We start from the raw sequence: 55,360 nt of genomic DNA on the forward strand, positions 1-55,360 counted from the left end.
TGACCAGGCCCGAAATACCGTCGCCTTCGGAATGCACCACCCGCCAGGCATCGGTAGTGGCCTCAAGCTGCAGCAGGTCGCGGCGCAGGGCCACGGCGGCGCGGATCTTGCGCGCGAACCAGGCCTCGTCGATGGCTTCGTCACGGTCTTCAGTCAGCACCCGCAGGGCTATGCGCGAGTGGCCGTTGTAGAAGCCCCGACCCACCCACTTGCCGGTGTTGTCGACGATGTCCACGAGGCTGCCCGGCTTGGGCTTGGCCACGGGCTTTTCGACCATCTTCTGGAAGATCCAGGGATGGTTCGAGCGGCGCTCGATCTTGAGCTGGATGACGGGCAGGGCGGCGGTATTCATACGCGAATGATACCGGGGCCGGCGGGCCGCCGCTGGCGTCTAGCCGCCCGCGTCCAATTCGACCCGGTCGCCGCCGGCGCGTTTGGCCCGGTACATGGCCTGGTCGGCGCGCTTGAGCAGATGGTCGAGGTCTTCCTCGCCCAGGGAAGACTGGGCAACACCGATCGACAGCGGCACCGGCACCTCCATGCCCTGGACCCGGAGATGCTTCTGGGCCAGGGCATCGCGCAAACGCTCGGCCACCACGCGGGCGCCGGCGGCGTCCGTGCTGGGCAGCAAGGCCACGAATTCGTCGCCGCCCAGGCGGCCCAGCAAGTCCTCGCCGCGCAGCACCAGGCGCGCGCGCTCGGACAGGTGCTGCAGCAGGCGGTCGCCTGCCTCGTGGCCCAGGCTGTCGTTGACGTCCTTGAAGCGATCCAGGTCGATCAACAGCGCAGACAGCGGCCGCTCGTAGCGGCGCGCCTCGGACAGCAGACGCTCACCCTGCTCGACCAGGCCGCTGCGGGCCAGCACGCCGGTCAGGGCATCCACCGACGCCAGCTTGCGCAAGTCGTCATAGGCGCGCTCGGTATGCATCAGCACGAAGCCCAGGCTCAGGAACATCACGCCCACGCAGGCATAGACGAACACCACCGTATCGCTGGCGCCGGCGTCGAGCAGGCTGCCTACCTGGCGCGGATTGGACAGGTGCTCGAGGAAGCGCCAGGACGCGGTGATCACGCCGAGGGCGGCGAAGGCGCCGGTCAGCCGCGCCGCGGTGAAGCCGTCCCGACGAAAGGCCGGCGCGAGCGCCAGCGACATGCCGGTGAACAACATGATTCCCGTGGCCGAGTTCACCAGCACGCGCGCGCTGTAGTGCGGCCAGGCCTTGGCGAACAGGATCAGCAGTACCGTGGCCGCCAGCACCGCACCCCACCATAGCCAGCGACGCTCGGGCCGCCCGCAAAAGCCGCGCAGGGCCCGGCACATCTCTGCGAAGCCGAACAGGAGCAGACCGTTGCCCAGGGAGATCGAAATCAGGTCCGGCACCGCGCCCCGCGAGGCCAGCAACAGCCAGGCCAAGGGCTGCATGACCAGGCCCACGGTCCAGATTCTCAGGTGACGCCGCCGTTCGACCGGAAACGAGCGCCCGGCCTGGGTCAGCAAGATCACGGTCAGAGCGCTCAGAAGCACTCCCACCAGCATCACTGACCTGACATCGAGCCCCATAAACCGCTCCCACCCCAACTGCTGCGCAACCTTAGCGTACCCCGAGCCAGACTGGCCGAACCGTGATTGACATCAGATTCACCCCTCGTGCCAAACTCTTGGCCGTAGAAGGGGAGTAGCTCCCGCTGCCGATATCGTCATCACGGGCCTGGACCGCTGTCCAAAGCCCCGGTACGGCAGGCAGGCCCGTCGGGCCTGCGAGCGAGACCTTCGCCCGCCAGCGGCGCAGCCTGTCCCGTCCTGGGATGGCTGGTTCGCCTGCGGTCGAGGCAACTCAGCACCGGAGATATAGATTGGAAACCATCGCTACCCCGCTCATGTGGGTCATCTTTACGGCCTTCGTGCTGGCCGCGCTCGCGGTTGATCTGCTGGTCCTGCGCCAAAACGGTCCGCACAAGGTCTCGACCCGCGAAGCCCTGCTGTGGTCGGCGGCCTGGATCGCGCTCGCGCTGATCTTCAACGCGGGCCTGTGGTGGTACCTGCAGGACCGGATGCCCGGCCCCGAGGCTGACCGGATCGCGCTCGAATTCCTGACCGGCTACCTGGTCGAGAAGGCGCTGGCGGTGGACAACATCTTCGTATTCCTGATGCTGTTCACCTACTTCGGCGTTCCCGCGCAGTCGCAGCAGCGGGTGCTGATCTTCGGCGTGCTGGGTGCGATCGTGCTGCGCGGCATCCTGATCTTCGTCGGCGCGGCCCTGATCGCCCAGTTTCACTGGGTGCTCTACCTGTTTGGTGCGTTCCTGCTCTTCACCGGCCTGAAGATGTTCTGGGCCGTCGGCCAGGAGCCGGACATGGACAAGAACCCCATCCTGCGCTGGATCACCGCCCACCTGCCGCTGATCCGCCGCTACCACGGCGAAGCCCTGTGGATCGGCGAGGGTAAGCGTCGCAAGTACACGCCGCTGTTCGTGGTGCTGGTGATGATCGCGATCACCGATGTGATCTTCGCGGTCGATTCGATTCCGGCGATCTTCGCCATCACGCTCGATCCCTTCATCGTGCTGACCTCGAACGTGTTCGCGGTGCTGGGCCTGCGCGCGCTCTATTTCCTGTTGGCCGACATGGCCGACCGGTTCCACCTGCTGGCCTATGGCCTGGCGATGGTGCTGGTCTTCATCGGCAGCAAGATGCTGCTGATCGACATCTTCAAGATCCCGGTGGCGGTGTCGCTGGGCGTGGTCGGCGCCGTCCTGGTGACGTCGATGGTGCTTAGCCTGATGATCAAGCCCAAAGCCGGGCCCGGCCAGGCCTGAGCCTGGCCTTGCCCCGGCCAGCGCCGGTCCCCATCTAGGTTCGATGGACGAACAAGCCCAACGTCATGCCTCCGCCGTGCGTGATCGCTTCCGACGCGCACTGCTGGTGAGCATGATCTTCGTGGCCGTGTTGGGCGCCATCTTCTTCGGCGGGCCCTGGTTGGGCGACCTGCGGCCCTTCACCCTGTCGCCGCAGTCACCCGCTGGCCTGCTGGGCGTGCTGACGGCGCCGCTGCTGCACGGCTCGGCCGGACACTGGCTGGCCAACGCCTCCGGCCTGCTGATCCTGGGCACCCTGGTGGGCACGGTGTATCCGCGCGCCGGCCTGCGCGCGCTGCCGGTGATCTGGCTGCTGTCGGGACTGGGCACCTGGCTGATCGGCCAATCGCCCTCCTTCCACCTGGGCGCCAGCGGGCTGACCCACGGCCTGGGCTTCCTGCTGTTTACCCTGGGCGTGCTGCGCCGGGACAAGGCCGCCATCGCGGCCGGCCTGATCGCGTTCTTCTTCTTCGGCGGCATGTTGCTGACGGTGCTTCCCCGCGAGGCCGGTGTGTCCTGGGAGTACCACTTGTGCGGCGCCGTGGCGGGCGTGCTCGCCGCCTTCCTATGGCGCCACGCCGATCCCATGCCGCCGCAGCCGCGCTACAGCTGGGATGACGAGCCGGAAGTCCCCGAGCCCGATCCTGAGTTCGAACTGCCTTCGCCCGGCGAGGTCCCGGTGCTTTGGCAGCGCCCCAAGCCACCCACGGGCGTGGTGCTGGAGTTCCGGCCGCGCCCGCCTCCGCAGGAGCCGGAGCAACGCTAGACCCCAGCCAGCACACGGCGCAGACTGCCGATCATGACGCCCTCCGAGATGGTCTGGCAGTTCGACATCCGTTCGGCGCTGCTGGTGGGCGCGCTGCTGACGCTGATGATCGGCCTGGTGCTGTTGCTGGTCGGTCGGTCGCTCACGGCCGAGTACCGGCCCAGCCTGTACTACTGGGTCGCGGCGACCCTGCTGCTGCCGGCGGGTTTCGTGCTGCTGAGCCTGCGCGACCAGCTCGATCCCTGGCTGGCCACGGTCTTGGCCAACACCTTCATTGCGCTCGCGTTCGCCGCTTACGCGAACTCGCTGCGGCTGTTCTACCGGGCGATGTACGCGCCCTGGCTGCTGGCCAGTCTGGTGGGGCTATCGGTGCTGATATCGATCTATTGGGGCATCGTCACGCCGGACCTGACGCTGCGCTTGATCGCCATTTCCACTGCGCTGGCCCTGCTGCTCGGCCATAGCGCCTTCACCGTCTTTCGCCATGCGCAGCGCCAAGGTCCAATTCGTCTGGTCACCGGTGGCGTATTCGCGGCCGCCGCGGTGATCATGCTTTACCGGTCCTCGGTGCTGGTCTTCAACCCCAGCCTGGTGACGGCCGTGTTCCAGCTCACCCATGTGCAACTGCTCACCTATGCGGTGGGAAGCGTACTGCCGGTGATCGCCACCATCGGCTACCTGCTGATGTGCACGGAACGCAGCCAGCTCGAGCTCGAGCGCGCGGCGCGGGTGGACTTCCTCACCGACTGCTACAACCGGCGCGCCATCGAAGAGCAAGGGACGCGGACGCTGGCCGCCGCGCGCCGCCACGGCATGCCGCTGGCCGTGCTGGTGCTCGATATCGACCACTTCAAGCGCATCAACGACGAACTCGGGCACGCCGCAGGCGACCAGGCCTTGATGCAGTCGGTTGCCCGTATCCGCGAGGAGATGCGTGCCGAGGACGTACTGGGCCGGCTTGGTGGCGAAGAGTTCATCGTGCTGATGCCCAATACCGACAGCGCGAGCGCGGTCAGCGCCGGCGAGAGAATCCGGCTGGGCTTCTCGGCCCGGCCGCTGCTGCTGGCCGAAGGCCGGCGTTCGGCCACGCTTTCGATCGGCGTGGCGATGCTGGCGCCGATGGACCGGCATTTTTCCCAGCTGCTGCAGCGCGCCGACCGGGCGATGTACGCGGCCAAGAACGCCGGCCGCAATCTGGTGATGGCCGACGCGATGAGCGGCTGGGAGCCGGCGCCTGCGCGCTAGGCCATGCCCAGCTGGCGGTCGTGCCGCCGACTGAGCAGCAGCAGCGCGATGATCGCGCCGCAAAGCGCCAGGAACATATCCCACTGCGTGTCCCACACGTCGCCTTGGGTGGCCAGGAAGGCATCGGCGTCGCCGCCCCAGACCAGGGCCGCCCACCACTCGATCAGCTCGAAGAAAGCGCTGAAAGAAAGCGCCGCGGCCACCACCAGGTAGTTCAGCCAGGCGCCGCGCAGCAGCGGCGTACGCCTGAGCAAAAGCTCGCGCGCCAGGATGGCGGGAACGAAGCCCTGTGCGAAGTGACCCAGCCGGTCGTAGTGATTGCGCGCCAGATCGAAGGCCTCCTTCACCCACAGGCCCAGGGGCGTCTCGGTATAGGTGTGGGCGCCGCCGTAAATCAGCACCAGCGCGTGCGCCGCCAACAGCCAGGCCAGCAGGCGGGTGAGCGGGAAACGGCCCCAGGCCCAGGCCACCAGCGGCAGGCCGACCATCACCCAGATCACCTCCAGCACCCAGGTCAGCCGGTCATGGGGCGCGATGCCGGACCAGGCCAGCGCCGCCAGCACGATACCGGTGATCAGCCAGCCTTCGCCGCGTCCTGGTGCTGCGATCCGTCCGGTCCCCGCCATGCGCCTGCTCCTGGATTTCAATACCGCCATCATTCCACGACGGCAGCGCCGGTGTTAGCGTCTGCGCTCGCCCCAGGAAGCCCTGCCATGACCATGAAGCTAGCCCCGATCGCTCTTTGCCTGCTGGTTGCCTGCAGCGGCGCCCCCGATGCGCCGCCCAGCGCCGCCGCCGCGCCCGGCCCGGACGACGGCGCCCGCCGCATCGAAGCCGACGTCGCCTTCCTGGCCGACGACCTGCTCGAGGGCCGCGCCGCCGGCACCCGCGGCTACGACCTGGCGGCGCACTACGTCGCCAACCGCTACCGCGCCATCGGCCTGGCGCCCGCGGGCGACGACGGCAGTTATTTCCAGGCGGTGCCTTTGCTTGAGGCGCGCCGGGTGCGCGAAGGCGCGACGTTCACCGTTCAGCGCGAGGACGGTGCGCTGGTCTTCGTCTTCCAGGACGAATTCCTGCCGGGCCTGAACTTCAACGCCACCAGCCACGTGGTCAGTGCGCCGCTGGTGTTCGTTGGCCAGGCCGTGCACGCGCCGGAACTCGATCACGACGATTTCGCGGACGTGGACGTGGCCGGCAAGGTCGCGGTGTATTTCTCGGGCGCGCCATCCACCTTCGGCAACACCCAGCGCGCCTTCCATTCCTCGGGCCAGCAGAAGATGAGCGAGCTGGCGGCGCGCGGCGCCATCGGCGCGATCGGCATCGGCAACCCGGTAGACGATGCGAAATACCCCTGGGCCCGCGGCGCGCGCAACTGGCAGATGCCGGGCATGCGCCTGGTGGACACCGACGGCCGGCCGGTGGATGCCTGGCCGCAGATCCGGGCCACCGCCAGCCTGGGCGTGGCCGGCGCCCGCAAGCTGCTGGCCGGCGCGCCGATGCCGGTGGACGAGATCTTCGAGCGGCGCGAGAGCGGCAAGCTCGAGTCCTTCGACCTGCCCGGCCAGGTCACTCTGAGTGGCGCCACCACGCTCGAGCGCGTGGACAGCGTCAACGTCGTCGGAAAGATCGAAGGCTCCGATACCGCGCTGGCCGCTGAACACATCGCCTACAGCGCCCACCTCGACCACATCGGCATCGGCGCCGAAGTGGACGGCGACGGCATTTACAACGGCGCCTTCGACAATGCGCTGGGCATCGCCGTGATGCTGCAGGCGGCCACCGAGCTGCAGGCCGATGCGGCCAAGCCGCGACGTTCGCTGCTGTTCGTGGCGGTCACCGCCGAGGAGCGCGGCCTGCTGGGTGCCGACTACTTCGCGAAGTTCCCGACCGTGCCGCGCGATTCGCTGGTGGCCAATATCAACATGGACATGCCGGTATTCCTGACCGACGTTACCGACGTGGTGCCGATCGGGGTCGAACACTCCAGCCTCGAGGCCGACGTGGTGGCCGCGGCGGCGCAGCTGGGCGTGGGCCTGACCCCGGACCCGAAGCCGGAGGAAGTGGTGTTCGTGCGCTCCGACCAGTACGCATTCGTGCGCCAGGGCATTCCGGCCGTGTATCTGGACGCGGGTATCAAGGCGCGCAATCCCGACGTGGATGCGCTGGCGCTGTACGAGGACTTCCTCACCGGCCATTACCACCAGCCCAGCGACGAAACCGACCTGCCTATCCACTACCCGAGCGCGGCCATGCTGGCGCGCCTGAACGCGGAGATCGGTCGTCGCGTCGGCAACGCCGACGACCGCCCGGCCTGGAAGGAAGGTGATTTCTTCGGCAAGACCTTCGGAGGCCAGTCCTCGCCGTGAGTTTCCGCATCCCGCCCCGCCACGCCAACCTGGCGTTTTCGTTCCTGATGTCACTGCTGATGGCACTGATCATGTCCGGCATCATCACCGCGGTGAACCGCGGGCTGGCCGACGGCTACCTGCTGGCCTGGGCCCGCAGTTTCGCGGTGGCCTGGCCGATCGCGTTCCCGCTGGTCCTGGTGCTAGCACCGCGGGTGCGGGCGGTGGTGGTACGGATGACGACGCCGGCCTGAGGCCGGGTCAGTCGGCGAGATGGCCCAGGGGAAGGGCGCGTGCCTGCTTCACGGTGCGCAGTACAAAGCTCGAGTTCACGTCGGCGACGCCGCTGGCGTTGAGCAGACGGTCGAGCAGGAAGCGCGAGAAGTGCGCCAGATCCTGCACCGCGACGTGCAGCAGGTAGTCCATGTCGCCAGTCAGCGCGTGGCAGGCCACCACTTCGTCCCAGCCGTTGACCCGGGCGGTGAAGGCCGCGATGGCGTCGGCGTCGTGGCTGGCCAGCTGCACCCGCACGAAGGCCTGCAGACCCAGCCCGACGCGGGCCGGGTCGAGCAGGGCGCCGTAACCGGCGAGCACGCCGGACTGTTCCAGCCGCTGCACCCGGCGCAGGCAGGCCGAGGCCGACAGCCGGACCCGCTCGGCCAGTTCCGCATTGCTGATGCGCCCCTCGCGCTGGAGGATGGCCAGCAGGGCCAGGTCGGTGCGATCCAGGCTTGAACTATCCATATGCGGCGCGCTCAGTCTCTAAGACGCAATTATATTGCTTCAAATAGGCGGTTCCTCGCAATAACGCAAACCTCTTGCGCAGCTAGGTCGCTAAACTGGTCGCCTATTCCGGAGCCGACCATGTCCCAGCCAAGCCGCGTCGAACACCAGCTCACCGACAAGGGCTATGTCCCGGTCTACACCACGGCCGTGGTCGAGCAGCCCTGGTCGAGCTACACCAGCACCGACCACGAGGTTTGGGCGACGCTGTTCGAGCGCCAGCAGCAGGTGCTGGTCGGCCGCGCCAGCGACGAATTCCTTCGCCAGCAGCGCCTGATGGGCATGTCGCGCGACCACATTCCCAAGTTCGACGAGCTCAACCCGGTGCTGCGCAAGGCCACCGGCTGGGAGCTGATCGGCGTCGAGGGCCTGCTGCCGGAGCTGACCTTCTTCGAGCACCTGGCCAATCGCCGCTTCCCGGTGACGTGGTGGATCCGCAAGCCCGACCAGCTCGATTACCTGAGCGAACCCGACCTGTTCCACGATCTGTTCGGCCACGTGCCGCTGCTGATGAATCCGGTGTTCGCGGACTACATGGCGGCCTACGGCCGCGGCGGCGTCAAGGCGCACGCGATCGGCCCCGAGGCGCTGGTAAACCTGACGCGGCTGTACTGGTACACGGTGGAATTCGGCCTGATCAAGCAGACCGACGGCCTGCGCATCTACGGCAGCGGCATCGTGTCCTCGAAGGGTGAGTCCATCCACAGCCTGGACAGCGCCGCGCCCAACCGCATCGGTTTCGATCTCGAGCGGATCATGCGCACCCGCTACCGCATCGACACCTTCCAGAAGACCTACTTCGTGATCGACAGCTACGAGCAGCTGATGGAAGCCACGGGGCCGGACTTCAGCCCCATCTACGCCAAGCTGGCGCAGTGCGAAGACTTCCCGGCCGGCGCCGTGCAGCCCGGCGATGAGGTGTTCCAGCGCGGGACCGGTGAAGGCTGGCTCGACGGCGGCGACGTCTAACCGGCAAGCCGCGCGCCCGCCGGCGGCACCGCCCGCTTGGGCAGGTACTTGCGGGTAAGGTAAGCCCCGGCAAGGAAAGCCACCACCAGCGGGCCGAGCCATGCGAGGTTTCGCTGGTTCGGGCCGGCTAGCATTGGCAGCAGTTTCGGCAGACCCAGGCTGAGGAAGGCGATATGGGTCGCCACGCCGTTGGCCAGCATCGCCGTCAGATGCTCGCGCAGCCACCAGCGCGGGTCGTCCGGCGCCTGGCGCGAGAACCGCCACATCTGCACGAAGTTCAGGCCGCCGATGCCTGCGAACGCGACGATGATCAGCTGCATCTGCTGGGCAAGGAACACGCCGACGCAGACGATGGCGACCGCGCTCACCAGGTTCACCCACATCAGGCTGCGATACACGGGCCCGGTGTAGCGGGCCCAATCCTTCTTGTCCTGAACGGCGCGCCAGCTGGTCCACACCGAGGTGCTGGTGATGACCAGCAGATAGGCCAGGAAGGCACCGATGACCGGGACGTGCTGCAGCGCGACCACCACCATGGGCAGCGCCGCCAGCAACAGGCCGGCCATCGCAGGCAAGTAGAGTTTCCCGGCCGCCCGATGCAGGGGGCTGCCCTTGCGACTCAGGCCGGCGAGCCAGAAGGTGACCAGGGCCAGGCTGCCGAGGCCGGCGTGGATCAAGAAGGTGAGCGAGTAGAGCGTCATGGCGTGTCCTCCGGTTGACCCCAGTGTCCATTCCCCGGTCGCCGCGATCAGGTGCCGGCGGTCATCGAACCGTGGTGCCGGAAGTCACTTTCTTGCCGCTTCGTCTTGAGCCGGAGCGCCCGACGGCCCAAGCTGGCGCCATGAACTCTCGCCTGAAGCTACTGCTCTCGCCGCTCAATTTCGCCGGCTACGTTGCGTGGGCCGCCATCGGATGGGAGCTGCTGTTCTTCAGCTGGACGCCGCCGGCCTGGCTGCCGGCACCGGCGCCGTCGGCGATGCTGTTGGCATTGCACCTGGGCTTCCTTGCCTTGTTCATGGCGACCACCTGCGGGCCGTGGCCGCGCGCGAGCGGGCGACTGATGCTGGCCGGCCAGCTGGTGATCGCGTTTGCCCTGGTGCTGCTGGCGCGCAGCAGCACGCTGCCGATCCTGCTGATCCTGTGTGTGGTGCAGATGGTGCAGCTGTATCCACCCCGCTCGTCGCTGGTGCTGATCGTGCTGATCAACCTCGCGATGTTCCTTGTCTATCGTGAGGTGTGGGGACTGTCCTCGCCGTTAGTCTCGGCCGTGATGAACATGAGCTTCCAGGCCTTTGCCGCGCTGACATCCTGGTTCGCCTTCCGTGCCGGCCAAACCAGCGACGAGCTTGCAGCCGCCAACGCCGACCTGCTGGCGACCCGCTCGCTGCTGGCGGAATCAGCGCGTGACTCCGAACGACTAAGGCTCTCGCGCGAGCTGCACGACGTGGCCGGGCACAAACTGACCGCGCTCAAGCTCAACCTGGCGGCGCTCGCCCGCGACCCGCGCTTTAGCGACGAGCCCGCCCTACCGCTTTGCCGCAGCTTGGCCGACGAATTGCTGGCCGACATTCGTGGGGTGGTTCAGCAGATGCGGCAAAGCGACGGACTGGACCTGGCGGACGCGCTGAACGCGCTGGCCAAACCCTTCCCGCGTCCGCGCCTGCAGTTGGAAATCGCCCCGGACGCGCGCGTCACGTCGGTGGCGCAGGCAGAAGCCGTACTGCGCGCGGTGCAGGAAGGCCTGACCAATGTGGTGAAGCATTCGCTGGCACGAAACCTATGGGTGGTGCTGCGCCGCGACGAGGGCAGCTTGCGCCTGGACATCCGCGACGATGGTCGCGGCAGCGGCGACGTTTGCGCCGGCAACGGCCTGTGCGGCATGCGTGAACGATTCGAGGCGCTGGGTGGCGGACTCGGCGTCTCGCGCACCGGCACCGGGGGCGTGCACCTGCAGGCCTGGCTTCCGGTGGCCGCATGAGCTCGACGATCAAGATTGCGCTGGCCGACGATCAGGCCTTGGTGCGAAGTGGGCTGAAGGCGCTCCTGGCCGGATTCGCAGCACTGGACGTGGTGCTGGAAAGCGACGACGGCGAGGTCCTGCTGCGAGCCCTGGCCGACACCCCGGTGGATGTGGTGCTGTCAGACATCCGCATGCCGGGCCTGGACGGCTTCGGCCTGGTGCAGGCACTGCGAGCGCGTGGCGATGCGACGCCGGTAGTGCTGCTGACGACCTTCGACGACGAGGCGCTGCCGCTGCGGGCGGCGGCGGCGGGTGCCCAGGGCTTCCTGCTCAAGGATGCCTCGCCGGAAGACCTGGTTGAAGCCATAACCCGCGTTGCTGCCGGTGAAACCCTGCTTTCGCCCGTGTCCACCGGGCCGGTGCGCGCGCGCTATGCCTACCGCGACCAGACCGCGCCCAGCGACACCTTCAACGAGCGTGAGGTATCCATTCTGAGGCTGCTTGCCGGCGGCTATTCAAACAAGGAAATCGCGCGCGCCATCTTCCTGTCCGAAGGCACGGTGAAGAACTACGTGTCCGACATCCTGGACAAGCTTGGCACCCGCGACCGCACCCGCGCCGTGCTCAAGGCGATCACGCTGCGGGTGATTTGAGCCGGTCTCAGCGCAGCGCCTGCACCAGCGCGGCCGCCGCGACGGCCGCGCCCAGACCCAGCAGCACGCGCAGCCCGTATTCGCGGCCACCGCTGGTCCAGGCGATCACCGACTTCGCCAGCCAGCTGGCTGCAAGCAGCCCGACCAGACCCCAACGCGCCTGTTCGGCATCGAACACGCCGCTGCGGAACAGATTGCCGACCGTGGCGACCGCGGCATGGACTTCCGCCAGCGCCGCCAAGGTAGCCGCAAGCATCGCCCCGCGCGGACCCAGCCAGGCATTGAGCGCCGCGGAGGTGAACAGCACGACGGTGATGATCGCGGCGAACGTGAGCGCATGCGAGAAGCGAAACATTCGCGTCTGTGCCGTCGGTGACGGCACCGCAGCGTTGTCGCTGCGATGCAGGCCGCTCAAGCCACCGATCAGCATCACCGCCGCCGCTGCCGCGAGCGGCGCCCAGGCCTCGGCCAGCAGTCCCGGCGCCACCGCCAGCAAAATGGGCACGAACAGACTCAGCGATGCGAAGTTGGCCAGCATGGCCGCACCCACCGCCGAGGACAGCAGCGGCGGCGTCTCGCGCACCCGCTGGCCGAAGCCGGCGATCGCCGCGGTCGAGGACACGTAACCGGCGAAAAAGCCGGCAATCGCCAGGCCCCAGCGATTGCCGGCGGCGCGCAGGGCGACGTGGCCCAAGGCGCTGATCGCCATCATCAACACCACCAGCTTCCACAGCGTGGCCGGGTTGAACACGTCGAAAGGCCCCAGCGTGCGGTTCGGCACCAGCGGCAGGATCACCAGGGCCGAGGCCAGCAGTACCAGGCCGTCCTGCATCTCGCGCTCACTGAGCAGGTCACGGGTGAGTCGGTGCAGGGGCGCCTTGGCGTACAGAAGCACGGCAACCACGACACCCAGCGCGCCCGCCAGCGCGGGGACGGGCACCGCGAGCCCACCGAGCAGCGTCGTCAGGACCAGGGCCACTTCGCTGGTGAGCCCCGGATCGTGGGCCTGGCTCGCGCGATAGCTCATGGCTGCAAACAGGCCCGTGAGTGCCACCACGACCGCGAAGACGAGAGGCCCCAGCCACAGCGACACTGCGCCAGACAGCGCCGCCAGGGCATGGGTACGCAGCCCGGCGACCACCGTGGGCTCGGGCCGGCGGCGTTCACGCACCGCGCCCACCAGCAAACCCAGGCCCAGCGCGGTGCCCAGGGACAGTAGAAAAGCAGCGTCGAATACTGGCAAAGCCGCGGGGTCGGTCATGCCTGATTCTCGCACCCACGGCATGCCGGCTTGCAAGCCCCGCCCCAGCCCGGACAATGCACGGGTCCCCCTGCCTGCCGGAGCGTCATGAAGCCGATCTCGCTGACCCGCTACCTGATCCAGGAGCAACATGCCGGCCGCATCAACGCCGACCTGCGCCTGCTGATTGAAGTCGTTGCCCGCGCCTGCAAGACCATCTCGATCGCGGTCGGCAAGGGCGCGCTGGGCGGCGTACTCGGCGATGCCGGCACCCCCGGCGCCCAGAGCATGAACATCCAGGGCGAAGCGCAGAAGAAGCTGGACGTGCTCAGCAACGACATCCTGCTTGAGGCCAATGCCTGGGGCGGTCACCTCGCCGGCCTGGCGTCGGAGGAGATGGACCACAGCCAGCCGATTCCCGACGCCTTCCAGCGCGGCAACTATCTGCTGCTGTTCGACCCGCTGGACGGCAGCTCGAATATTGATGTCAATATTTCGGTCGGCACCATCTTCTCGGTGCTGCGCTGCCCGGACGACGTCGTGCAGCCGGGCGACGAGGATTTCCTGCAGCCCGGCACCGACCAGGTCGCCGCGGGCTACACCACCTATGGCCCGAGCACGATGCTGGTGCTTACCGTGGGCCACGGCACCCATGCGTTCACGCTGGACCGCGAGATCGGCAGCTTCGTGATGACCGCGCGCGACATCAAGATTCCCGAGGAAACCCAGGAATTCGCCATCAACATGTCCAACCAGCGGCACTGGGAGCCACCGATGCAGCGCTATGTCGGCGAGCTGCTGGCCGGCAAGGAAGGCCCGCGCGGCAAGGACTTCAACATGCGCTGGGTCGCGAGCATGGTGGCCGATGTGCACCGCATCCTGACCCGCGGCGGCGTGTTTTTCTATCCGATCGATGCCAAGTGCCGGGCCCAGGGCGGCAAGCTGCGCCTGATGTATGAGGCCAACCCGATGAGCTTCATCGTCGAACAGGCCGGCGGCGCCGCCAGTACCGGGCGCCAGCGCCTGCTCGAAGTCGCGCCCACGGGCTTGCACCAGCGCGTGCCGGTGATGCTGGGCTCACGCAAGGAAGTCGAACAAGCGGTGCGCTGTCACGTCGAGCACGACCGGACGACCTGATCACGATATGGCCGACCGCGACTTCATCGAGGTCTACGACCAGGCGCTGAGCCCTGAGATCTGCGCAAGGATCGTCGCCGCCTTCGAGGCCAGCGGCGTGGCCGTGCCGGGTCGGGTCGGGGGCGGCGTGCTGCCGGAGCTCAAGGACAGCCGCGACATCCAGGTCAGCGGCAAGCCCGAATGGCAGGAGGTCGAGGCGGCTTTGAACAGCGCCGTATTCAAGGGGCTGCGTTCGTATTTGCGCACCTATCGCTACGCGCTGATTGCGCCGCTGATGCTGCAGGTGCCCGGCGCCGACGGCCAGCTGCGCCGGATCGCCGCCGACGATTTCGACACCATGGGCGACGAGGCGCTCGCCAACCTCATCCGCACCGTACTGCGGCCGGGCGCAATCAACCTGCAGCGCTACACCGCAGGCCAGGGCGGCTACCCGTACTGGCACTGCGAGCTGTATCCGCGCGACGCCAGCGCCGAGACCCTGCACCGGCACGTGCTGTGGACGCTCTACCTCAACGATGGCTTTGGCGAGGGCGAGACCGAGTTCCTGTACCAGGGCCGCAAGATCGTGCCCCGCACCGGCAGCCTGCTGATCGCACCGGCGGCCTTCACCCACACCCACCGCGGCAACCGGCCGCTGGGCGGCGACAAGTACATCGCCACCAGCTGGATCCTGTTCCAGCGCGCTGAAAAGCTGTTCGGCGGGGAGTAACCGACGTGTGTACGGGCCATGCCATGATGGCCGTCGACCCTGTACACCCGGACGCGCGCCATGACCTTGAGCGAACTCTGGCCTGAGCTCCAGCCTTGGCTGGTTGGCGTCTGGGCTGCCTATCTGGTGGTGCTGGCAGGCTGGATCGTGCTGCAGAAGCGCGAGCCGATCGCAACCTTGAGCTGGATCATGTCGCTGGCACTGCTGCCGGTGCTGGGGCTGCTGATCTACCACTTCCTCGGGCCGCAGCGGATCCGGCGCCAACGGCTGCGTCGCTCACGTGCTCGCGCCAGCCTCGACGACATCATGCCGCCGGGACCTTCGGCCAGCGAAGACTGCACCACGGTGGCGCGGCTGGGGCAGTCCAGCACCGGGTTCGCGCCGTCGAGCGCGACCCGGGCCGACCTGCTGTCTGGCGGCGGGGCCACGCTCGATGCCTTGCTGGATGCGATTTCCCGCGCCAACCACCATGTGCACGTCGAGTACTACATCTTCGAACCCGACCACACCGGCACCACGGTGCGCGACGCCTTGGTTGAACGGGCGAAGGCGGGGACACGGGTGCGCTTGCTGCTCGACGCCATCGGCTCGAATCATGTGCGCGAAACCTTCCTGGCGCCCCTGCGGGCGGCGGGCGTCGAGATCGCCTGGTTCCATCCGGCGCGGCTGCGCTGGCTGTGGCGGCCGCGGGTGAACATGCGGAATCATCGCAAGATCGTCGTGGTTGACGGCCGGATTGGATTCACCGGCGGCATCAACGTCACCGATGAAGAAAACGAAAGGGTCCGGGACGACGCCTTCCATGACCTGCATGTTCGACTCGAAGGCGAGGTGGTGAACTGGCTGCAGCTAGCCTTCCTGGAGGACTGGAACTACGCCGCCGGAACCGCATTGCGGGACAAGAAGTTCTGGCCCGAGGTCGAGACCGGCAAGATCCTGGCGCAGGTGCTGCCGGCAGGACCGGACTCGCCTTGGGAAGCGATCCATCGGGTACAGGTCGAAGCGATCCACCAGGCCAACCGGCGAGTCTGGCTGGTTACGCCCTATTTCGTACCCGGCGAGGCCGCAAAAATGGCGCTGACGTCGGCGGCGCTGCGCGGCCTGGACGTGCGGGTGATCGTGCCGGCGCACAGCGACTCGATCGTGGTCAGCGCCGCCGCGCGCTCGTACTACGACGAGCTGATTTCGGCAGGCGTGCGGGTATTCGAGTACGGCCCGCGCATGCTGCATACCAAAGCCCTGCTCGTTGATGAAGACACCTGCCTGCTCGGCAGCGCCAACTTCGACCACCGCAGCTTCCGGCTCAACTTCGAGCTCAGCGTCCTGCTGCACGACCAGGCCCTGACGAGCCAGCTCGAGCAGCTTCTGATCGACGACCTGAAGCAATGCCGGGAGGTCCGGCAGGACGCCCAGCCGGCGCCGTTCCACCGGCGTCTGGGCCAGGCCTGCGCCCGGTTGTTCTCGCCGCTGCTTTAGCCGCTCGAACCCGCCGGGCAAGCCCGCCCCGGCTTGGGCTACACTCGCTCGAAATTCCGGAGGCTGCCCGCATGCATTGGCTCTACCTTCTCGCGTCGATTGCCTGCCTCGCGCTGGCGATGGTCCGCACCATGCCCACTCTAGGCGTGCTGGTTTTCCTGGCAGGAGCACTCGGCTTCATGGTGGCCTGGGTGGTCGGCTGGCTTTCCTCGCGGATTTCCAGCCAGTCGCGCGACATCAGCCACATCCTTGGTCCGGAGGAACTGCGCGTGATGCGCGAGCAGGCCGAGGCGCGAAAACGCGCCCAGGAAAATAGCGAAAGCCAGGGCTGAGGCGCGTGCTAGCCTCGGTCTTGCAACACCCCCGCGCGCCGCGCGGGGCTCGGTCCAAACTTTCCCGGGGAGGGAAACCATGAACCTGCTTATTTTCCTGTTGATTGGCGCATTGGCCGGCTGGCTTGCCGGCGTGGTGATGAAAGGTCGCGGCTTCGGCGTCCTGGTGAACATGATCGTTGGTGTGCTGGGCGCGTTCTTTGGCGGCTGGCTGCTGCCCAAGTTTGGCGTCGCCTTCGGCGGCGACATGGGCTTGTTCATCACGGCTTTCATCGGTGCCGTGCTGCTGTTGGCCATCATCAGCCTGATCAAGAGAGCCTGATCAGGCCTTGCCGGCCCGCGGCGTACCGCGGCGGCAGGCATCAGAGCAATAGACCACCCGGTCCCAGTCCCGCTCCCATTTCTTGCGCCACTGGAACGGTCGCTGGCAGACCGGGCAGGTTTTTTCCAGGCGGGGTTTGCCCGACGGCCGAATCTTAGCCGGCATCGGCCGAGACGCGGTTTCGGCCCGAGCGCTTGGCCACGTAGAGCGCGGCGTCAGCTTGCCGCAGCAAGGTGTCAGGGTCGACCTGCACTTCCGGCACGAACCCGGCGACGCCGATGCTGACCGTCATTCCGGCGTCGCTGGACGCGATTGCGACGCGGATGGTTTCGGCGCGACGCAAGGCGTCATCCACGTGCATTCCCGGCAACAGCAGGGCGAATTCCTCGCCGCCGTAACGCGCGAGCAGCTCGCGCTGCGGGTCATGCTGCTGATGCAGGCGCTGGGCGATGCCTCGAAGCTGTACGTCACCCTCAAGGTGCCCGTGGCTGTCGTTGTAGGCCTTGAAGTTGTCGACGTCGATCATCAGCACCGACAAGGGGCGGCGCTGGTCCAGGCAGCGGTACCACTCACGCGTCAAGCCGGTTTCCAGCGCACGTCGGTTGGAGATGCCGGTCAGGGCGTCCTCGGTCACCAGTTCGGCGAGCTTTTGGTTGAGTTCCTCGAGTTCGCGCGTGCGCTCGGCGATGCGCGACTCCAGGCGCCGGTTTGCGGCCAGGTAGCGCTCGGTGCGCTGGCGCACCGCCCATAGCGTGACGGCGACGGCCAGGGTCGCCATGGCGACCAGGCCCAAGGCGATCACCCACCACTGCTCGTACCAGCGCGGCTGGACCTGAAAACGGTAGTTGATTGCCGCCGCCTCGCGGCCATTGCGCGTTCGGGCCTGGACCTCGAGCGAGTAGTTGCCGGGGTCCAGGGCCCGGATACTCAGGTAGCGGTCGGTCCACTCACTCCATCCGGCCGTTACGCCATGCAGCTGGTAGCGGAACTGGGCGCCACTTTCGATGCTTACCATGCCAAATCGCAGGCTCAGGCCATATCCGGGCGGTACCTGCGCCGCGTCGCCCACGGTGCGGTTCGGCAGCACCAGCACTTCGCCGCCGGGGCCGCGGGCGATAACGCGTTCCATCACCAGGCGCAGCGGCTGCGGCTGCGGCTCGGCCTTCTCGGGGTCGTATTGAAGCAGCCCGCTCCAGGTCGCCAGGCGCAGCACGCCGTCCCGATTGATGCGCATGTTGGAGTACCCGGCGGCGAAGGAGGCACCGGGATGGATTTGCTGCCAACTGTTGGTGCCCGGCGATCGACGCCAGAGCTGGCGACTGGTGAAGGCGAAATCTCCCAGCGGCGTTTGCTGTACCTCCAGTTCGTTCGGGCGATCGACCAAGGTGGCCGGGGGCGCTTGGTCGGGTTTGAATTGCTTGCCGTCCAGACGGTAGGCCTTGCCGCCGGTGGCCGCATGGATGCGGCCGTCGAGGCGGTAGACATTGGTGCCGGTATGCGGATCCACCGGCAGCCCTTGCGCGTCGCCAAAGAATTCGCGTTCGAGCACCGTACCGGCGGTGATGTCGAGCTTCCAGCGCTGCACCGGGCCACGGCTGTCGCCCAGCCACAGTTCGCCCGGGGCGGCTTCCGCGATGCCGTAGGTGCTCACGCCTTTGAATGACAGCGTGGCCACTATTTCCCAGCGCCCCTTCGGGCGTCGCAGCAACAGCAGGTCCGAGGCCGTCGCGGCGAACACCAACCCGGGATCGTGGCGCGAGACCATCAGGGAGTAGACGCCGTGGTGGGCATGCTCGAACAAGGTGCGAGGTTCCGTGGCGCCCGCGTCGAGCACCACCAGGCCCTCGCGGATGCCGACCAGAAGGCCCGACTCGCTGGCATGCAGCGCCTGCGCTTCGTACGCCGTCCAGGGCAGTCGCTCGGTGCGGATGCTGCCGTCGGCCTGCGTGGTCAGGCGCTGCAGGCCGCGCGTGGAGGCCAGCCATAGCGCGTCGTCGTACCACTCGAAATCACTGGGGCGTCCTACCAGTCCCTGGTCCTGGCCCAGGAAAGACCAGGGCGAGGGTAGGGAAAAACGCACCAAGTCGTTCTCGGTCGCGACCCATAGCCCGGCCTCGCGGTCCAGGCCCATGGCCCTAACCGAGAACCCGCCCAGATCGAGGATCTTGTTGGCCTGCAGGTCGGCGTCAACATGGATCAGTTCACCTTCGCGGGTGCCGATCATGATGCTTTCGTCGCCAAGGACCTGGACAACGTAGGGTTTTTTACCGGCGATCCGGGCGTCGGCATTCCCGCTCATGCGACGGATACCGTCCGGGTCGGAGATAAACAGTCCGTCGCTGGCGACCAGCAGGTTCCCGCTCTTGCGGGGCACCACGCCAGCCAGGCTGCGATCGGCAAACTCCGCGCCGCCGGGGATCAGCTCGAAGCGTCCGTCGGTGAAGCGGCACAAGCCTTTGCCGGCGACGCGGACGAGCAGGTCCTGACCCGCGGCAAAGAAGCTGCGCACATCGGGCGGCAAGGGCCAGGCTTTGGTTTCGAGGTCCTGATAGGGCAGGAAATAGAGTGTGTTTTCGGCGTGGATCCAAACGCCGGCTTCCGTGGCCAGGACGTCCCAGACAATACCTATGTTGCGGTCCTCGCCGCGCAGGCCCGCGCGCGTCATCAACTCTTCGTAGACGAAGTCGCCCTCGGCGTTTCGCACGAGGCGGCCGAAACTGTCATAGCTGCCGACGTAGACCAGTCCGTCGCTGCCGGTGGCCAGGGCTCGCCCGGGAACATCGCCCGGCAGGGGCACCAGCCGCCAGTCCACGCCGTCGTAGTGCAGCACGCCATCGTAGTTGCCGACGAAAATTTCGCCGTCCACGCCCGTGGCGATGTCGTAGTGACTCGGCGCGGCGCGCGTTTCCTCGGGGCTGAAATGGCGCGCCAAGGGCTCGCCGGGCAAGGCGCTGGCGGCCACGCTCGTGGCGGCCAGGCTGGCGGCAAGCACCAGGGTGCTTAGCAAGGCGATGGGCGACATGCCCGGATTATGCTTCAAGCGCGGCTTTGATTCCGATAGTCGTCTCAGGGATTTGCTAGCCGCGGGCGGCAGGGTAGTCTGCCGGCATGACCGTACTCAGCGTAAACGTAAACAAGGTGGCCGTGCTCCGGAACTCCCGGGGTGGACTCGAGCCCAGTGTGGTTGCTGCGGCCGAGGCCGCCATCGAAGCGGGGGCCGGGGGCATCACCGTCCATCCACGGCCGGACCAGCGCCATATCCGGCCGGCCGACGTCTACGAACTGGCGGCGGTGGTGGCCGGTCGGGTTGAGTACAACCTTGAGGGCAACCCCTTCGCTCCGCCCCGGCCCGGCTACCCCGGCTTCATGGCGCTGGTGGATGCGGTTCGCCCCACCCAGGCCACGCTGGTACCGGACGGGGATGGGCAGCTGACCTCGGACCATGGTTTCGATCTGGCGCGCGATGCCGAGAAGCTGCGGCCCTTGGTCGAGCAGCTCAAGGCATGGGGCGTGCGGGTATCGCTGTTCATGGACGCGGGGGCGGAAGCTCTGTCGCTGGCTGCCGCGATGGGCGTGGACCGGATCGAGCTCTACACCGGGCCATTCGCCCAGTCCCATGCGGCCGGTTCCGATGCCGTCGAGATCCTGCGCTGCAAGCAAACCGCGCTCGAAGCCCAAGCGCTGGGCCTGGGCCTCAACGCCGGGCATGACCTGAGCCAGGCCAATCTGGGCGACTTTCTGCGCGGGGTGCCGAACGTACTTGAAGTATCGATCGGTCACGCCTTGTTCTCCGAAGCCTTGCACCAGGGGTTGGCGCCGACGGTTCGCGCCTACCGGGACATTATTCGCTCAGTTCGCCCCGGTGCACGCTGAGGCTTCGTTCCAGGCTATGGGCTAAACGCCGTTGCCTCACTTGCACGGCGAACCAAAAAAAACGCCGCCCGAAGGCGGCGCTGCTGCAGGTGCGGGAAGCGCGGCCTTACTGGCCGGGTTCCACGAAAGAAATCTTTTCCATGCCGGAGTTCTTGGCGCGAGCCAGGACCTTGGCCAGCATTTCGTACTGTGCATCCGGGTCGGTCTCGATCTCCAGGGTCGGCTGGACCGAGCGTTCGGCCTCGACTTCCAGCGACGACTGAAGCACCGAGATCGGCATCGGCGAGTTGTTCCAGGTGAGGGTGCCACCCGCTTCGATCCGCAGGCGGATCGGATCGGGCGGATCCAGCGGCTGCGGCGGCGGATTAGTAGTCCGCTGCGGCAGGTCGACCTGGATTTGATAGGACAGGGCCGGGGCGGTGACCATGAAGATGATCAGCAGGACCAGCATCACGTCCACGAGGGGCGTGACGTTGATGTCGGCCATTGGGCCACTACCGGCGTTTGAGGCGAATGCCATGACGTTTTCTCCTCAGCGCTCGGGGGAAGACACGAAGCCCACTTTACGAATACCAGCCATCCGCACCTTCTTCACGACGTCCGCGATGATTGCGTAACGGGTGATGTTGTCGGCGCGCACGTCCACCTGAGGCTGCGGGGTGCGCTGGGCCAGAACGGCCAAGCGCGCCTCGAGCATCTCGGGAGAAACCTTCTCATCGTTCCAATGCACTTCACCGTTGGCGGTGATCGCCAAAGTGATCGGCGGCTGGTCGATATCCGGTTTCGCCTCAAGGGTGGCCTGCGGCAAGTCCACTTTCACCTTATGCGACATCAGGGGTGCCGTGATCATGAAGATGATCAGCAGCACCAGCATCACGTCCACGAGGGGCGTGACGTTGATGTCGGCCATCGGTCCGCCACCGGCGGAGTTGCTTGAGAAGGCCATGCCTGCTGCTCCTGATTAGACCTGGTGACTCAGCGCTTGGCCGGCGCGTCGCCGACGCGCGAACCGGTGGCGAAGAAGTCGTGCAGGTCGTGCGCGAAGGTGTCGAACTTGGCGTAGGTGTTGCGGTTGGCGCGGTTGAACGCGTTGTACGCAAGCACGGCCGGGATCGCGACGAACAGACCGAAGGCGGTCATGATCAGCGCCTCGCCCACCGGGCCGGCGACGGCGTCGATGGATGCCGAACCGGTCGCGCCGATGCGGATCAGGGCGCCGTAGATGCCCCAGACGGTGCCGAGCAGACCGACGAACGGCGCGGTCGCACCGACGGTGGCCAGCCAGGTCATGCCGTTCTCAAGACGCGCGCTTTCGCGGGTGACGGCCTGACGCAGGGCGCGGTCGATGAACTCCGAGCGGTTCAGGGCGTCAACCAGGCGGCTGCCTTCGTGGCGCTGGTGGTGAGCGGCGGCCTGGGCGCAGTCAAGCGCAATCTTGGAGAACGGCTCGTTGGCGGGCTGCTCTTCCATGAAGCGGATCGCGTCCTGAGCGTTCGAGGTTTCCCAGAACGTGCGGACGACGGTGTCGGCCCGGTTGGAAACGACGGTGCTCTTGATGAAGTTGACGATCGTGTACCACCACGAACCGAACGACATCACGACCAGCATCAGGAAGACCACCCAGGAGACGAGGAACTCGCTCGGGGCGGAGGTCATTTCCTTGAAGAGGTGGGCAAAGCCCATCTGGTTCAGGGCTTCGGCGTTGTTGGCAGCGCCGCCAACGGCGGCCGGCGCGGCGGCGGCGACGGTGAGGAGGATGTCCTGCAGCATAAGGGTGCCTTTCTTGTGTGATTGACCGTTACGGGATGAACGTTTTTATTGCTTAGCCGGGATTGAAGTTAACTGGCACCAGGACGTCGCCACCGACCTTCTGGCCGCCGCGCATACCCGGGTTGAACTTCCACTTGCGAGCGGCATCCATCGCCGCACGATCGAGGTTGCGGTTACGGCTCGACCTTTGAATCTGCACGTCCAGCACGTTGCCCAAGGCATCGATGGTCACGCGCAGCATCACCACACCACCCACGCCGTCACGCAGTTCCCGGGCGGGATAACGCGGCGGGTTCATGGCACGGCCGCTGATGTCCTCGGTCGGCGCGAAGTCGGCCGGCGGAGCGGGCGGCGCAGGCGGAGCCGGCGGCGGCGCTTCGATATCAATCGGGCTGGGATCGTCGAAAACGACCGGCGGCTCTTCCGGCGGCGGCGGAGCCGGCGTCGGCTTCGGCTGCTCGATGATCCGCTGCACTACCTTCGGCGGCTCCGGGGGCGGCGGCGGCGGCGGCGGGGGCGGCGGCGGCGGCTCGATGAAGCTGACCTGGGTCACTTCGTCGGGCTTGTCCGGCTTGTCCGGGGTAGCGACAGGGATCAACATCAGCATGAATGCCACCGCGTGAAGCGCGATCGCGAATGCATTGCCGCCGATGCGAGCCCAGCTGATTCCCTGGGGCGAGTCTTCGTGATTGTAATTCTTGTCCGTCATGCTTGTGGCGGCTCGGGCTCTCTTGTCTAACGGCGGTAGGCCGTGACCCGCCGGGGAGCGGCGGGGACTTGTTAGCTTATAGCAAGGTTAGCGGTTTACCAACCAGTCAGCGGGAAATCTGCGCCAGCGCCTTTTGGGCCTGATCGCGGGTGCTGGGATCCTTCGCGGCCTCCCGGTACGCGGCCTTGGCACCGGCCATGTTGTCCGAATAGTACTCGGCCCGGGCAATGACCATCCAGGCATCGCCCGGCTTCTTCACGCCTTTGGCGATGGCCGCGCGAGCAGCGGTCAGGGCCTCGGCGTTGCGATCTTCCTGGCTCAGGATCTGGGCCAGGAACAGGCCGGCCTCGCCGTCGGCGGACAGATCGGCCGCCTTCTGGGCCGCCGTGATGGCGCCCGAGATGTTGTCGCCGAAGTAAAGAGCCTGTCCCAGCATGGTGTAGTACTTGGCGCTCTGCGGCAGTACGCCTTTGGCCAGACCTTCCTCGATGACGCTGGCGGCTTCCGCTTCCCGCTCCATGTTGTAGTAGGTGGCGAAAATGCGCTCGTAGTCCACCGGCTCATTGAGCAGCCCACGCTTGCGGGCGCCGTCGAGCAGGGCCACGGCCTTATCCTGCTGATCGTTGTTGGTGTAAAGCAGGGCCAGGTTGGAGATGGCGCTCTTGTCGTCCGGGTTCCTGGCCAGCAGCTCTTCGCCCAGGGCAATGGCCTGGTCGTCCTGGCCAAGTTCGGCGTAGGCACCCAGCATCATCTGGGTCCACTGGGACTGCGGTGCACCCTTGAGTTCGGACGCTTTCTTCAGCGCGACGATGGCCTCGGCGTACTTCTCGTTGTTGTAGAAGCTCGTGCCCTGCATCGCGTAGATGTCGGGATTGGTGGTCGAGGTCTCGGCGATCACGGTGGCCAGCAGCGGGTCCGCCTGGGCGTAATCGCCGGCGTTGATGTGCAGGGCCGCCATGTTGATCATCGCGGTGTAGTGGTTGTCGTTCGACAACGCGTTCTCGGCGACCGCGCGGGTGTAGTAGGAAAGGGCCCGGGCGTCGTCGTCCAGCGCAGCCGCGGCGGCGGCGGCGGTCATCATGGCGATGGCCCGGTCATAGGGCTTGGCGCGGTCGTTGCCGATGATCTCTTCGGCGATCGCGATGGCCTCTTCTTCCTTGCCGTCCTCGGTGTAGAGCGCCTGGAGCTTCTGGTGCTGCTTGGTCAGGCGCTGCGAGTAGGTGCCCTTGGGCGCTTCGCGCGTCGCATCGGGATACAGCGCGACCGGCTCGCTGCCGCCGCGCCTGCGCTGCGCATCGGCATCGGACGCGGCGAACGACGCCGCGATGAAGACGGCCAGTGCAGCGAGTTTGAGCGAATGTGCAGCCTTCATTTCAGGACTCCTTGGCGCCGCGCCCTGCGCGGTGTGGTCAGGAAGGGTAACGGGGAATGCATATCCGGCTCAAGCACGTTGTCCGGTTTTACCGTTCGCCGCCGTATCTTTTTCTCTTGGCCCCCAGCCTGACCTTTCCCGGACCCGCTGGGTTTAAGACTATGTGAAAAGCGCCGGTTTCGTTCAGCCGGTAGTGTGAAAATGTTCCACCGCGAACTTCACGCGCTCGGCAGGGTCCTTCGACAGGCCCTCCTGGTCGCGCAGGGCTTCCACCCGCCGGAGGCGATGTTCCAAGCCGTTGCCGTTGGCCATCTGGATGGCCAGGCCCGGGCGGGCATTGAGCTCCAGGATCAACGGGCCCTTGTCACGGTCGAGCACGAAGTCCACGCCTACGTAACCCAGACCCGACAACTCGTAGCAGCGCGAGGCCATCTGCAGCAGGTCGTGCCAGTGCGGGATGGTGAGGCCGACGATGCTGTGTTCGGTATCGGGGTGTTCGCGGATGATCTCCGTGCCCCAGACGCCGCGCTTGGTCTTGCCGCTGGGCAGGTCGATGCCGACGCCGATGGCCCCCTGGTGCAGGTTGGCCTTGCCGTCGGACATCCGCGTGGGCAAGCGAATCATCGCCATCACCGGGTAACCGAGGAAAACGATGATGCGGACATCTGGTACGCCCTTGTAGCTGACGTTGTCGAAGATCGGGTCGAACTGCACGCAATACTCGACGATCAGATGGTCGGGCTGGCCGCCCAGGGAAAACAGGCCGGAAAGACCGTTGGAAAGATGGTGTTCGAATTCTTCACGGGTCATCAGCGAGCCGCTGGCGCGGCGATACTTGTCGCCCCGGCGGCCCGAGATGACCAGGATGCCGTCGCCACCGGAGCCATGGGCGGGCTTCACCACGAAGCTTTCGCGGGACTTGAGCTTTTCGTGCAGTTCCGCGATCTCGTGCTCCTCGCGGACCACCGCGTACAGGTCCGGCACCGGCAAGCCGACCTGCAGCGCCAGCTTCTTGGTCAGCAGCTTGTCGTCCACACGGGGGTAGAACTTGCGCGGATTGTGCATCAGCACGTACTGCGCATTGCGCTGGCCAATGCCCATCAGCCCGATCTGCCGCAGGCGCTTGGCAACGCGGAATGGATTGAACCAGGCCATGGCTCAGGCCTTGCCGCTGGCAGTTTCGGTGGCGGCGTCCGCCGACGGGGGCGGCACGATCGGGTCCGGGTCTCGCGCCAGGGCGCGGAAACGCAGGAGCTCGTTCAGGCGATAGCCCGAGTAGCGACCGAGCAGCAGGGCGAAAGCGAACAGTACCAGCAGCACTTCCGGGTAGACGAATACCAGATGTTCCAGCGGCTGCCAGCTCATGACCAGGTAGGCCAGCGCGGCGACGATCAGGGTGCCCACGCCTTCGCGGATGGCGGTGCCGGCGCCGCGCTCGTCCCAGGCCACCGACATGCGCTCGATGGTCATGGCCATGATCACCATCGGGAACAGCGCGACCGAGAGGCCCACTTCCAGTCCCAAGCGGTTCGAGAGCACGCTTACCGCGGCCATCAACAGCACCACCAGGATGAGGATGGCGGTCAGTCGCGGCACCAGCAGCAGCCGCAGGCGCTCGAGATAGAAACGAACCAACAAGCCGAAGCCAACCACCACCACGAACAGCGAGATACCCGCCACCAACGCGGTCTCGCGGAAGGCGAGCGCGATCAGGACCGGCATGAACGTGCCGTAGGTTTTCACGCCCACCAGGTTGCGCAGCAGCAGCATGATGAACGCGCCGATCGGCACCATCAGCAGGATGCGATAGGTTTCCTGGGCCTGCAGCGGCAGGCTCAGCAGCGAGTACCTGACCAGGTTGGCGTCCTGCACTTCGAGTCGGCGCTCGGCGATCGCCATGGCGTCGGCCAGGTTGCGGCTGACCGAGAACATCAGCGCCGCCGGCGCTTCGCTTTCCATTTGCAGCACGCGTCGGTCGCTGCTGTTCCAGAGGAAGACATCGGCGGGCAGGCCTTCGGCGAAGGTGCGCGGATCGATGACCGTCCAGCTGAGGCCGTCATGGACCATCAGCCAGGGCTGCAGGCGGTCCTCGCCCTCGCGCGGCTCGTTGCTCAGTCGGATGCCCTGGATCACCCGCGCCGGAACGTTGCGTCGGGCCAGCAGCTGTACGGCGAAATAGGCGCGGTCGCTTTCGTCGGCGCCATAGCGCTCGGACAACAGCGCGACCTCTTCGCTGGGCGTGGCCTCGCCGAGGCGGCGCAGCAATTCGCGGGCATACGTGACGTTGTTGATCGAGCCTTCGCGCACCTGCAGCAACAAGCTGTCGGCGGCCGTGACGTAGGGTTCCTCCAGCTCGGGCGGCGACGGGATAACCGGCTCGAAGTCGAGCTCGACCTTTTCCTGCTCCTGGCTGCGGACGATGGTGGCGCGGTAGTAGAGGTCCTGCTCGCCAACGACGCGCCGGTTCGCCCACTGCACCTCACGGCCTTCCGCGTGCGTGGACTCAAGTTTGGAGTAGCCGCGCGCAATGAATCGCTCGTCCAACACGGCGAAGCCAGGGGTGCGCGAGGGGATCTGCAGCACGACGGCGTTGGCGGCGTCGCGCGGCTGGTATTCGACATGCGCCTGCACGGTCCACACCTGCACCTGGGCATCGGGCTGCAGCGGGAACTTGAGTACGCTCCACTTGTAGTAGATGGCCGTACACGCGATCGCGATGATCGAGAAGGCCAGCAGATAGAGGTGGCGTTTGCTCATGGGTTTCCAGGTCGTTTTCCGGGGGACCGCCGGAAGTCCCCGGCCGACGGTTGGCAGGCAGTGTAACCCCGGACTCAGGAAGCCGAATACGCCAGTGCGAACAGTGCGATCGCGTTGGTAACGACATGGGCCAGGGCCACCGCCAGGAACCGGCGGGTGCGCAGGTACACCGCGCCGAAAACCAGCCCCATGGCGACGTAGATGCCCGTCATGGCCAGTTGAGCGAGACCGCTGCCGCCGCCGGGGCTTATCTCGTGCAAGATGCCGAACACGGCGGCGCTAAGCGCCAGGCCGGCAATCGGCCGACCCAGCACTGCGAAACGACGCAGCAGCAGGTGCCGGAAGAACAGCTCTTCGCCCAGTGGCGCGACCAGCGCCACCATCAGGAATGCCAGCGCGGGCTGCTCGCGAAGCAAGGACACTACCGGCGCGAGATTGCTGGGTTCAAGGTTCAGGCCTGCGCCACGCAGGGCCCACAGCAGGCCCATGGCGGACAGCTGCAGCAGCAGCCCCGCCACCACCGCCATCGCCATGGCGCGGCCCAGGGGCATCGGCGCCGGCAGGCTGGGCAGTTGCCGTGCACGCAGCCACCACGCCAGCAGCGCCGCCAGCCCGGCGGCGCCCAGGGCAATCACGATCATGGGGCGGGCCAGTCGTTCTGGCAGGCTCTGCATGCCGTCGGCCAGACTGGCCAGCGGTGACACACGAATCTCGGTGATCGGGCAGCCTGCGGCATTTACCAGGGCCGGTCCGTCGATATGCGGGCGCTGGCCGGTGTGCGGGTGCAGTTCGAAATAACCGAGTACGCCGGGCTCGTGTGCCCCTTCCGCCTCGTGGGGCAGCATCCACACGTTCATGAACTTCGGAATGGTGCGGCCGTCCGGCGCGTGGCTGGGGAGCAGTTCACCCTGACGGAACAGCACGTCCTTGACCGCGGTCTCGTTCCAGCGCTCGGCCTGGCAGGGCTGGAACGTCAGCTGCACGCGCTGTGGGCCGTACTCTTGCGCGCGCTGGTACTGAACCACCAACGGCGCGGCAAGCACCAGGGTCAAGGCGATGGTAGCGCCAAAATAAACCAGCAGGTCCAGTGCCGCGGCACGAAGTGGAAGCATCCGCCACCATTTCGAGAAACGGTGGCGGACGGATGACGCCCCGTCGTCAGACGTCGAGGTTGGCGACACGCAGCGCGTTGTCCTCGATGAACTCGCGGCGCGGCTCGACCACGTCGCCCATCAGCGTCGAGAAAATCTGATCGGCTGCGACGGCGTCCTCGATGCGCACCTTCAGCAGGCGACGCGTCTCGGGATTGACCGTGGTTTCCCACAGCTGTTCCGGATTCATTTCACCCAGGCCCTTGAAGCGCTGGATCATGCGGCCCTTCTTGGCTTCCTCGAGCAGCCATTCCTGGGCCTGTACGAAGCGGGCGACCGGCTGGGTCTTGCCGCCGCGCACCACGGCGGCGCCCGGCTGCAGCAGGCCGTGCAGGGTGGCGGCCATTTCGTTGATCTGGCGCAATTCACCGCCCAGCAGCTGCGCGGCAGCCAGCACCTGGGTCGCGGCCAGGCCGTGGTGCTGCTTCTGCACGACCAGGGCACCGGCGTGTCCGTCTTCAGCGCTGGGCTGGATCGAGAACACGTAGCGCGCGCGGCCCAAGCCCGTGGCATTGAGGCGCTTCTCGAGCTCGCGGCACCAGGGCGCCATGCGTGCTTCGTCCTTGAAATCAGCGGCCGTGAGCGGCGGCATCTCGAGCATCGTTTCGAGCACCGGCGAATCCACGCGGTGCGCGAATCGGGTAATGGTTTCGCGCGCGGCGACGAAGTCGAGCAGGAGTTTTTCCAGCGCCGCACCGGAGATCGCCGGCAGGCCTTCGCCCGGACGAAGCTCGGCATTCTCGACGGCGTTGTTGACGAGGTAGGCGTTGAGCGCACCGTCGTCCTTGAGGTACATCTCGTTCTTGCCCTGCTTGATCTTGTAGAGCGGCGGCAGGCCGATGTAGATGTGGCCACGCTCGATCAGCTCGGGCATCTGCCGATAGAAGAAGGTGAGCAGCAAGGTTCGGATATGCGAACCGTCGACGTCGGCGTCGGTCATGATGATGATGCGGTGGTAGCGCAGCTTGTCCGGGTTGTACTCGTCCTTGCCGATGCCCGTGCCGAGCGCGGTGATCAGCGTGCCTACTTCGGCGGACGCGAGCATGCGGTCAAAGCGCGCTCGCTCGACGTTCAGGATCTTGCCCTTCAGCGGCAGGATGGCCTGGGTCTTGCGGTTGCGGCCCTGCTTGGCGGAGCCACCGGCGGAGTCACCCTCGACGATGAACAGTTCGCTGAGCGCGGGGTCTTTTTCCTGGCAGTCGGCCAGCTTGCCCGGCAGGCCGGCGATATCGAGCGCACCCTTGCGGCGGGTAAGGTCGCGGGCCTTGCGCGCAGCTTCGCGCGCACGCGCGGCATCGACGATTTTTCCGGCAATTGCGCGCGCTTCGTTCGGACGTTCCTGCAGGAATTCCTCGAGCTTCTGCCCGATCACCGACTCCACCGCCGGACGCACTTCGGACGAAACCAGCTTTTCCTTGGTCTGCGAACTGAAGCTCGGGTCCGGCACCTTCACCGACAGCACGGCGATCATGCCTTCGCGCATGTCGTCGCCGGACAGCGCGATCTTGGCCTGCTTGGCGATGCCGTTCTGCTCGATGTAATTGCTGAGCGTACGGGTCAGGGCCGCGCGGAAGCCGATTAGATGGGTGCCGCCGTCCTTCTGCGGGATGTTGTTGGTGAAGCAGAACATCGTTTCCTGGTAGGAATCGGTCCACTGCACCGCGATGTCGACGACAATGCCGTCCTTCTCGCCCGAAGCAGAGATAACTGTTTGATGCAGCGGGGTTTTTAGCGCCGAAAGATGCTGCACGAAGCTGCGGATACCGCCCTCGTACTCGAATAGATCGCGCTTGCCTTCGCCCCGTTCGTCGACCAGTTCAATCTTGACGCCCGAGTTCAGGAAGCTCAGCTCGCGCAGGCGCTTGGCCAGGATGTCGTAGTGGAACTCGGTGTCAGTGAAGATCTCGGCGTTGGGCAGGAAGCGAAGTTCAGTGCCGCGCTTGCTCGACGGACCAATGGCCTTCAGCGGATAAACCGGCTCACCGACCGCGTATTCCTGCTGGTAGTGCTTGCCGTCGCGCCAGATGTCGAGCCACAGGCTGGACGACAGCGCGTTGACCACGGAAACGCCGACGCCGTGCAGGCCGCCCGAGACCTTGTAGCTGTTGTCGTCGAACTTACCGCCGGCGTGCAGCACGGTCATGATGACCTCGGCCGCGGAAACACCCTCTTCCTTGTGGATGTCGGTCGGAATGCCGCGACCATTGTCGGACACCGAACACGAGCCATCGGCATGCAGGGTCACGACCAGGTGGTCGCAGTGGCCTGCCAGGGCTTCATCGATACCGTTGTCGACGACTTCGAACACCATGTGGTGCAGGCCGGTGCCGTCATGCACGTCGCCGATATACATACCGGGGCGCTTGCGGACGGCCTCCAGACCACGGAGCACGGTGATCTTGCTGGAGTCGTAGGTGTTGTTCGGGGTCTGCGGCTGAATCGATTCGTCGGTCATCGCCAATCTTGTCTCGCGTTGGGCCACACCGGCGCGTAAGCGACTCCTGGGGAGGCCGCAGCGCGCCTATAGATAATGAGTGCCTAGTATAGCGCGTGAGGGCACGACGCGCCGCCCAATGGCTGGGGCTCAGGCGTCAAGCAGGCGCCCGTGTTCCACGTGGAACCGCTTCGCCGGACCCAGGGCGCCGGAAAGACCCTCCGGCGCCTCCGTGGCGGTCAGGATAACCTGAGCGCCGGAGCTGAGGACGGAAGTCAGCGCCTGATGCTGATGGGAGCGGTCGAGTTCGGACGCCAGGTCGTCCAGGCAGACCAGGGGCCATTCGCCCTTGTCCGCCGCAAAGGCGCGCGCCTGGGCCAGGATGCAGGCCAGTGCCGTGAGCTTTTCCTGGCCCCGGGACAGGGCCTCGCGGCCCGGCAGGCCCACATAGTCCACCCGCCAATCGGCGCGGTGGGGTCCAAGGCTGGTGTAGCCCAGGGCCAGGTCGCGTTCCCGCGTCAGCAGCAGAGCGTCGGCCAGCGGGCCGTCATCCCGGCGCCAACCCGGCAGGAAGCGCAGCCCGGCCTGTCCCAACTCCGGCAGGAACTCATGGGCCGTACCTGCCAGCACCGGCTCCAGACGGTCCAGATAGGTGCCTCGCAGGCGACTAAGGGATTCCCCGGCCTCCGCCAACTCCTGATCCCAGGGGGCAAGGGCCGCTGGGGAGGGGTTTCGCTTGAGCAGGGCGTTGCGCTGCTTGAGGGCGCGCGCGTACCGCCGCCAGACCGGTAGAAAGGCCGGTTCCACGTGGAACAGTGCCCAATCCAGGAATCGGCGACGGTGTTCGGCGCCTCCCGCGATCAGCTCATGGCTCCCTGGCTCGAAGGTCACCACCGCCAGTTCGGCACATAGCTCGGTCAGGCTGGGGGCGGGGGCTCCGTCCAGCCGGGCTTCCCAGTCACCGCCGGCGTGGCGCAGACCGGCCCGGCGGCTGCGGCCCTGGCCGTCCAGCCATTCGGCGTAAAGCTCAAGGTTCGGGCTGCCGGTGCGGATCAGGCCGTCGCGGACCCGGCCGCGGAAAGAACGGCCGTAGCCCAGCAGGTGGATGGCTTCGATCAGGCTGGTCTTGCCGGCGCCGTTGCTGCCGGTCACCAGGTTCAGGCCGGGCGCGGGCCGAAACTCTACCCGTTCGAGACAGCGCAGCCGCTGGATATCCAGGCGGGTCAGCTGCATGTCGAGACGGCCAAGGTGTGGGCTGGCAGACGCCCGAAACGACACCGCCCGGCAAGAGCCGGGCGGCGGGATGTTGCGGGAAAGCAGCCAGTCACAGACGCAGCGGCATCACCACGTGGCGGCTGCGTTCGTGGCTGGCCTCGCGGACCAGGGCCGACGAGTTGGCGTCACGCAGGTTGATGATGACGAACTCTTCGCGCAGGGCAGTGAGTGCGTCCAGCAGGTAAGTGACGTTGAAGCCAATGCCCAGACCATCCACCTTGGTTTCGGCCTCCAATTCTTCCTGCGCCTCTTCCTGCTCCGGGTTGTGAGCAACGATGCGCAGCTGGCCCGGGCTGATTTCGAGCTTTACGCCGCGGTACTTCTCGTTCGACAGGATGGCGGCGCGCTGCAGCGCCGCGCGAAGAGCCTCGCGGTCGACCTTCACTTCCTTGTCGGCGCCGATCGGGATCACCGCGTCGTAGTCCGGGAACCGCCCGTCAATGAGTTTGGAGGTGAACGTAACGTCCTCGCGGCGCATGCGCAGATGGTTGCGACCGACTTCCAGCTCGACTTCGCGGTCGCCGCCTTCAAGCAGGCGCTGGAGCTCCAGGACGCCCTTGCGCGGCAGGATGATCTGCTTGCGGGTCTGGGCGCCTGCCGGCAGCGGTGCTTCGCACAGCGCCAGGCGATGCCCGTCGGTAGCGACGCAGCGCAGGGAGTCTTCGCGCAGGTCCAGCAGGAGGCCGTTGAGGTAATAGCGCACGTCCTGCTGGGCCATGGCGAACGCGGTGCGCTCGATCAATTCCTTGAGCGCAGCTTCCGGTACCCGGATGCGTTCAACCAGGTCCAGATCCTCGACAGCCGGGAAATCGTTGCCCGGCAGGGTGGCCAGGGTGAAACGACTGCGTCCGGCCTGCACCGTCACCTTGTCGCCGTTCTGGCTGATGGTGACGCGACTGCCGTCAGGCAGGGCCCTCACGATCTCGAACAGCTTGCGTGCCGGGATCGTGGTCTCGCCCGGCTGGGCATCGTCCACGTCCGTGCGAGCCACCATCTCGACTTCGAGATCGGTGCCCGTCATCGACAGCTTGCTGCCTTCGACGCTGACCAGCAGGTTGGCGAGCACCGGCAACGTCTGCCGGCGTTCAACCACATTCACGACCTGCTGAAGGGGTTTGAGTAGGACTTCTCGCGTCAGGCTGAAACGCATGCAGATCCCCAAGCTCCAAGAGTGGATATATCAAAAAGTGGTGGTGGTGGAGGGCTGAAAATCTCCGGATAACTCACCTAAACCACTGATTTATAACACTTTAACCGTACCGCTAAGCCTGTGTGCCAGACGCCTGACGGGGTGGCACAAGTTGTGGATAACTTCGGGCCCTTCAAGGCATCCCCAGCTTGTCCACAGGCCATCCCCAGTCCTTACGGACGGGCCCCACACGCATCATTCGCTCAATTTACGCAGCAGCTTGTCCCAGTCTTCCCGCAGCTTGCCGTCGATCTCGCGCAGTTCGCGCATGACCTTGCAGGCGTGCATCACGGTCGTATGGTCCCGCCCCGCGAAGGCATCGCCGATCTCCGGCAGGCTGTGCTCGGTGAGTTCCTTGGACAGGGCCATCGCCATCTGCCGCGGACGCGCCAACGAGCGGGTCCGCCGCTTTGACAAAAGGTCCGCCATGCGCAGCTGGTAGTAGTCTGCCACGGTCTTCTGGATATTGCTGATCGACACCACCTGTTGCTGCGCCCGAAGCAGGTCGCGCAGGGTTTCCTGGGCGAACTCGGCCGTGATCGGCTTGGCCATGAAGTTGGAGCGGGCCGCCAGCGTATTGAGCGCACCCTCGAGGTCGCGGACGTTCGAGCGCATGCGCTTGGCAATCAGGTAGGCGACATCGTCGGGCAGCTTGACGCCGCGCTCGACCGCCTTCGCCGCGATGATGGCGGCGCGGGTTTCGAAGTCAGGCGGTTCGATCGCCACGCTCAGGCCCCAGGTAAGCCGGGTCTTGAGCCGGGTCTCGAGGTTTTCGACTTCGCGCGGGTAGCGATCGCAGGTCAGGATGATCTGCTGCTTGGTGTCGAACAGGGCATTGAAGGTGTGGAAGAACTCTTCCTGCGTGGTGTTCTTGCCGGCGAAGAACTGGATGTCGTCGATCAGCAGCGCGTCCACCTGTTGGAACTGGCGCTTGAACTGGTCCATGGACTTCTCCTGCAGCGACTTCATCATCGCGCTGAAGAATTGCTCGGACCGCAGGTAAAGCACCCGCATGCCCGGGTTGTTCTGCCGCATCAGGTTGCCGGCGGCGTGCATCAGGTGGGTTTTGCCCAGGCCCGAGCCGCCGTACAGCAGCAAGGGGTTGTAGGCCTTGCCCGGATTCTGGGCGACCTGCAGCGCCGCGGCGCGACCGAGCTGATTGCTGCGGCCTTCGACGAAGTTGTCGAAGGTGTAGTGACTGTCGAGATTGCCGCTGAAGGCGACCGCGGCCGCCGTCGGGCGCGCTGGCGTGGCGACGGTGCCCGCCATGGGCGCCTCGCTGCGCTTGATCGAGCCTACGGCCAGCGCCACCGGCGACGGGCCGCCGGCGAAGTGAACCATCAGTTCGCGGATCCGGTCCAGGTAGTGTTCGCGTACCTGGTCGACCACGAAGGCGTTCGGCGCGTACAGGGTCAGGCCGTCCGGGCGCGCTTCAGCTTGAAGCGGCCGTAGCCAGGCGTGTATTTCTTCGGCCGGCAGTTCGGCTTCCAGTCGTTCCAGGCAGCGGGGCCAGGCAGCATCCATGTTCAAGCGTAAGTCCGGGCGACAGCCGCGCCGGGGCGCGGCTGTGGATAAGTGAGGGGGGGACGCAGTCTAGCGCCGCTGGGCAGCGCCCGCCACGCGAAATCGGCTTGACGACTAGTCCGGCCCCCCGCTATAGTCCGCAGTCTTTTCCGCCCAAAACACTAACCGGGGTGCCAACATGGCCACCAAGCGCACATATCAGCCCAGCAACCTCAAGCGTAAGCGTGACCACGGCTTCCGCGCCCGTATGAAGACCGCCGACGGCCGCAAGATCCTCGCGCGTCGCCGCGCCAAGGGTCGGGCTCGTCTGGCCGTCTGACGCGTTGCCGCCGGTTCGCCGGCGGCTACCTGCGGGCCATTGTCTGGGACCGTGAACACGCTCCCGCCCGCCAAGCCGAAGTCTTTTCCCCCGAGCGCGCGACTGCGCGTTTCCGCTGAATTCCAGGCGGTATTCAAGGGGGCAAGGCGGCTATCCAGCCCTCAGCTGCGACTGCATGCCCACGTCCGGGCCGATGCCTCCGTGCCTCGGCTCGGCGTTGCCGTGTCCAAGAAAGTGGACAAGCGCGCCGTAGGCCGAAACCGCATCAAGCGCATGGCCCGGGAAATGTTCCGGCACGAACGCGAACAGCTTCCGGCCGGCGACTACGTGCTGATCGCCCAGCCGGGCGCCAGCAAACTCACCGGCGACGAACTCCGCGCGCAGTTCCGGCAACTGCTTGAACGCGCCCGGTCGTTGAAGCCCGCGCCCCCGCCCGGCACAATGCCGGCCACCCCGGGCGCGTCCGAACGCCCCGCCTCCGATTCCTGACCGAGACCCCGTGCCCGGCCCCGGCCCCACGCCGGCGCCTGCAGCCTGCCCATGAACCAGACCCGTACTTTCCTTTTGATCGCCTGGCTCCTCGTCGCCATGTTCCTTTTCATGGAATGGAACCGGGGGTCGGCGCAGCCCGCGCCGCCGCCGTCCGAGGCACCGGCCGAACTGGCCAACGATGCCATTCCCACCAGCGCCGACGTGCCGTCTGCCGCCGCCGTGCCGTCCGCCGTCTCGATCCCGACGCCGGGCACCGCCGCCGATGTGCCGGCGACCGCCCTGGCGGCGCCCAGCCAGGGTTTGGTCACCATCACCACGGATGTCCTGCGCCTGCAGGTGGATCCGCGTGGCGTCAGCCTGGTCGGCGCTGAACTGCTGGCCTACCCGATCGACAAGGACAAGCCCGAGCAGAAGGTGCGACTGCTCAGCACCGACCCGCTGCGCTATTCCGTCGCGCAGTCCGGCCTGGTTGCCAATGCCGGTACCGCGCCCAGCCACGAGGCGATGTTCCGCGCCGAGGACGGCCGCAGCAGCTACATGCTGGCCGACGGTAGCCAGCAGCTCGAGGTGCCGATGGTCTGGGAAGATCCGGCCACTGGTCTGAGCGTGCGCAAGACGCTGGTGTTGGAGCGGGGTTCTTACGCGATCACCCTGCGCCAGGAAATCCGCAACCAGGGCAGCGCGCCCTGGCTAGGCAACGCCTACGAGCAGCTGCAGCGCGTGCCGCCGCCGCCGACTTCGCGCACGTCCGGCCTGACCAATCCCGAGGCTTACAGCTTCGTTGGCGCCGCGTGGTACAGCCCGGAAGAAGGCTTCGAGAAGTACAAGATCCCCGACATCTTCGAAGACGGCGCGCAGTCGCGTGACGTCACCGGCGGCTGGATCTCGATGCTGCAGCATCACTTCGCCCTGGCTTGGGTGCCTTCCGAGCTAGAGTCGCAGCGCTTCTCGCTGGCGCCGCTGCCCGGCGGCACGCCGCGCTACCTGGTGCGCGGGCTGAGCGCGCCGATCGAAGTTGGTCCCGGCCTCGCGGTCACCCGTGAAACCACGCTTTGGGTCGGTCCGAAGCTGCAGGAGCAGATGCAAGAGATCGCGCCGGGCCTCAAGCTCACGCTCGATTACGGCATTTTCACCTTCCTCGCCCAGCCGATGTTCGAGTACGTGCTCAAGCCGCTGCATGACTACGTCACCGGCGGCAACTGGGGCTGGGCGATCATCCTTACGGTGTTGATCATCAAGCTGGTGCTGTACCCGCTGTCGGCCAAGCAGTACCAGAGCTTCGCCAAGATGCGCGCGATCCAGCCGCGCATCGAGTCGCTGAAGGAGCGCTACGGCGACGACAAGCAGAAGTTCCAGACGGCGATGATGGACCTGTACAAGAAGGAGAAGGTCAATCCCGCGGCCGGCTGCCTGCCGATCCTGATCACGATTCCGGTCTTCATCGCGCTCTACTGGATGCTGCTCGAGAGCGTCGAGATGCGCCAGGCGCCGTGGCTGGGCTGGATCCAGAACCTCACCGCGCCGGATCCGTACTTCATTCTGCCGGCGATCAATCTGGTGGTGATGTATCTCACCCAGAAGATGACGCCGACGCCGGGCATGGACCCGATGCAGAAGAAGATCATGACCTTCATGCCGCTGGTATTCGGCGTGATGATGGCCTTCTTCCCGTCCGGCCTGGTGCTGTACTGGTGCACCAACGGCATCCTGGGCCTGGCCCAGCAGTACGTCATCAGCAAGCGCCACGGCGACAAGCCGGCTAGCGGCTCCGCCGTCGCAAAATAAGCATCGCCTTCGTGGCTTGCGGAAAAGGGGAGCCGGTCTGGCTCCCCTTTTTCATTGTGACCTTCATCCGTGGCTAAATAGCCGCCCATGATCCAACGCGAAACCATAGCGGCGATTGCGACCGCGGCCGGAGCTGCTGGAGTCGGCATCGTGCGCCTGAGCGGCGACGGCTGCCGCGCGATCGCGGCGACCTTGCTGGGCCGGCCGCCGCTGCCGCGCCATGCCCACTACCTGCGATTCCGCGACGCCGACGGCACGGTGATTGATGACGGCCTGCTGATCTCTTTCCCTGGACCGCAGTCCTACACCGGCGAAGATGTGCTGGAGCTGCAGGGGCACGGCAGCCCGGTGCTGCTGGCGCAACTCTTGCGTCGTTGCCTGGCCCTGGGCGCACGCCCGGCACGGCCGGGTGAATTCACCGAGCGCGCTTTTCTGGAAGGTCGTTTGGATCTTGCCCAGGCCGAAGCCGTGGCCGACCTGGTGTCCGCTGGCAGCGAAGCCGCGGCGCGGGCGGCCCGGCGTTCGCTGGAAGGGGAATTCTCGCGTCGCGTCGACCACGTGGTGGAAGGCCTGACCGGACTGCGGGTCTGGATAGAAGCCGCGCTCGACTTCCCGGACGAAGAGATCGATTTCCTGGCGGCTCCCGAACTGCAGGACAAACTGAAGCGGGTCGCGGTCGACCTCGACACCCTGCGCAGCGCCGCCGAGCGCGGCCGACGCCTGGTGGACGGCCTGCACGTGGTCATCGCCGGCGCACCCAACGCCGGCAAGTCGTCCCTGCTCAACGCGCTCGCCGGCGAGGAACGCGCCATCGTCACCGAAGTCGCCGGCACCACCCGCGACCTGCTGCGCGAGCGGATCCGCATTGACGGCATCGAGCTCACCCTGGTCGATACCGCTGGCTTGCGCGATGCCCCCGACGTGGTCGAGCGCGAGGGCATTCGCCGCGCCCGCAACGAGCTCGACAAGGCCGACCTGGTGCTGGCAGTTGTGGACGCCACGGCCACCGCTGCGCCCGAACTGCCGCTACCCGAGGGGGTGCCGGTGCTGTGGCTGCACAGTAAGTCCGACTTGCTGGCCGCCCCGCCCGCGTCGTCGTCGACCGGTCGGCACCTGTGGCTGTCGGCCCGAACCGGCGAGGGCCTGGACGCGCTGCGCGGCGCGCTGCGCGAGGCGGCCGGGCTGGGCGAGGGCGCCGAGGGAGGCTTCAGCGCCCGTGCCCGCCATGTCGATGCCCTGGCTCGCGGTGCCGACGCGCTGGCCCGGGCCGCGGCCCAGCTGCACCATGGGGCCGGCGAACTGGCGGCCGAAGAGCTGCGCCAGGCCCAGGACGCCTTGGGAGAGATCACCGGTCGCGTCGATGCCGACGCGCTGCTGGGGCGGATCTTCAGCGACTTCTGCATCGGTAAATAGCCGGTACGGCCTAACAGCTGGTCACGCCGGCAGGCGCCGAAACTGTGAGGCACATCAGGCTTCGCAACGCATCCAGCTTGACAAACCGGTCAAACTCTTATGTGCTGAACGACATGATTTTGTGATTTTTTCAGGGGAAAGACATGATCGCTACGACTTCCAACCCGTCCCGCGCCCTGCGCTGGGGCATTGCGCTGGCATTGGGGCTCGCCCTTGCCGCCTGCTCCAAGGACGAGGCGGCGCCCGACGCCGCAGCGCCAGCCGCGGCTCCCGCGCAGCCTGCGGGCCCGTCTGCCGAGGAAGTCGCCGCGCAGGAGGCCGCCGAAGCCGCACTGGCCAACCTGAGCGTGGACGACCTCAAGGCCCGAGGTAGCGAGGCCTTGCGCGACCAGCGTCTGTACGCCCCGGCCGGCGACAACGCCATGGAGTACTACCTGGAGCTGCGCGCCCGCAGCGAAAAAGTCGATCCGCTGGCGGAAAGCGCCCTGATCGACCTGATGCCCTACGCCATCATCGCGGCCGAGCAGGCCATCAACCGCGAAGACTTCACCGAAGCCGAGCGCCTGCGCAACCTGATCGAAGAAACCGACGCCCAGACGCCCTCGCTGCCGCGCATTACCGACTCGATCAGCAAGGGTCGCGCCGGCGCCGCCGAGCGTACCGCCCAGGACGCGGCGCGCGAAGAACAGCGCCTGCGTGATGCGGAAGCTGCGGCCCAGCGCGCGGCCGCCGCTGCCGCCGCTGCCGCCGCGGCACCGCCGCCGACCCCGGAGCCCGAGCCGGTAGCACCGACCCCGGCACCGACGCCCGTGACCCAGGCGCCGCCGCCGGCCGCCCAGCCGACTCCGCCGCCGGCCGTCGCTCCCCGTCCGGCGCCGCAGCTGGCAACCACGCCGATCGGCATCCGTACTCCGCAGCCGCCCTACCCGGCGTCGGCGGCGCGTTCGGGCATCACCGGTGAGATCACGGTCGAGATCAGCATCGCCGCCGACGGCAGCGTCAGCAATGTTCGCGTCGTTCGCGCCATGCCGCGCGGCGCCTTTGATCGCGAGGTGCTCAACACCGTCCGCGACTGGCGCTTCCAGCCGATGGATGGTCCGGCCACGCTGACCCGCACCTTCACGTTCCGCATGTAAGCGACAGCTACACGTTCAAAAAAAGGCCCGGCATTGCCGGGCCTTTTTCATGCGGCAGCTGCCGGCCTCAGGCCGAAACCGCCAGCTGTTCGCGGTGGTAGATGCGCACCGCGACCCAGGTCAGCGCCACCGCCAGCAGCAGGCTGGCGCCGAAGCTGAGCGCGAAGTCCAACAGCGCCACCGCTTCGCCGCGGGCCAGGGCCATCACCAGCACGTTCTGCGACAGCAGCGGGACCGCCGACATCCACAGTTCGCCCTTCATCGGATTCACCATCAGGATCACCGAGGGAAGCATGGGCACCAGCATCAGCATCGACAGGTAGGTTTGCGCCTCGCGATAGCTCTTGGCGTAGGCGGCCACGATCGTCTGCAGCACCGCGAAGCACATCACCAGCGGCACCATCAACAGGCCGGCGCGCAGGATCAGGGCGGCGCCGAAGTCGATGCGCATGCCCAGGCGATCAAGCGGGATGTACTGGAAGGCCACCGAGAACGCGACCAGGCTGATCATCATGCTTGCCATGGCAAAGCCGAAGGTGGCGCCGAGCTTGCCCAGCACGATCTGTGCGCGCGTGGCCGGATTGATCAGCAATGGCTCCAGCGACTGCCGCTCGCGTTCGCCGGCCGTGGTGTCGATGGCCAGGTACATGCCGCCCAGGAAGGCACCGAGCACCAGCAGGTAGGGCAGGAAGCTCAGCAGCTGGCCGGCCCGCTGCTGGGTGCTGGCCAGGTCGCGGTTGGACACGACCACCGGCGAAAGCAGGGCGGGATGCAGTCCGCGCGCGGCGACCCGCAGCGCCGTCTGCTGGCTGGCGTAGGCCTCGAGCAGGCTGGTGATGCGCGCCGTCGGCGTGCGGCCGTCCTGGTCGGAGCTGTCGAAGATCACCTGCACCTGCGCAGTCTGGCCCTTGCGCCAGTAGTCGCCGAAGTCGGCCGGTATCACCAGCACGGCGCGCGCATCCCGGTTGCGGATCGCCGCTTCGCTGTCTTCGGGCGGCGCCTGGATCTCGACACCCTGCCGTTCCAGCCAGGCCACCAGATTGGGCGCGTGCTCGGCGCCCACCACCGGCAGCTCCAGTGGCTTCTCGGCGCTGTCGAGCTGCTTGGTGATGATGAAGCCCATCATCAGCGCGAAGAACACCGGCCCCAGCAGCGGCCCCATCACCAGCGCGTTCATCACCGTCTTGCGGTCGCGCAGGTTTTCTTTGACTTCTTTCAGGAAAACAACAAGAGCGGCCTTCATGCCATCAGTCCTTCTTCGGTGCCGATCGCCTTGACGAAGGCGTCCTCGAGGTTTTCTTCGCCGGTCTGCGCGCGAAGTTCGTCCGGCGTTCCTTCCGCGACCACCTGGCCGCGGGCAATGATGACGATGCGATCACACAGCGCCGCCACCTCCTGCATGATGTGGCTGGAGAACAATACGCAGCGGCCCTCGGCGCGTAGCTCCAGCAGGAAACGCCGCATCGCACGCGTGGCCATCACGTCCAGGCCATTGGTCGGCTCGTCCAGGATGACGTTGCGCGGGTCGTGCACCAGCGCCCTTGCGATCGCCGTCTTCACCCGCTGACCCTGCGAAAAACCTTCGGTGCGGCGGTCGATGATGTCGCTCATTTCCAGCGCGCTGCAAAGGACCTCGGTGCGCTGGGCGATCAGGGCGTCGTCCATGCCGTGCAGCTGGCCGAAGTAGCGGATGTTCTCGCGGCTGGTCAGGCGCTTGTACAGGCCGCGCGAGTCCGGCAGAACGCCCAGCCGGCGACGCACCCCCTCGGGGTCCACGTTGGCGCCGATGCCGTCCACCAGCACCTCGCCCCGGTCGGGCTTCATCAGCGTGTAGAGCATGCGCAGCGAGGTGGTCTTGCCGGCGCCGTTGGGCCCCAGCAGGCCGGTGATCTGGCCGTCGGCGGCAGTGAAGCTGACGCCGTCCACGGCGGTCACCTTGCCGAATGACTTGTGCAAATCGCGGACCTCGATCACGGCTCGCCTCCGTTGTAGTTGAGGAAGAAGGGCGTCGCGCCGAGCGGGTCCAGGCAGCTGGCGTCCAGCGCCACGGGATCGAGCTTGTCCACAAACTCGCCGACCAGTCGCGGCGTGCAGCCACGCGCCAACATGATGTGACCCTGGCCTTTGCCGACCAGGTGGCGCGCCTTGCCAAGTGACGCAAGCACCTCGTCGGCGTAGCGGGGCGGCGTCACCGGGTCGAGTTCGCCCGACAGCAGCAAGGTCGGGGTATCCGTAGTCAGCGGCGCATAGAAATCCTTCGACACCGGCCCCTTGGGCCAGACGCTGCACTGGTTGAGCGTCACCCCGACGAGGCTGTCGCCCAGCACCAGGTCACGGTCTTCGGGGCGGGCTTGCATGCGCGGCGCGTCCTCGGCGCAGATCACCGACAGCTGCATGCCGTGGTTGATCATGCCGGTCAGCGAGTCGAACACCAGCGCGGCCTGTGACACCAGCGATTCCGGCCGGCCCTTGGCGGCCTCGTCCAGGAGCAGCGGCAGCAGTGCGGCGGTTTCCGGGGCATAGGCGAACAGGCGTGCAATCAGCGCCACCGAGCCTTCGTCGAGCTTGAGCTCGCGCGGCTGGTGCGTCAGCGGATCGCGCAGGCTGACCGGCAGCGCTTCGGCACGGGCCCGGTCGCGCAGGGTGTAAAGCGTGCGGTAGGGGTCGCCGAAGGCTTCGCGGCAGCCGGTCTGGTTGGCGCAGTCGGCGAGGATCTGCTTGAGCGCGTCCTCGAGGTTGATTGCGTGCTCACTGCCCAGCACCAGGCCCGGCGGCACCACGCCGTCGAGGATGATGCTGCGCACGGCGTCGGGCTGCTGGCGCGCATATTCCTGGGCGATGCGGGTGCCGTAGGAACCGCCGTAGAGATTGAGCTGAGGTGCGCCAAGCGCCTGCCGTAGGGCTTCGACGTCGGCGGCGGCGACGCTGGTGGTGTACTGCGCCAGGTCGGCGTCAAGCGAGTCGCGGCAGTCCTGGGCGAGCTGTATCTGCAGTTCCGCGCTCGGCATTGCTTCGTCGAACTGCGCCGGTATCACGCAGGCCAGCGGCTGCGAGCCGCCGGTGCCGCGTTGGTCCATGAAGAGCAGATGCCGCTTTTCGCGCACGCGGGCCAGCGCAGGTACGGCCGAGGCATAGGTTTCGGTGGCCGACTGTCCGGGGCCCCCGGCGAAGAAGATCAGCGGGTCGGTGGCCGGCTCGGCGGCACGCGAGGCGGCCAGCGCGATCTTGAGCGTGATCTTGCGGCCTTCGGGCCGGGTCGGATCCTCGGGCACCTCCAGCGTCGCGCATTCAGCCCGGGCGGTGGCGCCGGTGCCGGCCTGGCCCAGCTGGCAGGGGGTGAATTCGAGACTGCCGAGCGTTCGTGCCGAAACCGGCAGCGACAGCAACAGCAGGGCGAGGGGCAATAATTTTTGCATGATGGCCTCGGGAGACAGGTTCAAGACAAATAGACGGCGCCGGGCGGAAAACGTGACAGCGGCCGTCCAGATACCCCTGCCTGCGCCCGAGCGATTGCGACCTGCGCCGGCCGGGGCCGGATACGGCGGGGCGTTATTTGCTGCTGACGTACTTCTCGCGACGGATATGCGGCACCGGCAGCCCCGCGGCCTTGAGCACCTCGAAGGTGGCGTCGACCATGTTCGGGTTTCCGCACAGATAGGCGATGTCGCCTTCGGCCGAGGGCGCGAACTCCGCCAGCACGTCCTGGACATAGCCCTGGCGCACGTCGGGATGCGGGTCTTCGGGCAGCTCGCGGCTGAAGCAGGGCACGAAGCGGAAGTTCGGCTGGGTTTCGGCGAAGGCGTAGAAGTCTTCCCCGTAGATCAGCTCCTCGGGCTTGCGGCAGCCAAACAGCAGCACGACTTCGACATCGCGCTCGCGCATCAGCTCAGCCAGCCGCGGCAGCATGGCCCGGTAGGGCGTGATGCCGGTGCCGGTGCCCACCAGCAGGTAGCGGCGATTGCTGTCCGACGGCACCAGGCAAAACCGCCCGTAGGGGCCGCTGGCCTGGATCTGCTGGCCTTCGTCCATGGCTTCGAAAAGCGCCGTGGCGGCGCCGCCGGCGACGTAGCTGACCGCGATTTCGATCGCTTCGCCCGGGCCCATGGCGTGGTCGTGCATGGTCGCCAGCGAATAGCTGCGCTTGGTGGCGGTGCCGTCCGGATAGTTGAAATGCACCTGCACAAACTGGCCCGGGATGAAGTCCAGGGGGTGCCCGTCATCGCGGGCGAAGGCAAGGTGGCGCACGGTCGGGGCCAGCATGCGGCTGGCAACGAGGCGTAGCGGGAACTGCACGATGGCCAAGACGAACTCCAGAATCGGGAAACTGTGTACCGCGACAAACGCGGGGGCAGGGCGGCAAGGCCGATATAATAAGGCCCACAGACCCCCGGCGCAGCGCCGGCGAGGTCCAGGAGACCCATGCCCAACCATCCCGCACTCGAGATCACTGATCTCCGGAAGACCTATGCCACCGGTGTCGAAGCCCTCAAGGGCGTGTCGCTCACCGTGGATCCCGGCGACTTCTATGCCCTGCTTGGCCCCAATGGCGCCGGCAAGTCCACGCTTATCGGCGTCGTCAGTTCACTGGTGAACAAGACCTCGGGCGAGGTAAAGGTGTTTGGCATCGACCTGCACACCAACCGCTCCGAGGCCATGCGCCAGATCGGCCTGGTGCCGCAGGAGATCAACTTCAACATGTTCGAGCAGCCGTTCGATATCTGCGTGAACTACGCGGGTTTTTACGGCATCCCGCGTGCAGAAGCCGAGAAACGCGCCGAGCAGGAGCTCAAGAAGGCCCACCTGTGGGAAAAGGCCCGCACCATGTCGCGCACCCTGTCGGGCGGCATGAAGCGCCGGCTGATGATTGCCCGCGCCATGATGACGCGGCCGCGGCTTCTGATCCTGGACGAGCCCACCGCCGGCGTCGACATCGAAATCCGCCGCGGCATGTGGAAGACGCTCAAGGAGGTCAACGCCGCCGGCACCACCGTCATCCTCACCACGCATTACCTCGAGGAGGCCGAAAACCTTTGCCGCAACCTCGCCATCATCGACCACGGCCGCATCATCGAGCAGGGCCCGATGCGCACGCTGCTGGCCAAGCTTGACGTCGAAGGCTTCCTGCTCGACGTCGAAGGCGAGCTGCCGGCGACCCTGCCCAGCATTCCCGGCGCCACGCTGCTGGCCGAGAACACCCACACCCTGGACGTCGAGATGCCGCGCGAAATGGACCTGACCCGTGTCTTCGCCGCGCTGGGCGCTGCCGGCATCCGGGTACGCTCTATGCGCACCAAGTCCAATCGCCTCGAGGAGCTGTTCATGCGGCTCACCGGCCAGCCCGACGCCGCCGCCGCGAAGGAGGCGTCCGCATGAGCCAGAACCTTACCGCGCTCAAGACCATCGCCCGCCGCGAAATCGCCCGCATCCTGCGCATCTGGGCCCAGACCCTGGTGCCGCCGGCGATCACGATGACGCTGTACTTCCTGATCTTCGGCAACCTGATCGGCTCGCGCATCGGCACCATGGACGGCATCAGCTACATGGACTTCATCGTGCCGGGGCTGGTGATGATGTCCATCATCCAGAACGCCTACGGCAACATCAGCTCGTCTTTCTTCGGGGCCAAATTCGGCCGCCATATCGAGGAGATGCTGGTCAGCCCGATGCCCAACTGGGTCATCCTGGGTGGCTACGTCGCCGGCGGCCTGCTGCGCGGTTTGATGGTGGGTGTGATCGTGCTTTTCATCGCGATGTTCTTCACCGAGGTGCGCCTGCCGAATCCCTTCATCACCCTGGCCACGGTGCTGCTGGGCGCGACGATCTTCTCGCTGGCCGGCTTCGTGAATGCGGTGTACGCCAAGAAGTTCGACGACGTCGCGATCGTGCCGACCTTCATCCTGACCCCGCTTACCTATCTGGGCGGCGTGTTCTATTCGGTGAAACTGCTGCCGGACTGGGCCCAGGCAGCCACCCACCTCAATCCGATCTTCTACATGGTGAACGCGTTCCGCTACGGCCTGCTGGGCCAGAGCGACGTGTCCATGGTGACGGCGTTTACCCTGATGATCGGCTTCGTGCTGGGCCTGGGCGCGCTGAGCCTGTGGCTGCTCAAGCGGGGCGTTGGCCTGCGCAGCTGAAGCGGGGCATCAGGCGGGCGGCTGCAGCAGGTAGACCGCCATGTCGCCCTTGCCCTTGATCTCGAGCTGGCCGCGCGGCGACAGCGGGTAGGCGTCACCCAGCAGGCGGGCGGTGACTTCCGTCACCTGCACCGCACCCGGTACGCCGTGCGATTCCATGCGGGCGGCGGTGTTCACCACGTCGCCCCACAGGTCGTATGCGAACTTGCGCCGGCCAATCACGCCAGCCACCACAGCGCCGCTGTGGATGCCGATGCGCACGTCCAGCGCAGCGCCGGTGTCCGCGCGCAGCGTGCGCACCGCATCCACCATGCCCAGCGCCAGCGCGGCGAGCACATGGGCGTGGTCGGCGCGCGCCGTCGGCAGTCCGGCGGCGACCATGTAGGCGTCGCCGATGGTCTTGATCTTCTCCACGCCGTGCGCATCGGCCAGGTCGTCGAAGGCGGTGAAAACCTGGTTAAGCAGGGCCACCAGCTGTTCCGGGTCCAGGCGTTCGGCTAGCTGGGTGAAGCCGACGATGTCGCAGAACAACACGGACACGTCGGAATGCCGCTCGGCGATGGCCTGCTCCGGCGCGTCCTTGAGGCGCTGCGCGATTGCCGCCGGCAGGGTGTTGAGCAGCAGGCGCTCGGAGCGCTCGCGCTCCCAGTCCAGTTCGCGCTCCATGCGCGTCGCCGCGCGTTCGAACAGAAAACCGATCGCCATCACCACCACGAACACCAGTGCGAAGTTGGCCGCGAGATAGCCGCGCAGTTCGTCCGCTGGCAGGGTATATACCGGCGCGAACCGGCCACTGGCATCCCAGAGCGCCAGATAGCCCAAGCCCACCGCCGCCGACAGCAGCGCACGCTGCAGCGGCTTTCCGAACGGCGAGAACAGGATCACCAGCGGCACCAGCAGCAGGTAGTAGTGGAAGCCGGCGCCCCAGCCCAACAGCCAGGTCGCCATCAGGCCTTGGCCCGCCAGCTCGAGGCCCACGCCCACGGTGCCCACCAGGTGCCAGCCTCGCGGCAGGCCCGGCCGCAGCACGAACACCCAACCGGCGAACAGGTATACCGGCAGCGTAAGCAGGCTGTAGACCACCAGCTCGGGCACGCCGCGCCAGAGGAACCAGGGCAGCAGGGTCAGGTGCGCCACCAGCCCGAGCAGTGCACAGGAGGCTGCGAATACACGCCAGCGCGCGTTGCCCACGCCGGCGGCCGAAGGGCGGCGAAGGCGTTGCCAGGCGGTGGGCAGCCAATGCGTCATGGCGCGGGTGCGGGCAAGCCGAAGAACGCCGCCGCCGTTGCCGTCGTCGCGGCCGCAGTGACCGCGACCTCTTCGCCGCGATCGCGCGCCAATTCCTCGACGATGTGCGCCAGATACATCGGCTCGTTGCGGCGGTGGCTGGGCATCGGCTTTACCGTCCGCGGCAGCAGGTAGGGCGCGTCGGTTTCCACCATCAGCCGGTGCGCCGGGATGTCTTTCACGAATTCACGCAGGTGCTTCCCGCGGCGCTCGTCGCAAAGCCAGCCGGTGATGCCGATGTGCCAGTCCTGGTCGAGGCAGTCGAAGCATTCGGCGCGGGTGCCGGTGAAGCAGTGCACTACCACCGGGCCGAGCTGGCCTTCGAAGGCCTTCATGATTCCCATGAAGTCACCATGCGCGTCGCGCTGGTGCAGGAACAGCGGCAGCTTCGATTCCGCCGCCAGCTCGAGCTGGCGTTCGAAAGCGCTGCGCTGGACCGGCCGCGGCGAGAAGTCGCGGTGGTAATCGAGGCCGCACTCGCCGGCCGCCACTACTTCGGGCTCGGCCTGCAGCGCGCGCAGCTCGGCGATGCCCTCGGCGGTGCACTCGGTGGCGTGGTGCGGATGGATGCCGGCCGTGGCCCAGAGCAGGCCGGGATGCGCCTTGGCCAGTTCCAGCGCGCGCGCTGCACCGGCGCGGCTGGCCCCGGTGACCACCAGCCGCGTCACGCCAGCCAGCACCGCGCGCTGCAGCACGGCGTCGAGGTCGGCGTCGAAGCTTTCGTGGCCCAGGTTGGCGCCGATGTCGATCAAGTCCATGGCACGGTCCGGTTCGAAAGACGGCAAGTCTAGCCGCCCTGACAGGGATTCGACTCGACGCGCGGCGCCGCGCTCTCTAGCCTAGCGCGGTGAACCCCACCGCCACCCGCCCCGATTTCCCGATCGCCGAGCTGCTGCCGCAGCTGCTGGCTAGCTTGGAAGTTCATCCCCGACTCGTGCTCGAGGCGCCTCCCGGCGCCGGCAAGACCACCCAGGTGCCGCTGGCCCTGCTGTCGGCGCCCTGGCGCGGCGATGGCCGCATTCTCATGCTTGAACCGCGCCGCGTCGCCGCCCGTGCCGCTGCCGGATTCATGGCGCGCCAGCTGGGTGAAGCGCCGGGCGATACCGTCGGCTACCGGATTCGCTTCGAGTCAAAAATTTCGGCGCGCACACGTATTGAAGTGGTGACCGAAGGCATCCTCACCCGGATGATCCAGGACGACCCGACCCTGGACGGGGTCGCGGCCATCGTGTTCGACGAATTCCACGAACGCCACCTTGCCGGTGATCTGGGATTGGCCTTGGCTTTGGACGTGCAGTCGGCGCTGCGTGAGGACCTGCGGCTCCTGGTGATGTCGGCGACGCTGGACGGCGAGAAACTGGCGCGGTTCCTGGATGCGCCGCGGCTGACCAGCGCGGGGCGTAGCTATGCGGTGACCGTGGCGCATTTTCCGGCGCGGCGGGAGGAGCCTGCGGTCGCGCAGTTGAAGCGGTGCGTGGCGGAGGCGTTGGCGAAGCATCCTGGGGATTTGCTGGTGTTTTTGGCGGGGCGGCGGGAGATTCTGGAGGCGGAGAGGGTGTTGGCGGGTTCCCCTCTCCCCAACCCCTCTCCCACAAGGGGAGAGGGGCTTCAAAGCGGCGCCGCTCCCCCGCACTCTGCTCCCTCTCCCCTTGTAGGAGAGGGGCTTCAAAGCGGCTCTGCTCCCTCTGCCCTTGTAGGAGAGGGGCTTCAAAGCGGCTCTGCTCCCTCTCCCCTTGTGGGAGAGGGCCGGGGAGAGGGGGGCGGACTCGCCATATTCCCCCTCCACGGCGACCTCCCCCTCGAAGCCCAAACCGCCGCCCTCGCCGAAGACCCGCAAGGTCGCCGCCGCATCATCCTCGCCACCAACGTCGCCGAAAGCTCGGTCACCCTGCCGGGCGTGCGCGTGGTGATCGACACCGGCCTGGCGCGCGAGCCGCGCTACGAACCCAACTCCGGCTTCTCGCGCCTCGATACGGTGGCCATCTCGCAGGCTTCGGCCGACCAGCGCGCCGGCCGCGCCGGTCGTGTTGCCGCGGGCTGGGCCTATCGGCTGTGGCCGCAGTCGCAGCGGCTTGAACCCATGCGAACACCCGAGATCGCCCAGGTCGAACTCGCCGGCCTGGCCCTGGAGCTTGCCGCCTGGGGCGACGCCAACCTGCGCTTCGTGGATGCACCACCGCCCGGCCCGCTGGCGGCAGCGCGCGAACTCCTGCAGCGCCTGGGCGCACTCGACGAGGTGCTGCGCATCACCGCCTTCGGCCGCGAGCTGATGGCACTGGGCACGCACCCGCGCCTGGCGGCCATGCTGAAAGCGCCGCGCGTGGCGTCCGAGCGTGCCTTGGCCTGCGACCTGGCCGCGCTGGTGGAAGCCCGCGATCCGCTGCGTAGCCGACAAGACGACATCGCCAGCCGATGGCAGGCGCTGGCCGCGTTCCGGCGCGGCCGGGTCGGGCCCGATGCGCATCGTGGCGCCTTGGCCGCGATCGACAGTGCCGCCAAGCAATGGCGTCGCCGCCTGCGCTGCGAGGCCTTGCCGCCCGCAGACGCGCCCGCGCATTTGCTCGGCGACCTGCTGGCGCATGCCTTCCCCGACCGCATTGCCCGGCAGCATCCGGGCGAACCGCGCCGCTACCAGCTGGCCAACGGCCGCATGGCGCGAATATTCGACGACAGTGCGCTGTTCGGCGAGCCCTGGATCGTTGTCAGCGAGCTGCGCTTCGAGGCCAAGGACTCACTGGTGCTTCGTGCCGCGCCGGTGGACGAAGCGCGCCTGTTGCGCGACTTCCCGACGCGTTTTTTCGAAGGCGACGTGGTGCGTTGGGACGGGGCCGCGCGCGCGCTCGTGGCTCGCCGCGAACGACGCTTCGACCGCATCACGCTGGAAAGCAAACCGGCCGGTCGGCCTGACCCGGCCCTGGCCGCGCAGGCGCTGTCGGACGCCGTGGGCGAACTGGGTCTGGACGCGCTGCCCTGGACCGAAGGCCTGCGCCAGTGGCGCGAGCGCGTGCGCTGCCTGCGCGACTGGCTGCCCGAGCTGGGCCTGCCCGACCTGTCCGATGACGCGCTGCTCGCCAGCCGCGAGCAGTGGCTTAAGCCTGCCTTCATCGGCAAGACCCGCCTGGACGCACTGGATGAGGAGGCGCTGGGCGAAGCACTGCGTTCGACCCTGGACTGGTCGCTTCGGCAGAAGCTCGACACCCTGGCGCCGCGCCGTATCACCGTGCCCTCGGGCATGGAGCGTGGCATCGACTATGGCCACGGTCGGGCACCGGTGCTGGCCGTGAAGCTGCAGGAACTGTTTGGTCTGGCCGACACGCCACGCGTTGCCGACGGCCGGGTGTCTTTGACCTTGCATCTACTTTCCCCGGGCGGAAAGCCGCTGCAGGTAACCCAGGACCTGCGCAGTTTCTGGGCCAACACCTACCCGGAAGTACGCAGGGAAATGAAAGGTCGCTACCCCCGTCACCCCTGGCCGGACGACCCCTGGACCGCCACCGCGACCCACCGGGCCAAGCCCCGCGGCACCTGAGGCCGGGATGCGTGCGGTGCGCCGTTCATGTTTTTGGGCGTAATCTGTTCAGGCTATTGCACAAACCCTCCCCTAAACCTACTGGAGATCCGCCATGAGCAAGACGAGCAAAACGAGCAAGATTGTTTCGACCGCGCTGGCCAAGCTCAGCGACGGTAGCGATATGGCCAAGAAGGCCTGGAAGAATTCCGACCTCACCAGCAAAGCCAGCGCCCTGGTTGGCGCCGGCGCCAGCCTGGCTGCGGTCAAGAAGGGCGGCTCGGCCGCGGTGAAGACGGTGCGCAAGCATCCGGTGGGCGCCGCTGTAACCGCCGCTACCCTGGCCGCCGTGGGCGCCGCCGTCTACATGGTCAACAAGAAAAAGAAGGCAGCGACCGCGAAGCCGGCAGCGAAGAAGGCCTCCAAGCAGATCGCAGCGAAGAAGTCGGCTGCGCCCGCCAAGAAGGCGGCCGCGAAGAAGGCACCGGCTAAAAAGGCTGCAGCCAAGAAAGCCCCGGCCAAGAAAGCCGCCAAGAAGTAATTCCTGTAGGAGGGCCTTCAGGCCCGAAGCTCTTCGCCAAAAGCTTCGGGCCTGAAGGCCCTCCTACAGCTCGTCGGGGCTGCGGCCGGCGCGAATGGAAAGCGGCCAGCGTACTTCGCGACGCGTCTCGGGCCCGCCCCAAGCCGCTTCAAACTGCCCGGCCAATTCTGATACCGCGTCGCGGCCGGTCTCGCGCAGCAGGCGTTGACTGCTTGACCACGTGCGCAGGTAGGCCAGGTACTGGGCCAGGTCCCATTGCAGCGTCATTTCGAAGCGCGGTGCATCGCTGATCGGCTCGAATGGAAAAGACAGGTGCCGGTAGCCATCGTCCACGTGGCGGCGCTCAGGTGGCCAGTAGCCGCCCAGCCGCTCGTGGTAGAGCGTGTCGAAGACATCGTCCACGCCGTGGTCCACCCGCGTCCGGCCGTAGCACCACACCGCCACTACGCCGCCCGGACGCAGCACCCGCAGGGTCTCGGCGCAAAAACGCTCCTGATTGAACCAGTGGTAGGCCTGCGCGGCTGTTACCAGGTCGACGCTGTGGTTGCGCAGGGCGCTGTGTTCGGCCGATTCCACCCGCCAGGTAATGCGGGGGTCGACCGGCGCGGCGGCGATCTGGGCTTCGCTGGCGTCGCTGGCATGCACGCGCTGGAAGTGGTGCGCCAGCGCCAGACTGGCCTGGCCGTTGCCGCAGCCAACGTCCCAGGCCAGGTCATGATGACGGCACTGGTCGGAAACCCAGGCAAATAGTTCCTTCGGATAGGTGGGTCGTGCCCGCGCGTATTCGGCGGCGTGCCCCGAGAAATGATCCTGGAAAATCATCCCCTGGCTCTCCGGTGGACCCATGGCTATTGCGTCAATTCCCGCCACTGCCCCGGCGGCAGGCCTTCGAGCCGGTGCGGGCCGACGGCGATGCGCAGCAGGCGCAGGCAGGGCAGGCCCACCGCGGCGGCCATGCGCCGTACCTGGCGGTTCCGGCCTTCCGTGATGGTCAGCTCGATCCAGCTGTCGGGCACCGTCTTGCGCCGCCGTACCGGGGTTTCGCGCGGCCAGAGCCAGTCGGGCGCACCAATCAGCACCTGCGCCTTGGCCGGCCGGGTGACGCCGTCGGACAGGGTGACGCCGCTGCGCAGCTGCGCCAGATGCTCGTCCCCCGCCTCACCTTCAACCTGCACCAGGTAGGTCTTGGGCCAGTGGAATTTGGGCGAGCTGATGCGCGCGATCAGCGGACCTTCGTCCGAGAGCAGCAGCAGCCCTTCGGAGTCCTGGTCGAGCCGGCCGGCGGCGTAAACGTCCGGTGGCAGCGAGAAGCCGGCCAGAGTTGGCCGCGGCGGCACCGTCTTGTCGGTGAACTGCGAGAGCACACCGTAGGGTTTATTGAAGGCGATCAGCATCGTGCCAGTGTATCCCCGTGGGACACTGAGCGCTTGTCCCAGCCCGAATTTCCCGGAGAGCGCATGCCCGCGACCCACCCGCTGCGCCGTTTGGCCGGCTTCGCCCGGCCCCAGCGGCGAAATGCCGTGCTGGCCACCGTCTACTCGGTGCTCAACAAGATCTTCGACGTCCTGCCCGAACTACTGATCGGCGTGGCGGTGGACGTGGTGGTGAACCAGGAGGACTCGTTCATGGCCGGTTTCGGCCTGCCCGACCCCCTGCACCAGCTCTACGCCCTGGTGGCGCTGACGGTGGTGGTCTGGGTGGCCGAGTCCCTGTTCGAATACCTGTACGCCCTGAAGTGGCGCGGCCTCGCCCAGGACCTGCAGCATTCGCTGCGGCAAGCGGCCTATGGGCATGTCCAGAAACTGCCGCCGGCGATCATTGAGCGCGAGCGCAGCGGCCGGCTGATGGCGCTGATGAACGAGGACGTGAACCAGATCGAGCGATTCTTGAACACCGGCGCCAACGACCTGATCCAGGTGCTGGTGTCGTCGCTGCTGGTGGGCGCGGTGTTCTTCGTGCTTACCGCCGACCTGGCGGCGCTGGCCATGCTGCCGATCCCGCTGATCCTGATCGGCGCGTTCTGGTTCCAGAAGCGGCTGGCGCCACGCTATGCCGGCGCGCGCGAGGCCGCGGCCACGGTATCGGCCCGGCTCAACAACAATCTGGCGGGCATGGCCACGATCCAGGCCTATACCGCCGAGGATTTCGAGGCGGCCCACCTGCGCGAGGCCTCGGACGGCTTCCGCGCCCGCAATGCCGAGGCGATCCGGTTCTCGGCGGCCATCACGCCCGTGATCCGCATGGCCATCCTGGCCGGCTTCGTGGCGACCTTGCTTTACGGCGGCATCCTCACCCTGCGCGGCGAGCTGGGCGTGGGCAGCTACTCCGCCCTGGTGTACCTGACCCAGCGGCTGCTGTGGCCGCTGACCCGCCTGGCCGACATGACCGACCTGTACCAGCGCGCGATGGCCTCGGTGAATCGCATCATGGACTTGCTGGATACCCCGGTGCCCGCGCGCGGCAGCGATCCCCTGCCTTCCCCTGCCAAGGGCGCGCTGCGCTTCGAGGCGGTGGGCCATGACTACGACGGCCGTCCGGCCGTCCATGCGATCGACCTGGCGGTGCCGGCCGGCGCCACCGTTGCCCTGGTTGGCGGCACCGGCGGCGGCAAGAGCACTTTGCTGAAACTGCTGCTGCGTTTCATTGACCCTAATCGCGGAAGAATCCTGATGGACGGTGCGGATATCGCCGGCCTGGATCCCGCGGCGCTGCGCCGTGCCATCGGCTACGTCGCGCAGGAAGCTTTTCTTACCGACGGCAGCGTCGCTGACAACATCGCCTATGGCGAACGCGGCGCGGACCGTGCGCGGGTCGAGGCCGCTGCGCGCGCCGCCGAAGCGCATGCCTTCATTGCCGCCATGCCGGACGGCTACGACAGTCCGGTCGGCGAGCGCGGCAGCCAAATGTCCGGCGGCCAGCGCCAGCGCATAGCCCTGGCCCGCGCTCTGTACCGCAACCCGGCCATCCTGGTGCTCGACGAGGCAACCTCGGCGGTGGACAACGAAACCGAAGCCGCCATCCAGCGCTCCCTCGCCGTCGCCGCCCGCGGCCGAACCACGGTGGTGGTGGCGCATCGCCTGAGTACGGTCAGGCACGCAGACGCTATCCATGTCCTGGACGCTGGCCGAATCGTGGAGTCAGGCACCCATGATGAACTGGTGGCGCGCGACGGCGCGTACGCGGCCCTGTGGCGACTGCAGACGGGCGAGATGGTTTGATCTGGGCTGTTTGTGCGGGCGAGGACAAGGCGCACGCGCGCAGCGCTAGCTGGGACAACGCTCTTGCCGAAACTGCATTCGCGATATGCGCCCTCAGACGCTCCAATAAGTAGATATATCCCACTAATGAGGCCCTCCGCGGACGGCCGATCGTGATCCCGCAATGCGGGAGTCGGTAAGCGGTTGAATTTGAGAATAAAGCTACTTGACCGGCAAGCTTTTTTCAGAGAACCATACGCATTTATGCCTCAAGTTCGAGGCCTATTAGGTGTTAGGCGTCAGAGGAGAGATCCGTGGATATCGAATTCTCAATTGGAGATGCGCCGGCCAGGCTTCTACGAGGGTGGTTCTTCGGAGGCATGAGAATCGAGACCCCTAAGGACAGCGTCTGGCTGCAACACCCGATGAGCCTGAGCACGCACTTCTCTTTCCGGCTTACTCAGTCTTGGGAGCGGCGCATCGAAGGCCGCACAGTCCGGGTTGAGAAAATTAGGCCGCTCTTAGTTGCAGGTGCCCGCCGGCAAACGTATCGCATCTTTGTTGATGACGTGCCCGCTGGCGGCAGCCATGGCTACTAGACTGCCGCCTAACCAATCATTCAAGCCGACGCCTTCGGCGCGGCTTAACTCAGCAACTGTCTTGAACACTGGCCCAGCCAGACCTTTCAGGCGGTA

General features: G+C 66.8%; 54 protein-coding genes (2 of these 54 only partly in view). 25 read left to right on the top strand and 29 right to left on the bottom strand.

What is annotated here, in order from left to right; genetic code table 11:
- Together ACYVGY_RS08815 and ACYVGY_RS08820 are read right to left on the bottom strand one after the other, a co-directional pair.
- Positions 1-352 carry the 5' end (the start) of a class I SAM-dependent rRNA methyltransferase gene (locus tag ACYVGY_RS08815; RefSeq protein ID WP_460457116.1) on the bottom strand. 821 nt of this gene lie to the left of the window's left edge, so the window shows 352 of its 1,173 coding nt (coding positions 1-352); the start codon lies at positions 350-352; its stop codon lies beyond the left edge, outside the window.
- Positions 353-391: 39 nt separating this feature from the next.
- A complete protein-coding gene (locus ACYVGY_RS08820) occupies positions 392-1,504 on the bottom strand; it encodes a GGDEF domain-containing protein (RefSeq protein ID WP_460457117.1) in 1,113 nt (370 codons plus the stop codon).
- 350 nt (positions 1,505-1,854) lie between these two features.
- Here ACYVGY_RS08820 and ACYVGY_RS08825 point away from each other — a divergent pair, with 350 nt between their 5' ends.
- The 3 genes from ACYVGY_RS08825 to ACYVGY_RS08835 are packed head-to-tail and all read left to right on the top strand — an operon-like array spanning position 1,855 to position 4,867.
- A complete protein-coding gene (locus ACYVGY_RS08825) occupies positions 1,855-2,817 on the top strand; it encodes a TerC family protein (protein ID WP_460457118.1) in 963 nt (320 codons plus the stop codon).
- A gap of 43 nt (positions 2,818-2,860) precedes the next feature.
- Positions 2,861-3,622, top strand: a complete 762-nt coding sequence (locus ACYVGY_RS08830; RefSeq protein WP_460457119.1) for a rhomboid family intramembrane serine protease — start codon at positions 2,861-2,863, stop codon at positions 3,620-3,622.
- 33 nt (positions 3,623-3,655) lie between these two features.
- Positions 3,656-4,867 (top strand): GGDEF domain-containing protein, encoded by a 1,212-nt coding sequence (locus tag ACYVGY_RS08835; protein ID WP_460457120.1) that lies wholly within the window; start codon positions 3,656-3,658, stop codon positions 4,865-4,867.
- Here ACYVGY_RS08835 and ACYVGY_RS08840 read toward each other — a convergent pair.
- Positions 4,864-5,493, bottom strand: a complete 630-nt coding sequence (locus ACYVGY_RS08840; RefSeq protein WP_460457121.1) for a DUF2238 domain-containing protein — start codon at positions 5,491-5,493, stop codon at positions 4,864-4,866. The genes ACYVGY_RS08835 and ACYVGY_RS08840 overlap by 4 nt on opposite strands.
- A gap of 87 nt (positions 5,494-5,580) precedes the next feature.
- Here ACYVGY_RS08840 and ACYVGY_RS08845 point away from each other — a divergent pair, with 87 nt between their 5' ends.
- On the top strand, positions 5,581-7,236 hold the full coding sequence (locus ACYVGY_RS08845) for a M28 family metallopeptidase (RefSeq protein ID WP_460457122.1): 1,656 nt from the start codon (positions 5,581-5,583) through the stop codon (positions 7,234-7,236).
- On the top strand, positions 7,233-7,469 hold the full coding sequence (locus ACYVGY_RS08850; protein WP_460457123.1) for a DUF2798 domain-containing protein: 237 nt from the start codon (positions 7,233-7,235) through the stop codon (positions 7,467-7,469). Before ACYVGY_RS08845 ends, ACYVGY_RS08850 begins: the two co-directional genes overlap by 4 nt.
- Before the next feature lie 7 nt (positions 7,470-7,476).
- Here the strand turns inward: ACYVGY_RS08850 and ACYVGY_RS08855 are convergent, their stop codons facing one another.
- On the bottom strand, positions 7,477-7,959 hold the full coding sequence (locus ACYVGY_RS08855) for an Lrp/AsnC family transcriptional regulator (protein WP_460457124.1): 483 nt from the start codon (positions 7,957-7,959) through the stop codon (positions 7,477-7,479).
- 120 nt (positions 7,960-8,079) lie between these two features.
- On the opposite strand from ACYVGY_RS08855, the gene phhA reads away from it, so the two are divergent.
- Positions 8,080-8,967, top strand: a complete 888-nt coding sequence (gene phhA, locus ACYVGY_RS08860) for a phenylalanine 4-monooxygenase (protein WP_460457125.1) — start codon at positions 8,080-8,082, stop codon at positions 8,965-8,967.
- Here phhA and ACYVGY_RS08865 read toward each other — a convergent pair.
- Entirely contained in the window at positions 8,964-9,668 is a 705-nt protein-coding gene (locus ACYVGY_RS08865; RefSeq protein ID WP_460457126.1) for a hypothetical protein, read from the bottom strand. The genes phhA and ACYVGY_RS08865 overlap by 4 nt on opposite strands.
- 140 nt (positions 9,669-9,808) lie before the next feature.
- Here ACYVGY_RS08865 and ACYVGY_RS08870 point away from each other — a divergent pair, with 140 nt between their 5' ends.
- Positions 9,809-10,945: a sensor histidine kinase gene (locus ACYVGY_RS08870; RefSeq protein WP_460457127.1), complete on the top strand. Its 1,137-nt coding sequence runs from the start codon at positions 9,809-9,811 to the stop codon at positions 10,943-10,945.
- Complete coding sequence (locus ACYVGY_RS08875; protein ID WP_460457128.1) at positions 10,942-11,580, top strand: response regulator; 639 nt, start codon at positions 10,942-10,944, stop codon at positions 11,578-11,580. The genes ACYVGY_RS08870 and ACYVGY_RS08875 overlap by 4 nt, the downstream gene beginning before the upstream one ends.
- 7 nt (positions 11,581-11,587) lie before the next feature.
- On the opposite strand, the gene ACYVGY_RS08880 is transcribed toward ACYVGY_RS08875, so the two are convergent.
- Entirely contained in the window at positions 11,588-12,841 is a 1,254-nt protein-coding gene (locus ACYVGY_RS08880) for an MgtC/SapB family protein (protein ID WP_460457129.1), read from the bottom strand.
- A gap of 87 nt (positions 12,842-12,928) precedes the next feature.
- On the opposite strand from ACYVGY_RS08880, the gene ACYVGY_RS08885 reads away from it, so the two are divergent.
- The 5 genes from ACYVGY_RS08885 to ACYVGY_RS08905 all read left to right on the top strand — a co-directional run bounded on the left by ACYVGY_RS08885 (position 12,929) and on the right by ACYVGY_RS08905 (position 16,796).
- Entirely contained in the window at positions 12,929-13,957 is a 1,029-nt protein-coding gene (locus ACYVGY_RS08885) for a class 1 fructose-bisphosphatase (protein ID WP_460457130.1), read from the top strand.
- A 7-nt stretch (positions 13,958-13,964) separates the two neighbouring features.
- Positions 13,965-14,666 carry a 2OG-Fe(II) oxygenase gene (locus ACYVGY_RS08890; RefSeq protein ID WP_460457131.1) on the top strand — a complete coding sequence of 234 codons (702 nt, stop codon included), beginning with the start codon at positions 13,965-13,967 and terminating at the stop codon, positions 14,664-14,666.
- A 60-nt stretch (positions 14,667-14,726) separates the two neighbouring features.
- On the top strand, positions 14,727-16,142 hold the full coding sequence (gene cls, locus ACYVGY_RS08895) for a cardiolipin synthase (protein WP_460457132.1): 1,416 nt from the start codon (positions 14,727-14,729) through the stop codon (positions 16,140-16,142).
- A gap of 71 nt (positions 16,143-16,213) precedes the next feature.
- Positions 16,214-16,474 (top strand): hypothetical protein, encoded by a 261-nt coding sequence (locus ACYVGY_RS08900; RefSeq protein WP_460457133.1) that lies wholly within the window; start codon positions 16,214-16,216, stop codon positions 16,472-16,474.
- A gap of 79 nt (positions 16,475-16,553) precedes the next feature.
- Positions 16,554-16,796, top strand: coding sequence for a GlsB/YeaQ/YmgE family stress response membrane protein (locus ACYVGY_RS08905; protein WP_460457134.1), 243 nt, complete (start codon positions 16,554-16,556; stop codon positions 16,794-16,796).
- On the opposite strand, the gene ACYVGY_RS08910 is transcribed toward ACYVGY_RS08905, so the two are convergent.
- Positions 16,797-16,961, bottom strand: coding sequence for a DUF2256 domain-containing protein (locus ACYVGY_RS08910; protein WP_460457135.1), 165 nt, complete (start codon positions 16,959-16,961; stop codon positions 16,797-16,799).
- Positions 16,951-19,818, bottom strand: coding sequence for a ligand-binding sensor domain-containing diguanylate cyclase (locus ACYVGY_RS08915; protein WP_460457136.1), 2,868 nt, complete (start codon positions 19,816-19,818; stop codon positions 16,951-16,953). Before ACYVGY_RS08915 ends, ACYVGY_RS08910 begins: the two co-directional genes overlap by 11 nt.
- Positions 19,819-19,904: 86 nt before the next feature.
- Between ACYVGY_RS08915 and ACYVGY_RS08920 the strand changes: the two genes are divergently transcribed.
- Positions 19,905-20,669: a pyridoxine 5'-phosphate synthase gene (locus ACYVGY_RS08920; protein WP_460457137.1), complete on the top strand. Its 765-nt coding sequence runs from the start codon at positions 19,905-19,907 to the stop codon at positions 20,667-20,669.
- Between the two features lie 106 nt (positions 20,670-20,775).
- Here ACYVGY_RS08920 and ACYVGY_RS08925 read toward each other — a convergent pair whose 3' ends face one another.
- From ACYVGY_RS08925 to dnaA, 12 genes are all read right to left on the bottom strand, one after another.
- On the bottom strand, positions 20,776-21,189 hold the full coding sequence (locus tag ACYVGY_RS08925; protein ID WP_460457138.1) for an ExbD/TolR family protein: 414 nt from the start codon (positions 21,187-21,189) through the stop codon (positions 20,776-20,778).
- 12 nt (positions 21,190-21,201) lie between these two features.
- Complete coding sequence (locus ACYVGY_RS08930) at positions 21,202-21,615, bottom strand: ExbD/TolR family protein (protein WP_460457139.1); 414 nt, start codon at positions 21,613-21,615, stop codon at positions 21,202-21,204.
- Positions 21,616-21,644: 29 nt separating this feature from the next.
- A complete protein-coding gene (locus tag ACYVGY_RS08935) occupies positions 21,645-22,439 on the bottom strand; it encodes a MotA/TolQ/ExbB proton channel family protein (RefSeq protein WP_460457140.1) in 795 nt (264 codons plus the stop codon).
- Positions 22,440-22,491: 52 nt separating this feature from the next.
- Positions 22,492-23,148, bottom strand: coding sequence for an energy transducer TonB (locus tag ACYVGY_RS08940; RefSeq protein WP_460457141.1), 657 nt, complete (start codon positions 23,146-23,148; stop codon positions 22,492-22,494).
- Between the two features lie 106 nt (positions 23,149-23,254).
- Positions 23,255-24,520, bottom strand: a complete 1,266-nt coding sequence (locus tag ACYVGY_RS08945; protein ID WP_460457142.1) for a tetratricopeptide repeat protein — start codon at positions 24,518-24,520, stop codon at positions 23,255-23,257.
- Between the two features lie 183 nt (positions 24,521-24,703).
- Positions 24,704-25,675 carry an alpha-L-glutamate ligase-like protein gene (locus tag ACYVGY_RS08950; RefSeq protein WP_460457143.1) on the bottom strand — a complete coding sequence of 324 codons (972 nt, stop codon included), beginning with the start codon at positions 25,673-25,675 and terminating at the stop codon, positions 24,704-24,706.
- Positions 25,676-25,678: 3 nt separating this feature from the next.
- Positions 25,679-27,277, bottom strand: coding sequence for a UUP1 family membrane protein (locus tag ACYVGY_RS08955; RefSeq protein WP_460457144.1), 1,599 nt, complete (start codon positions 27,275-27,277; stop codon positions 25,679-25,681).
- Positions 27,278-27,351: 74 nt separating this feature from the next.
- A complete protein-coding gene (locus tag ACYVGY_RS08960; protein WP_460457145.1) occupies positions 27,352-28,389 on the bottom strand; it encodes a lysostaphin resistance A-like protein in 1,038 nt (345 codons plus the stop codon).
- A gap of 46 nt (positions 28,390-28,435) precedes the next feature.
- Complete coding sequence (gene gyrB, locus ACYVGY_RS08965; protein ID WP_460457146.1) at positions 28,436-30,883, bottom strand: DNA topoisomerase (ATP-hydrolyzing) subunit B; 2,448 nt, start codon at positions 30,881-30,883, stop codon at positions 28,436-28,438.
- Positions 30,884-31,012: 129 nt separating this feature from the next.
- Positions 31,013-32,095 carry a DNA replication/repair protein RecF gene (recF, locus tag ACYVGY_RS08970; RefSeq protein WP_460457147.1) on the bottom strand — a complete coding sequence of 361 codons (1,083 nt, stop codon included), beginning with the start codon at positions 32,093-32,095 and terminating at the stop codon, positions 31,013-31,015.
- A 91-nt stretch (positions 32,096-32,186) separates the two neighbouring features.
- A complete protein-coding gene (gene dnaN, locus ACYVGY_RS08975) occupies positions 32,187-33,287 on the bottom strand; it encodes a DNA polymerase III subunit beta (protein WP_460457148.1) in 1,101 nt (366 codons plus the stop codon).
- Between the two features lie 234 nt (positions 33,288-33,521).
- The gene (dnaA, locus tag ACYVGY_RS08980; RefSeq protein WP_460457149.1) at positions 33,522-34,850 is read right to left on the bottom strand and encodes a chromosomal replication initiator protein DnaA; all 1,329 of its coding nucleotides are present in this window, start codon (positions 34,848-34,850) and stop codon (positions 33,522-33,524) included.
- A gap of 178 nt (positions 34,851-35,028) precedes the next feature.
- On the opposite strand from dnaA, the gene rpmH reads away from it, so the two are divergent.
- From rpmH to ACYVGY_RS09005, 5 genes are all read left to right on the top strand, one after another.
- The gene (gene rpmH, locus ACYVGY_RS08985; RefSeq protein WP_026817103.1) at positions 35,029-35,169 is read left to right on the top strand and encodes a 50S ribosomal protein L34; all 141 of its coding nucleotides are present in this window, start codon (positions 35,029-35,031) and stop codon (positions 35,167-35,169) included.
- Between the two features lie 51 nt (positions 35,170-35,220).
- A complete protein-coding gene (rnpA, locus tag ACYVGY_RS08990; RefSeq protein ID WP_460457150.1) occupies positions 35,221-35,658 on the top strand; it encodes a ribonuclease P protein component in 438 nt (145 codons plus the stop codon).
- A 51-nt stretch (positions 35,659-35,709) separates the two neighbouring features.
- Positions 35,710-37,446, top strand: coding sequence for a membrane protein insertase YidC (gene yidC, locus ACYVGY_RS08995; protein ID WP_460457151.1), 1,737 nt, complete (start codon positions 35,710-35,712; stop codon positions 37,444-37,446).
- Between the two features lie 87 nt (positions 37,447-37,533).
- Positions 37,534-38,859, top strand: coding sequence for a tRNA uridine-5-carboxymethylaminomethyl(34) synthesis GTPase MnmE (gene mnmE, locus ACYVGY_RS09000; protein ID WP_460457152.1), 1,326 nt, complete (start codon positions 37,534-37,536; stop codon positions 38,857-38,859).
- Between the two features lie 143 nt (positions 38,860-39,002).
- Positions 39,003-39,995 carry an energy transducer TonB gene (locus ACYVGY_RS09005; RefSeq protein WP_460457153.1) on the top strand — a complete coding sequence of 331 codons (993 nt, stop codon included), beginning with the start codon at positions 39,003-39,005 and terminating at the stop codon, positions 39,993-39,995.
- Positions 39,996-40,062: 67 nt separating this feature from the next.
- On the opposite strand, the gene ACYVGY_RS09010 is transcribed toward ACYVGY_RS09005, so the two are convergent.
- The 4 genes from ACYVGY_RS09010 to ACYVGY_RS09025 all read right to left on the bottom strand — a co-directional run bounded on the left by ACYVGY_RS09010 (position 40,063) and on the right by ACYVGY_RS09025 (position 44,297).
- Positions 40,063-41,238, bottom strand: a complete 1,176-nt coding sequence (locus ACYVGY_RS09010; protein WP_460457154.1) for an ABC transporter permease — start codon at positions 41,236-41,238, stop codon at positions 40,063-40,065.
- Positions 41,235-41,969: an ABC transporter ATP-binding protein gene (locus ACYVGY_RS09015; RefSeq protein ID WP_460457155.1), complete on the bottom strand. Its 735-nt coding sequence runs from the start codon at positions 41,967-41,969 to the stop codon at positions 41,235-41,237. Before ACYVGY_RS09015 ends, ACYVGY_RS09010 begins: the two co-directional genes overlap by 4 nt.
- Positions 41,966-43,411 (bottom strand): alpha/beta fold hydrolase, encoded by a 1,446-nt coding sequence (locus ACYVGY_RS09020; protein WP_460457156.1) that lies wholly within the window; start codon positions 43,409-43,411, stop codon positions 41,966-41,968. Before ACYVGY_RS09020 ends, ACYVGY_RS09015 begins: the two co-directional genes overlap by 4 nt.
- 133 nt (positions 43,412-43,544) lie before the next feature.
- Positions 43,545-44,297 carry an FAD-binding oxidoreductase gene (locus tag ACYVGY_RS09025; RefSeq protein WP_460457157.1) on the bottom strand — a complete coding sequence of 251 codons (753 nt, stop codon included), beginning with the start codon at positions 44,295-44,297 and terminating at the stop codon, positions 43,545-43,547.
- 117 nt (positions 44,298-44,414) lie between these two features.
- Here ACYVGY_RS09025 and ACYVGY_RS09030 point away from each other — a divergent pair, with 117 nt between their 5' ends.
- On the top strand, positions 44,415-45,368 hold the full coding sequence (locus tag ACYVGY_RS09030) for an ABC transporter ATP-binding protein (protein ID WP_460457158.1): 954 nt from the start codon (positions 44,415-44,417) through the stop codon (positions 45,366-45,368).
- Positions 45,365-46,132 (top strand): ABC transporter permease, encoded by a 768-nt coding sequence (locus tag ACYVGY_RS09035; protein ID WP_460457159.1) that lies wholly within the window; start codon positions 45,365-45,367, stop codon positions 46,130-46,132. The genes ACYVGY_RS09030 and ACYVGY_RS09035 overlap by 4 nt, the downstream gene beginning before the upstream one ends.
- A 9-nt stretch (positions 46,133-46,141) precedes the next feature.
- On the opposite strand, the gene ACYVGY_RS09040 is transcribed toward ACYVGY_RS09035, so the two are convergent.
- Both ACYVGY_RS09040 and ACYVGY_RS09045 read right to left on the bottom strand, forming a co-directional pair.
- Positions 46,142-47,380, bottom strand: coding sequence for an adenylate/guanylate cyclase domain-containing protein (locus ACYVGY_RS09040; protein ID WP_460457160.1), 1,239 nt, complete (start codon positions 47,378-47,380; stop codon positions 46,142-46,144).
- Complete coding sequence (locus ACYVGY_RS09045) at positions 47,377-48,177, bottom strand: TatD family hydrolase (RefSeq protein ID WP_460457161.1); 801 nt, start codon at positions 48,175-48,177, stop codon at positions 47,377-47,379. Before ACYVGY_RS09045 ends, ACYVGY_RS09040 begins: the two co-directional genes overlap by 4 nt.
- A gap of 89 nt (positions 48,178-48,266) precedes the next feature.
- Between ACYVGY_RS09045 and hrpB the strand changes: the two genes are divergently transcribed.
- Positions 48,267-50,948, top strand: a complete 2,682-nt coding sequence (hrpB, locus tag ACYVGY_RS09050; protein ID WP_460457162.1) for an ATP-dependent helicase HrpB — start codon at positions 48,267-48,269, stop codon at positions 50,946-50,948.
- 94 nt (positions 50,949-51,042) lie between these two features.
- Positions 51,043-51,468 (top strand): hypothetical protein, encoded by a 426-nt coding sequence (locus ACYVGY_RS09055; RefSeq protein ID WP_460457163.1) that lies wholly within the window; start codon positions 51,043-51,045, stop codon positions 51,466-51,468.
- Positions 51,469-51,531: 63 nt separating this feature from the next.
- Here the strand turns inward: ACYVGY_RS09055 and ACYVGY_RS09060 are convergent, their stop codons facing one another.
- Positions 51,532-52,290 (bottom strand): class I SAM-dependent methyltransferase, encoded by a 759-nt coding sequence (locus ACYVGY_RS09060; RefSeq protein WP_460457164.1) that lies wholly within the window; start codon positions 52,288-52,290, stop codon positions 51,532-51,534.
- Positions 52,291-52,316: 26 nt separating this feature from the next.
- Positions 52,317-52,862 carry a pseudouridine synthase gene (locus tag ACYVGY_RS09065; protein WP_460457165.1) on the bottom strand — a complete coding sequence of 182 codons (546 nt, stop codon included), beginning with the start codon at positions 52,860-52,862 and terminating at the stop codon, positions 52,317-52,319.
- Positions 52,863-52,925: 63 nt separating this feature from the next.
- Here ACYVGY_RS09065 and ACYVGY_RS09070 point away from each other — a divergent pair, with 63 nt between their 5' ends.
- On the top strand, positions 52,926-54,686 hold the full coding sequence (locus ACYVGY_RS09070) for an ABC transporter ATP-binding protein (protein ID WP_460457166.1): 1,761 nt from the start codon (positions 52,926-52,928) through the stop codon (positions 54,684-54,686).
- Positions 54,687-54,979: 293 nt separating this feature from the next.
- Positions 54,980-55,264 carry a hypothetical protein gene (locus tag ACYVGY_RS09075; RefSeq protein WP_460457167.1) on the top strand — a complete coding sequence of 95 codons (285 nt, stop codon included), beginning with the start codon at positions 54,980-54,982 and terminating at the stop codon, positions 55,262-55,264.
- An 86-nt stretch (positions 55,265-55,350) separates the two neighbouring features.
- Here ACYVGY_RS09075 and ACYVGY_RS09080 read toward each other — a convergent pair whose 3' ends face one another.
- Positions 55,351-55,360, bottom strand: the 3' end of a protein-coding gene (locus ACYVGY_RS09080; RefSeq protein WP_460457168.1) for an IS110 family transposase. Its footprint extends 914 nt past the window's final position; the window shows 10 of its 924 coding nt (coding positions 915-924); its start codon lies off the right edge, out of view; its stop codon occupies positions 55,351-55,353.

The sequence above is a fragment of the Arenimonas alkanexedens genome, from assembly GCF_054781355.1.

Coding starts and splice junctions, on each gene's coding strand:
- ACYVGY_RS08830 (WP_460457119.1), top strand. CDS start 2,861: ATGGACGAACAAGCCCAACGTCATGCCTCCGCCGTGCGTGATCGCTTC.
- ACYVGY_RS08835 (WP_460457120.1), top strand. CDS start 3,656: ATGACGCCCTCCGAGATGGTCTGGCAGTTCGACATCCGTTCGGCGCTG.
- ACYVGY_RS08840 (WP_460457121.1), bottom strand. CDS start 5,493: ATGGCGGGGACCGGACGGATCGCAGCACCAGGACGCGGCGAAGGCTGG.
- ACYVGY_RS08845 (WP_460457122.1), top strand. CDS start 5,581: ATGACCATGAAGCTAGCCCCGATCGCTCTTTGCCTGCTGGTTGCCTGC.
- ACYVGY_RS08855 (WP_460457124.1), bottom strand. CDS start 7,959: ATGGATAGTTCAAGCCTGGATCGCACCGACCTGGCCCTGCTGGCCATC.
- phhA (WP_460457125.1), top strand. CDS start 8,080: ATGTCCCAGCCAAGCCGCGTCGAACACCAGCTCACCGACAAGGGCTAT.
- ACYVGY_RS08865 (WP_460457126.1), bottom strand. CDS start 9,668: ATGACGCTCTACTCGCTCACCTTCTTGATCCACGCCGGCCTCGGCAGC.
- ACYVGY_RS08870 (WP_460457127.1), top strand. CDS start 9,809: ATGAACTCTCGCCTGAAGCTACTGCTCTCGCCGCTCAATTTCGCCGGC.
- ACYVGY_RS08875 (WP_460457128.1), top strand. CDS start 10,942: ATGAGCTCGACGATCAAGATTGCGCTGGCCGACGATCAGGCCTTGGTG.
- ACYVGY_RS08880 (WP_460457129.1), bottom strand. CDS start 12,841: ATGACCGACCCCGCGGCTTTGCCAGTATTCGACGCTGCTTTTCTACTG.
- ACYVGY_RS08885 (WP_460457130.1), top strand. CDS start 12,929: ATGAAGCCGATCTCGCTGACCCGCTACCTGATCCAGGAGCAACATGCC.
- ACYVGY_RS08890 (WP_460457131.1), top strand. CDS start 13,965: ATGGCCGACCGCGACTTCATCGAGGTCTACGACCAGGCGCTGAGCCCT.
- cls (WP_460457132.1), top strand. CDS start 14,727: ATGACCTTGAGCGAACTCTGGCCTGAGCTCCAGCCTTGGCTGGTTGGC.
- ACYVGY_RS08900 (WP_460457133.1), top strand. CDS start 16,214: ATGCATTGGCTCTACCTTCTCGCGTCGATTGCCTGCCTCGCGCTGGCG.
- ACYVGY_RS08905 (WP_460457134.1), top strand. CDS start 16,554: ATGAACCTGCTTATTTTCCTGTTGATTGGCGCATTGGCCGGCTGGCTT.
- ACYVGY_RS08910 (WP_460457135.1), bottom strand. CDS start 16,961: ATGCCGGCTAAGATTCGGCCGTCGGGCAAACCCCGCCTGGAAAAAACC.
- ACYVGY_RS08915 (WP_460457136.1), bottom strand. CDS start 19,818: ATGTCGCCCATCGCCTTGCTAAGCACCCTGGTGCTTGCCGCCAGCCTG.
- ACYVGY_RS08920 (WP_460457137.1), top strand. CDS start 19,905: ATGACCGTACTCAGCGTAAACGTAAACAAGGTGGCCGTGCTCCGGAAC.
- ACYVGY_RS08925 (WP_460457138.1), bottom strand. CDS start 21,189: ATGGCATTCGCCTCAAACGCCGGTAGTGGCCCAATGGCCGACATCAAC.
- ACYVGY_RS08930 (WP_460457139.1), bottom strand. CDS start 21,615: ATGGCCTTCTCAAGCAACTCCGCCGGTGGCGGACCGATGGCCGACATC.
- ACYVGY_RS08935 (WP_460457140.1), bottom strand. CDS start 22,439: ATGCTGCAGGACATCCTCCTCACCGTCGCCGCCGCCGCGCCGGCCGCC.
- ACYVGY_RS08940 (WP_460457141.1), bottom strand. CDS start 23,148: ATGACGGACAAGAATTACAATCACGAAGACTCGCCCCAGGGAATCAGC.
- ACYVGY_RS08945 (WP_460457142.1), bottom strand. CDS start 24,520: ATGAAGGCTGCACATTCGCTCAAACTCGCTGCACTGGCCGTCTTCATC.
- ACYVGY_RS08950 (WP_460457143.1), bottom strand. CDS start 25,675: ATGGCCTGGTTCAATCCATTCCGCGTTGCCAAGCGCCTGCGGCAGATC.
- ACYVGY_RS08955 (WP_460457144.1), bottom strand. CDS start 27,277: ATGAGCAAACGCCACCTCTATCTGCTGGCCTTCTCGATCATCGCGATC.
- ACYVGY_RS08960 (WP_460457145.1), bottom strand. CDS start 28,389: ATGCTTCCACTTCGTGCCGCGGCACTGGACCTGCTGGTTTATTTTGGC.
- gyrB (WP_460457146.1), bottom strand. CDS start 30,883: ATGACCGACGAATCGATTCAGCCGCAGACCCCGAACAACACCTACGAC.
- recF (WP_460457147.1), bottom strand. CDS start 32,095: ATGCAGCTGACCCGCCTGGATATCCAGCGGCTGCGCTGTCTCGAACGG.
- dnaN (WP_460457148.1), bottom strand. CDS start 33,287: ATGCGTTTCAGCCTGACGCGAGAAGTCCTACTCAAACCCCTTCAGCAG.
- dnaA (WP_460457149.1), bottom strand. CDS start 34,850: ATGGATGCTGCCTGGCCCCGCTGCCTGGAACGACTGGAAGCCGAACTG.
- rpmH (WP_026817103.1), top strand. CDS start 35,029: ATGGCCACCAAGCGCACATATCAGCCCAGCAACCTCAAGCGTAAGCGT.
- yidC (WP_460457151.1), top strand. CDS start 35,710: ATGAACCAGACCCGTACTTTCCTTTTGATCGCCTGGCTCCTCGTCGCC.
- mnmE (WP_460457152.1), top strand. CDS start 37,534: ATGATCCAACGCGAAACCATAGCGGCGATTGCGACCGCGGCCGGAGCT.
- ACYVGY_RS09005 (WP_460457153.1), top strand. CDS start 39,003: ATGATCGCTACGACTTCCAACCCGTCCCGCGCCCTGCGCTGGGGCATT.
- ACYVGY_RS09010 (WP_460457154.1), bottom strand. CDS start 41,238: ATGAAGGCCGCTCTTGTTGTTTTCCTGAAAGAAGTCAAAGAAAACCTG.
- ACYVGY_RS09020 (WP_460457156.1), bottom strand. CDS start 43,411: ATGCAAAAATTATTGCCCCTCGCCCTGCTGTTGCTGTCGCTGCCGGTT.
- ACYVGY_RS09030 (WP_460457158.1), top strand. CDS start 44,415: ATGCCCAACCATCCCGCACTCGAGATCACTGATCTCCGGAAGACCTAT.
- ACYVGY_RS09035 (WP_460457159.1), top strand. CDS start 45,365: ATGAGCCAGAACCTTACCGCGCTCAAGACCATCGCCCGCCGCGAAATC.
- ACYVGY_RS09040 (WP_460457160.1), bottom strand. CDS start 47,380: ATGACGCATTGGCTGCCCACCGCCTGGCAACGCCTTCGCCGCCCTTCG.
- ACYVGY_RS09045 (WP_460457161.1), bottom strand. CDS start 48,177: ATGGACTTGATCGACATCGGCGCCAACCTGGGCCACGAAAGCTTCGAC.
- ACYVGY_RS09055 (WP_460457163.1), top strand. CDS start 51,043: ATGAGCAAGACGAGCAAAACGAGCAAGATTGTTTCGACCGCGCTGGCC.
- ACYVGY_RS09060 (WP_460457164.1), bottom strand. CDS start 52,290: ATGATTTTCCAGGATCATTTCTCGGGGCACGCCGCCGAATACGCGCGG.
- ACYVGY_RS09065 (WP_460457165.1), bottom strand. CDS start 52,862: ATGCTGATCGCCTTCAATAAACCCTACGGTGTGCTCTCGCAGTTCACC.
- ACYVGY_RS09070 (WP_460457166.1), top strand. CDS start 52,926: ATGCCCGCGACCCACCCGCTGCGCCGTTTGGCCGGCTTCGCCCGGCCC.